Source organism: Kitasatospora sp. NPDC101235 (assembly GCF_044767505.1).
GTDB lineage: Bacteria > Actinomycetota > Actinomycetes > Streptomycetales > Streptomycetaceae > Kitasatospora.
In genome coordinates, this window is sequence record NZ_JBIWNZ010000007.1 from 96,752 (window position 1) to 148,372 (window position 51,621).

46 protein-coding genes, 4 tRNA genes and 1 pseudogene (1 of these 51 running past the window's edge) are annotated in these 51,621 nt (G+C 73.5%); 37 read left to right on the top strand and 14 right to left on the bottom strand.

Annotation, left to right across the window (positions count from 1 at the left end; all coding sequences use genetic code 11):
• The 3 genes from ACIRRH_RS14190 to ACIRRH_RS14200 form a co-directional block, all read left to right on the top strand.
• On the top strand, positions 1-323 hold the end of the coding sequence (locus tag ACIRRH_RS14190; protein ID WP_403066429.1) for an aldehyde dehydrogenase family protein. It extends 1,069 nt beyond the left edge of the window; only the last 323 of its 1,392 coding nucleotides appear in the window; its start codon lies beyond the left edge, outside the window; its stop codon occupies positions 321-323.
• 7 nt (positions 324-330) lie between these two features.
• Positions 331-1,131, top strand: coding sequence for a 3-oxoacyl-ACP reductase (locus ACIRRH_RS14195; RefSeq protein WP_403066431.1), 801 nt, complete (start codon positions 331-333; stop codon positions 1,129-1,131).
• A 110-nt stretch (positions 1,132-1,241) separates the two neighbouring features.
• Positions 1,242-2,390 (top strand): DUF2510 domain-containing protein, encoded by a 1,149-nt coding sequence (locus tag ACIRRH_RS14200; protein WP_403066433.1) that lies wholly within the window; start codon positions 1,242-1,244, stop codon positions 2,388-2,390.
• Positions 2,391-2,528: 138 nt separating this feature from the next.
• Here ACIRRH_RS14200 and ACIRRH_RS14205 read toward each other — a convergent pair whose 3' ends face one another.
• The 3 genes from ACIRRH_RS14205 to ACIRRH_RS14215 form a co-directional block, all read right to left on the bottom strand.
• A complete protein-coding gene (locus tag ACIRRH_RS14205) occupies positions 2,529-3,443 on the bottom strand; it encodes a lytic polysaccharide monooxygenase (RefSeq protein WP_403066435.1) in 915 nt (304 codons plus the stop codon).
• Positions 3,444-3,684: 241 nt separating this feature from the next.
• Positions 3,685-4,101: a hypothetical protein gene (locus ACIRRH_RS14210; RefSeq protein WP_403066437.1), complete on the bottom strand. Its 417-nt coding sequence runs from the start codon at positions 4,099-4,101 to the stop codon at positions 3,685-3,687.
• A 59-nt stretch (positions 4,102-4,160) separates the two neighbouring features.
• Positions 4,161-5,384 (bottom strand): amino acid deaminase/aldolase, encoded by a 1,224-nt coding sequence (locus ACIRRH_RS14215; RefSeq protein ID WP_403066439.1) that lies wholly within the window; start codon positions 5,382-5,384, stop codon positions 4,161-4,163.
• A 91-nt stretch (positions 5,385-5,475) separates the two neighbouring features.
• On the opposite strand from ACIRRH_RS14215, the gene ACIRRH_RS14220 reads away from it, so the two are divergent.
• Positions 5,476-6,249 (top strand): SseB family protein, encoded by a 774-nt coding sequence (locus ACIRRH_RS14220; protein ID WP_403066441.1) that lies wholly within the window; start codon positions 5,476-5,478, stop codon positions 6,247-6,249.
• Positions 6,250-6,304: 55 nt separating this feature from the next.
• Here the strand turns inward: ACIRRH_RS14220 and ACIRRH_RS14225 are convergent, their stop codons facing one another.
• Positions 6,305-6,682: a DUF1844 domain-containing protein gene (locus tag ACIRRH_RS14225; protein WP_224281591.1), complete on the bottom strand. Its 378-nt coding sequence runs from the start codon at positions 6,680-6,682 to the stop codon at positions 6,305-6,307.
• Positions 6,683-7,171: 489 nt separating this feature from the next.
• Between ACIRRH_RS14225 and infC the strand changes: the two genes are divergently transcribed.
• The 11 genes from infC to ACIRRH_RS14280 all read left to right on the top strand — a co-directional run bounded on the left by infC (position 7,172) and on the right by ACIRRH_RS14280 (position 18,240).
• Positions 7,172-7,882, top strand: a complete 711-nt coding sequence (infC, locus tag ACIRRH_RS14230; RefSeq protein WP_403066831.1) for a translation initiation factor IF-3 — start codon at positions 7,172-7,174, stop codon at positions 7,880-7,882.
• Positions 7,883-8,024: 142 nt separating this feature from the next.
• Entirely contained in the window at positions 8,025-8,219 is a 195-nt protein-coding gene (gene rpmI, locus ACIRRH_RS14235) for a 50S ribosomal protein L35 (RefSeq protein WP_045701618.1), read from the top strand.
• 109 nt (positions 8,220-8,328) lie between these two features.
• Positions 8,329-8,724 (top strand): 50S ribosomal protein L20, encoded by a 396-nt coding sequence (rplT, locus tag ACIRRH_RS14240; protein WP_030055649.1) that lies wholly within the window; start codon positions 8,329-8,331, stop codon positions 8,722-8,724.
• A gap of 98 nt (positions 8,725-8,822) precedes the next feature.
• On the top strand, positions 8,823-9,689 hold the full coding sequence (locus ACIRRH_RS14245; RefSeq protein ID WP_403066443.1) for a TrmH family RNA methyltransferase: 867 nt from the start codon (positions 8,823-8,825) through the stop codon (positions 9,687-9,689).
• A gap of 117 nt (positions 9,690-9,806) precedes the next feature.
• A complete protein-coding gene (locus tag ACIRRH_RS14250) occupies positions 9,807-10,910 on the top strand; it encodes an ATP-binding protein (protein WP_224281593.1) in 1,104 nt (367 codons plus the stop codon).
• A gap of 307 nt (positions 10,911-11,217) precedes the next feature.
• Positions 11,218-12,339 (top strand): phenylalanine--tRNA ligase subunit alpha, encoded by a 1,122-nt coding sequence (gene pheS / locus ACIRRH_RS14255; RefSeq protein ID WP_224281594.1) that lies wholly within the window; start codon positions 11,218-11,220, stop codon positions 12,337-12,339.
• Entirely contained in the window at positions 12,339-14,840 is a 2,502-nt protein-coding gene (gene pheT, locus ACIRRH_RS14260; RefSeq protein WP_403066446.1) for a phenylalanine--tRNA ligase subunit beta, read from the top strand. The genes pheS and pheT overlap by 1 nt, the downstream gene beginning before the upstream one ends.
• Positions 14,841-14,957: 117 nt before the next feature.
• Positions 14,958-15,395 (top strand): GntR family transcriptional regulator, encoded by a 438-nt coding sequence (locus ACIRRH_RS14265; protein WP_363385241.1) that lies wholly within the window; start codon positions 14,958-14,960, stop codon positions 15,393-15,395.
• Complete coding sequence (locus ACIRRH_RS14270) at positions 15,395-16,318, top strand: ATP-binding cassette domain-containing protein (RefSeq protein ID WP_403066448.1); 924 nt, start codon at positions 15,395-15,397, stop codon at positions 16,316-16,318. The genes ACIRRH_RS14265 and ACIRRH_RS14270 overlap by 1 nt, the downstream gene beginning before the upstream one ends.
• Positions 16,315-17,277 carry a hypothetical protein gene (locus ACIRRH_RS14275; protein ID WP_403066450.1) on the top strand — a complete coding sequence of 321 codons (963 nt, stop codon included), beginning with the start codon at positions 16,315-16,317 and terminating at the stop codon, positions 17,275-17,277. The genes ACIRRH_RS14270 and ACIRRH_RS14275 overlap by 4 nt, the downstream gene beginning before the upstream one ends.
• Before the next feature lie 120 nt (positions 17,278-17,397).
• Positions 17,398-18,240, top strand: a complete 843-nt coding sequence (locus ACIRRH_RS14280; RefSeq protein WP_403066452.1) for a chitosanase — start codon at positions 17,398-17,400, stop codon at positions 18,238-18,240.
• A 74-nt stretch (positions 18,241-18,314) separates the two neighbouring features.
• Here the strand turns inward: ACIRRH_RS14280 and ACIRRH_RS14285 are convergent, their stop codons facing one another.
• Complete coding sequence (locus ACIRRH_RS14285) at positions 18,315-19,184, bottom strand: 3-hydroxybutyryl-CoA dehydrogenase (RefSeq protein WP_380768536.1); 870 nt, start codon at positions 19,182-19,184, stop codon at positions 18,315-18,317.
• A 303-nt stretch (positions 19,185-19,487) separates the two neighbouring features.
• Between ACIRRH_RS14285 and ACIRRH_RS14290 the strand changes: the two genes are divergently transcribed.
• Positions 19,488-20,306, top strand: coding sequence for an SDR family oxidoreductase (locus ACIRRH_RS14290; RefSeq protein ID WP_363385227.1), 819 nt, complete (start codon positions 19,488-19,490; stop codon positions 20,304-20,306).
• Positions 20,307-20,314: 8 nt separating this feature from the next.
• Here the strand turns inward: ACIRRH_RS14290 and ACIRRH_RS14295 are convergent, their stop codons facing one another.
• Positions 20,315-21,223, bottom strand: coding sequence for a polysaccharide deacetylase family protein (locus tag ACIRRH_RS14295; RefSeq protein WP_403066455.1), 909 nt, complete (start codon positions 21,221-21,223; stop codon positions 20,315-20,317).
• Between the two features lie 210 nt (positions 21,224-21,433).
• Between ACIRRH_RS14295 and ACIRRH_RS14300 the strand changes: the two genes are divergently transcribed.
• The 3 genes from ACIRRH_RS14300 to ACIRRH_RS14310 all read left to right on the top strand — a co-directional run bounded on the left by ACIRRH_RS14300 (position 21,434) and on the right by ACIRRH_RS14310 (position 23,530).
• Positions 21,434-22,318 carry an SAM-dependent methyltransferase gene (locus ACIRRH_RS14300; protein ID WP_403066457.1) on the top strand — a complete coding sequence of 295 codons (885 nt, stop codon included), beginning with the start codon at positions 21,434-21,436 and terminating at the stop codon, positions 22,316-22,318.
• A gap of 106 nt (positions 22,319-22,424) precedes the next feature.
• Complete coding sequence (locus tag ACIRRH_RS14305) at positions 22,425-22,979, top strand: HD domain-containing protein (RefSeq protein WP_403066459.1); 555 nt, start codon at positions 22,425-22,427, stop codon at positions 22,977-22,979.
• A gap of 44 nt (positions 22,980-23,023) precedes the next feature.
• The gene (locus ACIRRH_RS14310) at positions 23,024-23,530 is read left to right on the top strand and encodes an FBP domain-containing protein (RefSeq protein WP_403066461.1); all 507 of its coding nucleotides are present in this window, start codon (positions 23,024-23,026) and stop codon (positions 23,528-23,530) included.
• A gap of 14 nt (positions 23,531-23,544) precedes the next feature.
• Here the strand turns inward: ACIRRH_RS14310 and ACIRRH_RS14315 are convergent, their stop codons facing one another.
• Together ACIRRH_RS14315 and ACIRRH_RS14320 are read right to left on the bottom strand one after the other, a co-directional pair.
• Positions 23,545-23,919 (bottom strand): RNA-binding S4 domain-containing protein, encoded by a 375-nt coding sequence (locus ACIRRH_RS14315; RefSeq protein ID WP_403066463.1) that lies wholly within the window; start codon positions 23,917-23,919, stop codon positions 23,545-23,547.
• A 9-nt stretch (positions 23,920-23,928) separates the two neighbouring features.
• Entirely contained in the window at positions 23,929-24,333 is a 405-nt protein-coding gene (locus ACIRRH_RS14320) for a VOC family protein (protein ID WP_403066465.1), read from the bottom strand.
• A gap of 126 nt (positions 24,334-24,459) precedes the next feature.
• On the opposite strand from ACIRRH_RS14320, the gene ACIRRH_RS14325 reads away from it, so the two are divergent.
• From ACIRRH_RS14325 to cobA, 16 genes are all read left to right on the top strand, one after another.
• Complete coding sequence (locus ACIRRH_RS14325) at positions 24,460-25,626, top strand: methyltransferase (protein WP_403066833.1); 1,167 nt, start codon at positions 24,460-24,462, stop codon at positions 25,624-25,626.
• Between the two features lie 94 nt (positions 25,627-25,720).
• Positions 25,721-26,749, top strand: coding sequence for an N-acetyl-gamma-glutamyl-phosphate reductase (gene argC, locus ACIRRH_RS14330; RefSeq protein WP_403066467.1), 1,029 nt, complete (start codon positions 25,721-25,723; stop codon positions 26,747-26,749).
• Positions 26,746-27,918, top strand: a complete 1,173-nt coding sequence (gene argJ / locus ACIRRH_RS14335) for a bifunctional glutamate N-acetyltransferase/amino-acid acetyltransferase ArgJ (RefSeq protein WP_403066469.1) — start codon at positions 26,746-26,748, stop codon at positions 27,916-27,918. Before argC ends, argJ begins: the two co-directional genes overlap by 4 nt.
• Before the next feature lie 177 nt (positions 27,919-28,095).
• Positions 28,096-28,971, top strand: coding sequence for an acetylglutamate kinase (gene argB, locus ACIRRH_RS14340; RefSeq protein WP_403066835.1), 876 nt, complete (start codon positions 28,096-28,098; stop codon positions 28,969-28,971).
• Positions 28,968-30,182, top strand: a complete 1,215-nt coding sequence (locus ACIRRH_RS14345; protein WP_403066471.1) for an acetylornithine transaminase — start codon at positions 28,968-28,970, stop codon at positions 30,180-30,182. The genes argB and ACIRRH_RS14345 overlap by 4 nt, the downstream gene beginning before the upstream one ends.
• Before the next feature lie 23 nt (positions 30,183-30,205).
• Positions 30,206-30,754, top strand: coding sequence for an arginine repressor (locus ACIRRH_RS14350; RefSeq protein WP_049652068.1), 549 nt, complete (start codon positions 30,206-30,208; stop codon positions 30,752-30,754).
• A gap of 140 nt (positions 30,755-30,894) precedes the next feature.
• Positions 30,895-32,319 (top strand): argininosuccinate lyase, encoded by a 1,425-nt coding sequence (gene argH, locus ACIRRH_RS14355; protein ID WP_380768525.1) that lies wholly within the window; start codon positions 30,895-30,897, stop codon positions 32,317-32,319.
• A 131-nt stretch (positions 32,320-32,450) separates the two neighbouring features.
• The gene (locus ACIRRH_RS14360) at positions 32,451-32,708 is read left to right on the top strand and encodes a hypothetical protein (protein ID WP_380700513.1); all 258 of its coding nucleotides are present in this window, start codon (positions 32,451-32,453) and stop codon (positions 32,706-32,708) included.
• Between the two features lie 223 nt (positions 32,709-32,931).
• Entirely contained in the window at positions 32,932-33,432 is a 501-nt protein-coding gene (locus ACIRRH_RS14365) for a GNAT family N-acetyltransferase (RefSeq protein ID WP_403066474.1), read from the top strand.
• Positions 33,433-33,978: 546 nt separating this feature from the next.
• Complete coding sequence (locus tag ACIRRH_RS14370; RefSeq protein ID WP_403066476.1) at positions 33,979-35,004, top strand: methionine ABC transporter ATP-binding protein; 1,026 nt, start codon at positions 33,979-33,981, stop codon at positions 35,002-35,004.
• The gene (locus ACIRRH_RS14375; RefSeq protein ID WP_403066478.1) at positions 35,001-35,732 is read left to right on the top strand and encodes a methionine ABC transporter permease; all 732 of its coding nucleotides are present in this window, start codon (positions 35,001-35,003) and stop codon (positions 35,730-35,732) included. Before ACIRRH_RS14370 ends, ACIRRH_RS14375 begins: the two co-directional genes overlap by 4 nt.
• Before the next feature lie 57 nt (positions 35,733-35,789).
• On the top strand, positions 35,790-36,614 hold the full coding sequence (locus ACIRRH_RS14380; protein WP_403066480.1) for a MetQ/NlpA family ABC transporter substrate-binding protein: 825 nt from the start codon (positions 35,790-35,792) through the stop codon (positions 36,612-36,614).
• A 198-nt stretch (positions 36,615-36,812) separates the two neighbouring features.
• Positions 36,813-37,478, top strand: coding sequence for a GNAT family N-acetyltransferase (locus tag ACIRRH_RS14385; protein ID WP_403066482.1), 666 nt, complete (start codon positions 36,813-36,815; stop codon positions 37,476-37,478).
• Positions 37,479-37,628: 150 nt separating this feature from the next.
• Entirely contained in the window at positions 37,629-38,885 is a 1,257-nt protein-coding gene (gene cbiE, locus ACIRRH_RS14390; protein WP_403066484.1) for a precorrin-6y C5,15-methyltransferase (decarboxylating) subunit CbiE, read from the top strand.
• 483 nt (positions 38,886-39,368) lie between these two features.
• Positions 39,369-43,190: a nicotinate-nucleotide--dimethylbenzimidazole phosphoribosyltransferase gene (gene cobT / locus ACIRRH_RS14395; RefSeq protein ID WP_403066486.1), complete on the top strand. Its 3,822-nt coding sequence runs from the start codon at positions 39,369-39,371 to the stop codon at positions 43,188-43,190.
• A 103-nt stretch (positions 43,191-43,293) separates the two neighbouring features.
• The gene (gene cobA, locus ACIRRH_RS14400) at positions 43,294-44,541 is read left to right on the top strand and encodes a uroporphyrinogen-III C-methyltransferase (RefSeq protein ID WP_403066488.1); all 1,248 of its coding nucleotides are present in this window, start codon (positions 43,294-43,296) and stop codon (positions 44,539-44,541) included.
• Between the two features lie 47 nt (positions 44,542-44,588).
• Here the strand turns inward: cobA and ACIRRH_RS14405 are convergent, their stop codons facing one another.
• Positions 44,589-47,330 carry a SpoIIE family protein phosphatase gene (locus ACIRRH_RS14405; protein WP_403066490.1) on the bottom strand — a complete coding sequence of 914 codons (2,742 nt, stop codon included), beginning with the start codon at positions 47,328-47,330 and terminating at the stop codon, positions 44,589-44,591.
• A gap of 89 nt (positions 47,331-47,419) precedes the next feature.
• Here ACIRRH_RS14405 and ACIRRH_RS14410 point away from each other — a divergent pair, with 89 nt between their 5' ends.
• Entirely contained in the window at positions 47,420-48,232 is an 813-nt protein-coding gene (locus tag ACIRRH_RS14410) for a TrmH family RNA methyltransferase (RefSeq protein ID WP_403066492.1), read from the top strand.
• 839 nt (positions 48,233-49,071) lie between these two features.
• On the opposite strand, the pseudogene ACIRRH_RS14415 reads toward ACIRRH_RS14410, so the two are convergent.
• A pseudogene (locus ACIRRH_RS14415) lies at positions 49,072-50,316 on the bottom strand (serine/threonine-protein kinase); the annotation flags it as partial.
• A gap of 405 nt (positions 50,317-50,721) precedes the next feature.
• On the opposite strand from ACIRRH_RS14415, the gene ACIRRH_RS14420 reads away from it, so the two are divergent.
• Positions 50,722-50,922 carry a hypothetical protein gene (locus ACIRRH_RS14420; protein ID WP_224283890.1) on the top strand — a complete coding sequence of 67 codons (201 nt, stop codon included), beginning with the start codon at positions 50,722-50,724 and terminating at the stop codon, positions 50,920-50,922.
• 296 nt (positions 50,923-51,218) lie between these two features.
• Here the strand turns inward: ACIRRH_RS14420 and ACIRRH_RS14425 are convergent.
• The 4 genes from ACIRRH_RS14425 to ACIRRH_RS14440 form a co-directional block, all read right to left on the bottom strand.
• Positions 51,219-51,290 (bottom strand) — tRNA-Val (locus tag ACIRRH_RS14425).
• Between the two features lie 41 nt (positions 51,291-51,331).
• Positions 51,332-51,403, bottom strand: a tRNA-Val gene (locus tag ACIRRH_RS14430).
• A gap of 44 nt (positions 51,404-51,447) precedes the next feature.
• Positions 51,448-51,519, bottom strand: a tRNA-Val gene (locus tag ACIRRH_RS14435).
• A gap of 44 nt (positions 51,520-51,563) precedes the next feature.
• A tRNA-Val gene (locus ACIRRH_RS14440) sits at positions 51,564-51,621 on the bottom strand.

Consider the following 51,621-nt stretch of genomic DNA (forward strand, 5'->3'; position numbering starts at 1 on the left):
CGGAGGCCCCGGCCGTCACCGAGGAGATCTTCGGCCCGGTCGCCGCCGTCCTGCCGTTCACCGACGAGGCCGACGCGCTGCGGCTGGCCAACGCCACCCGCTACGGCCTGTCCGGTTCGATCTGGACCCGGGACGTCGGCCGGGCGCTGCGCCTGGCCCGGGGCGTGCGGGCGGGCAACCTGTCGGTCAACTCGCACTCCTCGGTGCGCTACTGGACGCCCTTCGGCGGCTTCGGCGAGTCCGGGGTGGGCCGCGAGCTGGGGCCGGACGCGCTGCGCCACTTCACCGAGACCAAGAACGTCTTCATCCACAGCGAGGAGTGACAGCCCCATGAGCGAGAAGCACGCCGCGCCGGACGACGTCGTCTGCCGTCGGCTGGTCGGCCGCACCGCGGTGGTCACCGGCGCGGGCAGCGGGATCGGCCTGGCCGCCGCCCGACGGCTCGCCTCGGAGGGGGCGAAGGTCGTCTGCGCCGACCTCGACGAGGAGACCGGGCGGGCCGCCGCCAAGGAGGTCGGCGGGCTGTTCGTGCACACCGACGTCACCGACCCGTACATGGTCGAGGCGCTGTTCGACGAGGCGTACGAGACCTGCGGCAGCGTGGACGTCGCGTTCAACAACGCGGGCATCTCGCCGCCCGAGGACGACTCGATCCTCACCACCGGCCTGGACGCCTGGCGCAAGGTCCAGGAGGTCAACCTGACCTCGGTCTACCTGTGCTGCAAGGCCGCGCTGCCGTACATGCGCCGGCACGGGCGGGGCTCGATCATCAACACCGCCAGCTTCGTGGCCCGGATGGGCGCGGCCACCTCGCAGATCTCCTACACCGCCTCCAAGGGCGGGGTGCTGGCGATGTCCCGCGAGCTGGGCGTGCAGTTCGCCCGGGAGGGCATCCGGGTCAACGCGCTCTCGCCCGGGCCGGTGGACACCCCGCTGCTGCGCGAGCTGTTCGCCAAGGACCCGGAGCGGGCCGTCCGCCGGCTGGTGCACATCCCGCTCGGCCGGTTCGCCCGGGCCGAGGAGATCGCCGCCGCGGTGGCCTTCCTGGCCAGCGACGACTCCTCGTTCATCACGGCGAGCGAGTTCCTGGTGGACGGCGGCATCTCCGGGGCGTACGTGACCCCGCTCTAGGCCCGCCATCGCCGCCGCACCGGGGTTCTCACCGGAATCTCATCGAAAACAGCGGGAATTCCCGGCTGCGCTGATTTCGCGTTTATCCGGCTGCCTTTAGATTCTCTACCGTGAGTGAGCAGATCCCCGCCGGGTGGTACCCGGACCCCAAGGACACCACCAGCGACCCGAGGCCGCAGCGGTGGTGGGACGGCAAGGGCTGGACGGCCGACACCCGGCCCGCACCCTCGGACGCCCCGGCACCGGAGGCTCCGCAGACGGAGCCGACGGCCGCCGGGGCCCCGGGGCCGGGAACGGCCGGCCAGCCCAGGGTGCTGGAGGGTGAGGTGCTGGAGAGCGGCCCGACCGTCCGCTACCCGGAGCCGCCGCCCTTCGGCGCGGCCTACGGCTCGCCCGCCGGGCCGCCGCGCAAGGCCGGGCGCAAGCCCTCCAAGCTGGTGCTGGCGACCACCGCCGCCGCCCTCCTCGGCCTGGGCGCCGGCTCGGGCATCACCTACCTCGTGATGGACGGCCACGGGGACCGCGCCCCGCGCAGCGCCCGCTCGGCCCCGCAGGGCGGCAACGGCCCGTGGGGCGGCTTCCCGGGCTTCGGCGACCCCGGAAACGGCGGTGGCAACGGCGGTGGCGGCAACGGCGGTAACGGCGGGAGCGGCAACGGCGGCAGCGGGGACGGCAAGGGCGGCGGCAAGACCCGCCCGAGCGCCGACAAGGCGATCGACCTGGTCAACCGGCTCACCCTGCCGGCCCCGTCCGGCTGGGAGGCCGGCAACACCCGCGAGGGCTACGCCTCACTCACCGTCGGCTCGTACACCTGCGCCGACGGCACGAGCGAATGCTCCCTCGGCGGTGTGAACACCGGACGGATCGACGGCGGCGGCTCCGACGTCCAGACGGCGGCCAAGGCCGACATCGCGTCGGCCGCCAAGGCCGCGTACGGCGACATCACCGGGCACCAGGAGCTCAAGTCCGAGGCCGTGAAGGTCAACGGCCAGGACGGCTACCTGGTCCGCTGGAAGGTGGACGCGCCCAAGGGCAACAACGGTTACGTGCAGACCGTGGTCTTCCCGTCCGCCGACGGGAAGTCGCTGGTCTCGGTGCACTTCGGCTTCGACATCGCCGACAAGGCGCCGGACGTCGCGGTGATGGACACCATCGTCAAGGGCATCACCGACTACAAGGGCAAGCTGCCGAGCATCCCGGGGCTGCCCGGGACCGGCTCCGGCGGGTCCGGTGCGGGCTCCGGCGGCACCACCACCTGAGCCCTGCGCTCCTCACACGGCGGCGGCCCACCCGGAGGGAACCCTCCGGACGGGCCGCCGCCGTTCGCTGTCGCACGGGGTGGTGTCACGGGAGCCGGGCCGGACGGGGGTGTGGCCGGCCCGGTCCCGCGCCCGGCGTCAGGAGTCGCGTCGAACAGCCTCGACGCGACGGCGCCGGAGCACCATGCCGGCCCAGCCGACACCGATCGCGGCGGCACCCGCGAGCAGCAGCGGACCGGTGGCCGAGGTACCGCCCACGGCCGCGGAGGCGGTCGGGACCACCAGGCCGGCGGGGGAGTCCGGGTCCCCGCCGTGGCCATGGTGGGCGACCGTGGACTTGGACGCGTCGGCCGCGATCTGGGCGTCGCTGGGCGCGGCCGGGGCCTGGGCGGCGAGCGCCGACACAGCCGTGGTGGAGGCGCCGAAGTCGACGTCGGAGCAGGCGTAGAAGGCCTCCGGGCTGTCGCTGCGCTGCCACACCGTGTACAGGACCTGGCGGCCGGTGCGCTGCGGCAGGGTGCCGGAGTAGGTGTAGGAGCCGTTGACGGCGTTGCGGTCGACCTGCACCTGGGCCACCGGGGTCGGGTCGAGGTCCGACCACTTCAGCGGCTTGGTGGGGTCGTAGCCCGGCTTGGTGATGTAGACGGTCTGGGCGCCGACGTGCGGCGCGGTGGTGCGGAACTGGAAGGTGAAGGCGCCTGCCTTCACCGCGGTGGCCGGCCAGTCGGTGCGCGGCCAGTCCAGCGCCGCGTACTTGTCGCGGTTGGCCGAGCAGAGCTTGCCGTCCGGGATCAGTGCCTGGTGGTTGCCGTTGGCGTTGGCGATGTTGACCTCGTTCCAGTCGTACAGCGGCTGGGTGCCGCTCGCGGCGACGAGGTCCTTGCAGACCTGGGACACCGGGTGCTCGGGGCCCTCGGCGTAGCAGGCGGCGACCCGGCTCACGGGGTTGGTCATCGTGCCGTGGGCGCTGGCGGTGCCGGCGGTGGCACCGGCCACCGCGAGGACCGCGGCGCCGATCACGCCGACGGACAGGGCACTTCGCTTGATGGACATGGGGTGGGGACTCCTTGACCGTCGTTCCGGGCGCGTGTGGGGGAACGGGCACGCCTGCCCGTTCGGGAGCCGCCGGCCCGGCGTGCGGCCCCCGGCCAGAGCGTAGGATTGGTCTGGACCAGAAGGCAATAGCCGTGCGTGCTGTCCTCGTTGACGGACTGTAGGCCCCCGAGCAGCACAAAGGCCCGACGGACGGCTGTGGTTAGCCGTTCCATCGGGCCCACTTAAGGCTCCGGAAAGGTCAGTGCCGCATCTCGTGGATGATGCCGGCCTGGATCACGAGGTCGCTGTTGACGGTCGAGTTTCCGTCGATGGTGTTGATGATGTACGTTCCGCCCACCTTGTTGAACCGCCCGGGAGCGAACTCCGCGAGGATCTCGAAGAGTTCCTCGGCCGCCTGCGGCTCCGTCCGGAACAACGCGCGCAGCCGGTTGCGAAGGGCCGCGGCCTGGTCGGCCAGGACCTCCTGGTCGCCGTCGGCCTCCAGCACCTCGGCGCGGATCACCTCCAGCTCGGCGCTCGCCTCCTCGTCCCGCTCGCCGCGCCCGAACAGCCGGGCGATCCGTGAACTGGCCTGGTTCCAGGCAGCCGTGGCCATCAGGCCGGCCACGGAAGTCGCCCCGGACCTCACCATCTCCTGCACGAGCTCGGCATCCATGCCGCCCCCTTGGTGTTCGTCGTGTCGCCACCACGGTAGGGCAAAGGGCGGACGAAGCGTCAGAGGAACGTCTTCCCCTCGCCCCGGTACGTCGGCACGGTCCGCACGATCCGGTCGCCCTCGATCAGGTGCAGCTCGGCGAAGCGTTCGCACAGCTCGCCCGCCTTGGCGTGCCGGAACCAGACCCGGTCGCCGATCAGCAGGTCATCCGCGGCCGAGCCGAGCAGCGGGGTCTGCACCTCCCCGGCGCCCTCCATCGGGTCGTAGCGCAGTCCGGCCGGCAGGTAGGGCACCGGCGAGCGGTCCGGGCCGGCCGCCCCCGAGGCCGGGTAGCCGCCGCCGAGCACGGTCACCACGCCGAGGCCGGGGCGGCGCACCACCGGCTGGCCGAACAGCGCGGCCGGACGGCCCCGGAAGGAGCGGTAGTTGTCGAACAGCTGCGGCAGGTACAGCCCGGAGCCGGCGGCGACCTCGGTGACGGCGCGCTCGGCCACGGTGGACTCCACGCTGCCGGTGCCGCCCCCGTTGACGAACTCCAGGTCGGCCACCTGCCGCAGCCGCCGGACCGCCGCCGCACGCCGCTCGGCCAGCTCGGTCCGGGCCTTGGCCTGCATCAGCCGGATCAGCTGCGAGCGCACCGGCCGTCCGGGCACCCGGTCGCCCACCCCGGCGACGTGCCCCTCGTACGCCATCAGGCCGACCACCCGGAAGCCCCGGCGGCGCTGGACGAGTTCGGCGAAGGCGCCGAGGTCCTCGGGGGTGCGCAGCGGCGAGCGCCGGGCACCCACCCGGACCCGGCCGCCGAGCAGGTGCAGTGACGTGTCCAGCTCCAGGCAGACCCGCACCTCGGCGTCGCCTCCGCGGGCCGCGTCGATCAGGTCCAGCTGGGCCGGGTCGTCCAGGACGACGGTGATCTCGCGGGCGGCCTCCGGGTCGGCGGTCAGCTCGGCGAAGCCGGCCCGGTCGGCGGAGGGGTAGGCGAGCAGGACGTCGCGGATGCCGGTGCGGGCCAGCCAGAGCGACTCGTCCAGGGTGAAGCTCATCACCCCGAGGAAGCCGTCCACGGCCAGTGCCCGCTCCAGCAGCGCCCGGCAGCGGAGCGACTTGCTGGCCAGCCGGATCGGCTTGCCGCCCGCCCGGCGGACCAGGTCGGCGGCGTTCGCGTCGAACGCGGCGAGGTCCACGACGGCCACCGGCCCGTCCAGGTGGGCGGTGGCGCGGTCGTACCGGAGGCGGTCGGAGACCGGGGCGGGTGCGGTCGCGGGCGCGTCGAGGATCACCATGGGCGCAGGGTGCCACACCGCGCTACCGGTGGGTAGGCCCCGCGTGCAGGGAAATGGGGCGGCTCACGCGCGGTGGCATAGGGTCGGGCGGGTGGACCGCAAAGACTTCTCCAACCCGGCGTTCGTCGGCAAGAGCATCCCGAACCCCGGCTTCTCCGACGACGACGGCACCGCCGACCCGGCGCTCACCGATGCCCTCGCCCGCTGGTCGCAGGACCGCGCGGCCGAGCCGGAGGTGCTGGCGGCGCTGACCCCGACCCGTCTGATGGTTCCGATCGTCTCGATCCTCGGCGAGGTCGAGGTGAGCCCGGACGGGCACCGGCACGAGAAGACCAGCGACATGGCCGTCCCGGTGCTGGAGGCCCCGGACGGGCGCCGCGCGCTGCCGGCCTTCACGTCGCTGGAGTCGCTCGCCCGCTGGCGCGCCGACGCCCGCCCGGCGCCGACGGCGGCCCCGCAGGCCGCGATGGTGGCCTTCTCGGAGCGTGCCGACATCCTGCTGATCGACCCGGCCGGGCCGGTGCCGTTCCCGCTGGGCGGCGCCCGGCTGCGGGCGCTCGCGGAGAACCGTCCGTTCCTGCCGCCGGTCCGGGACCCGGAGGTGCGCGAGGCGGTCCGCGGGCTGCTGGCGGCCGAGCCGCAGGTGGTCACCGGGCTGCTGGTGGCTTCGGAGGGCTCGGACGGGGTGCTCGCGGTGGTGTTCGACCCGGCGCTGGACCAGGCGGGGCTGCAGGCGGCCGCGCAGCGGGTCGGGCAGGCGATGGCCGCCGATCCGGTGCTGCGGGTTCGGCTGGACCGGGGGCTGGACCTCGCGGTGCTGCCGGCGAGCACGGAGCTGCCGGAAGAGCCGCTCTACAAGCGGTAGAAAGCGGTCAGGGGCAGTGAACCATTTGGTTCACTGCCCCTGAGGCGCGTCCGGATCAGGAGTAGACCGGCCCGGTGAACTTCTCGCCCGGCCCCGCACCCGGGGCGTCCGGGACGATCGAGGCCTCGCGGAACGCGAGCTGGAGCGAGCGCAGCCCGTCCCGCAGCGGCGCGGCGTGGAAGTTGCTGATCTCCGGGGCGCCGGCGGTGACCAGCCCGGCCAGCGCGGTGATCAGCTTGCGGGCCTCGTCCAGGTCCTTGTCCTTCTCGCCGCCCTCGGCGAGACCGCACTTGACGGCCGCGGCGCTCATCAGGTGCACCGCGACGGTGGTGATCACCTCGACGGCCGGGACCTCGGCGATGTCGCGGGTGAGGTCGTCGAAGCCGATCGCGTCGTCGTCCGCGCCGGGGGTTTGGGTGGGCTCGCTGCTCAAGGGGGGCTCGTTCCATCGGGTCGGGTGTCCGTACCCATGGAGCGTACAAGGGCCCCATCCGCACCAGGACACGGCCGTAGTCGCACCGGACGCGGCCGCGCGGAGAGGCGGAATGGCGTTCGACGGCGCGACGCTGTAGGCTTCGAGACTGACCGGCCGGGATCCCGTATGGGCACCTGGCCAGCAAGTGGAGGCTCCACCGAGGAGGCCCGAGAGGGCAACCGCGAAAGTCTCCCACCTGATCGGCCTCACGGCCGACGGGTCCCGGTCCGCGACGGGCGCCCCTGGCGCCGAGTCGCCGCAGCGCCCCTCACCGGGCGCAGCCCCCGGTTGTGTGGAGCCCCGCTTGTACCGAGCGGGGCTTTTTTCGTGTGGCGGTGTACGTACCGGACAGCGCAGCACGAATGAAGCCCCGCCCAGTGGTCGAGTCCACTACGTGCGACCGCCGTCCGACGGCCGCATCGCAGAAGGTGCAACCGAGGAGGCCCCATCAGCACCGAGCCCCGCATCAACGACCGGATTCGCGTCCCCGAGGTGCGACTCGTCGGTCCCAGCGGCGAGCAGGTCGGCATCGTGCCGCTTGCCAAGGCGCTGGAGCTCGCGCAGGAGTACGACCTCGACCTGGTCGAGGTCGCGGCGACCGCCCGGCCGCCGGTGTGCAAGCTCATGGACTACGGCAAGTTCAAGTACGAGTCGGCCATGAAGGCCCGTGAGGCGCGCAAGAACCAGGCGCACACGGTCATCAAGGAGATGAAGCTCCGGCCGAAGATCGACCCGCACGACTATGACACCAAGAAGGGTCACGTCGTCCGGTTCCTCAAGCAGGGCGACAAGGTCAAGATCACGATCATGTTCCGCGGTCGTGAGCAGTCCCGCCCCGAGCTGGGCTTCCGTCTGCTTCAGCGGCTCGCCGACGACGTCCAGGATCTGGGCTTCGTCGAGTCCTCGCCCAAGCAGGACGGCCGTAACATGATCATGGTTCTTGGCCCGCACAAGAAGAAGACCGAGGCGATGGCCGAGGCCCGCGCCCTCGCGGACGCCCGCAAGGCCGAGCGTCAGGGCCGCACCGTCGGCTCCGACGCCCCTGCGGAGACCGAGGAGCAGGACGCCGTGACCGAGGCGCAGGACGCCCCGGCCGAGGCGCCGGCCGTCGAGGCCGACGCTCCGGTCGAGCAGCCGGCCGCCTCCCAGGGCGCCTGAGCCCTCACCGGCCAGGAGGCCCGGGAGACCGGCCCACAGGGTGACGGGGCACCCCGCCCGGTCACCGCAGATCCATCCAGTTCACGCCCGCGTGGCAACCGCCGCGCGGGCGTGGACGGGACCGACGAGGAGATACGGCGAAATGCCGAAGCAGAAGACGCACAGTGGCGCCAGCAAGCGCTTCAAGATCAGTGGCTCTGGCAAGGTGCTGCGCGAGCGCGCCGGCCGCCGCCACCTCCTGGAGCACAAGCCCTCGACGCTGACCCGCAAGCTGGCCGGGACGATCGAGCTGGCCCCCGCTGACGCCAAGAAGATCAAGAAGCTTCTCGGCAAGTGATCGCCCTCCCGCCCGGCGCGAGCCGCGAGCGGGGCAGCTGATCCTTCCCGACCCATTCGAATGACGGACCACGTGAAGTAGTCCGTGGTCCAACCCAAGGAGTAATCAAGTGGCACGCGTCAAGCGGGCAGTCAACGCCCACAAGAAGCGCCGGGTCATCCTGGAGCGCGCCAGCGGCTACCGTGGCCAGCGTTCGCGCCTGTACCGCAAGGCCAAGGAGCAGGTCACCCACTCGCTGGTCTACAACTTCAACGACCGCAAGAAGCGCAAGGGCGACTTCCGTCAGCTGTGGATCCAGCGCATCAACGCTGCGGCCCGTGCCAACGGCATCACCTACAACCGCTTCGTGCAGGGCCTGAAGGCCGCCAGCGTCGAGATCGACCGCAAGATGCTGGCCGACCTGGCCGTCAACGACCCGGGTGCGTTCGCCTCCCTGGTCGAGGTCGCCCAGAAGGCGCTGCCGGCCGACGTGAACGCCCCGAAGGCCGCCGCCGACGCCGCCTGATCTTCCGAGATCGGTTGAGCTCTGACCGGACCCGCAGGTTCGCCTGCGGGTCCGGTCCTGCTTTGCCCCCTCCTTCAGCGCCTCCGGAGAACGAGACCATGCCGAGCACCGACACCCCCCTGCTGACCTCCCTGCGCTCGCCGCGCGTCGTCGCCGCCCGCCGGCTGGCCAAGCGCAACCAGCGCACCAAGGAGCGCCGCTTCCTGGCCGAAGGCCCGCAGGCCGTCCGGGAGGCCGTCGCCTTCGGCAGGCTGCCGGGCACCGGCGAGCACGCCGTGGTCGAGGTCTACGTGGGCCTGGAGGCCGCCGAGCGGCACGCGGACATCGTCGAGGACGCCCTGGCCGCGGGGCTGCCGGTGCTGACCGCCACCGACGAGGTGATCGCCGGGATCTGCGACACGGTGACCCCGCAGGGCATCGTGGCGCTCTGCCGCTTCATCGACACCCCGTTCGCCGAGGTGCTCAAGGCCCGGCCGAAGCTGGTGGCGGTCCTCGCCCACGTGCGCGACCCCGGGAACGCCGGGACGGTGCTGCGCACCGCCGACGCGGCCGGCGCGGACGCCGTGGTGCTCACCGACGCCTCGGTGGACCTCTACAACCCGAAGGCCGTCCGGGCCTCCGTGGGCAGCCTGTTCCACCTGCCGGTGGCGGTCGGCGTCCCGGTCGAGGAGGCCGTCGGGAAGCTGCGCGAGGCCGGCGTCCGGGTGCTCGCCGCGGACGGTGCGGGGGAGCGCGACCTGGACCAGGAGCTGGACGAGGGCACCCTGGGCGCGCCCGGCGCATGGGTGTTCGGCAACGAGGCGTGGGGGCTTCCGGAGGAGACCCGCGCGCTCACCGACGAGGTCGTGCGCGTCCCGATCCACGGCCACGCCGAGAGCCTCAACCTGGCCACCGCGGCCGCCGTCTGCCTGTACGCCTCGGCCCGCGCCCAGCGTTCGCCCGGCGGCTGCCGCTCGAACGCCTGACGCACCAGGGGGCGCACCGGGATCACCCCGTTACAAGCCCTACTGCGGGCGCGTGCGAGGCGCTAGGGTCTGCGTCGGTGGGGGGAACGGCACGGTGGGTAATCGGGGAGGCAACCCATGGTCGGCAGCGGGCCCGAGCTCGACCCGGACGACCTGCCGGACGGCCTGGTGGTCGCCGACGCGCTGGGCCGGGTGGTCTGCTTCAACCGGGCCGCGGCCCGGCTCACCGGCGTGCTTCCGCAGGCCGCGCTCGGCAGCGGGCTGGAGGACGTCCTCCCGCTGGAGGACCTGGACGGCCGCCGCTGGTGGCAGCTGACCGACCCGTACGGCGGCCTGGCCATCCGCACCCGCCAGCCGGAGCGCAACCTGCTGCTGCCCGGCGGGCGCGAGGTGCTGGTCTCCGCCCGTTACGTGCGCAGCGTGCCGGGCGGCCCGCTGGAGCGCCTGGTGATCGCCCTGCGCGGCACCGAGGCCCGGCGCCGCACCGAGCGCAGCCACGCCGAGCTGATCGCGACCGTGGCGCACGAGCTGCGTTCCCCGCTGACCAGCGTCAAGGGCTTCACGGCGACCCTGCTGGCCAAGTGGGAGCGGTTCACCGACGGGCAGAAGCGGCTGATGCTGGAGACCGTGGACGCCGACGCCGACCGGGTCACCCGGCTGATCGCCGAACTGCTGGACATCTCCCGGATCGACTCCGGCCGGCTGGAACTGCGCAAGCAGGTGGTCGACCTGGCCGCGGCGGTGCGTCGGCACGTCGAGCGCAAGGTCGCCACCGGCATCCCCGAGGAGCGCTTCGACATCCGGATCGGCGGGCCGCTGACCGTGCTGTGGGCCGACCCGGACAAGGTCGACCAGGTGCTCGCCAACCTGCTGGAAAATGCGGTGCGGCACGGCGAGGGAACTGTCACGATCGAGGTGGCACCGGCCAAGGAGGTCGTCGAGGCGCCCGTCTGGGAGCGCAACGGCACCCCGCCCCGCATCGTGGAAGGCACAGCGGTCACCGTGAGCGACGAAGGAAGCGGCATCCCCGAGGAGTCGATGCCGCGCGTCTTCACCCGCTTCTGGCGCGGCTCCAAGCGTGGCGGCACGGGCCTGGGCCTCTACATCGTCAAGGGCATCGTGGAGGCCCACGGCGGCTCGATCCGCGTCGACCGCGCGCCCGGCGGCGGCGCCCGGTTCCGATTTATCCTGCCCGCCGGGGTGCCCGACTTCATGCTCTGAAGGAGCATGCACGACCAGCAGAGCATGCTGTGGTCGGGGCCCGGGCGGGCTTGACGGCAGCGGCGCTACGCGCTGCGACTACACTCGACCTTTGGCGTTGCGCAACGCCCTGTGCGGCTGTGCCGCGGACACTACTCCCCGTTAGCCCTTCGGTCTCCCCGCGAGCCGTCCGGTGAACGGAGATCGACTGCCCGCGCCCCGGCCCCGCCGGGCGTGACGCGTTGGGCCCCTCCTGCCCGATGGCGGGCAAGGAGGGAGAGCCCCACACACCTGAGCACGGACGAGCAGGAGCACGGGAAAGATAGAGATGTCGGCACCCAACAAGTCGTACGACCCGGTCGAGGTCGAGGCCCTCAAGCCCGAGGTGGTGGAGCAGGCGCGGGACGAGGCGGTCGCCGCCTTCGCCGCCGCCGGCTCCCTGGATGAGCTGAAGCAGGCCAAGGTCGCCCACACCGGCGACCGCTCCGCGCTCTCGCTCGCCAACCGCGAGATCGGCGCCCTGCCCCCGCACGCCAAGGCGGCCGCCGGAAAGCTGATCGGCCAGGCCCGCGGGGCTGTCAACCAGGCCCTCGCCAAGCGGCAGGCCGAGCTGGAGGCGGAGCGCGATGCCCGCGTGCTGGTCGAGGAGGCGGTGGACGTCACGCTGCCGTACGACCGCGCCCCGCGCGGCGCCCGGCACCCGCTGACCACCATGGCCGAGCGCATCGAGGACACCTTCGTCGCGATGGGCTACCAGGTCGCCGAGGGCCCCGAGGTCGAGGCCGAGTGGCTCAACTTCGACGCCCTCAACCTGGGCCCGGACCACCCGGCCCGCTCGATGCAGGACACCTTCTTCGTCCAGGCCCCGGACGGCTCGGCCGACTCCGGCGTGGTGCTGCGCACCCAGACCTCCCCGGTCCAGGCCCGCACGATGCTCGACCGCGAGCCCCCCATCTACGTGGTCTGCCCGGGCCGGGTCTACCGGACCGACGAGCTGGACGCCACCCACACCCCGGTCTTCCGCCAGGTCGAGGGCCTCGCGGTGGACGAGGGCATCACCTTCGCCGACCTCAAGGGCACCATCGAGGTGCTGGTCGAGAAGCTGATCGGCGGCGGCCTGGAGCTGCGCTGGCGCCCGTCGTACTTCCCGTTCACCGAGCCGAGCGCGGAGATCGACCTCCAGTGCTTCGTGTGCCGCGGTGCGAGCGTCGGCAATCCGGACCGGCCGTGCCGGACCTGCTCCTCCGAGGGCTGGATCGAGCTCGGCGGCTGCGGCGTGGTCAACCCGCGGGTGCTGGTCGCCTGCGGCGTCGACCCCAACCGCTACAGCGGCTTCGCCTTCGGCCTGGGCCTGGAGCGGATCCTGATGAATCGTCACAACGTCGCCGACATGCGCGACATGGTCGAGGGTGACGTCCGCTTCACCCTCCCGTTCGGGATGGAGATCTGATGCGCGTCCCGCTTTCCTGGCTGCGCGAGTACGTCGACCTGCCGGCCGGCGAGACCGGCCGTGATGTCGCGGAGCGCTTGGTCCGGGCCGGCCTGGAGGTCGAGACCGTCGAGCAGCTCGGCGCGGACCTCAAGGGCCCGCTGGTGGTCGGCGAGGTGCTCTCCATCGAGGAGCTGTCCGGCTTCAAGAAGCCGATCCGGCACTGCTTCGTGAACGTCGGCGACGCCAACGGCACCGGCGAGCCGCAGGAGATCGTCTGCGGTGCGACCAACTTCGCCGTCGGCGACAAGGTCGTGGTCGTGCTCCCGGGCGCGGTGCTGCCCGGCCCGTTCCCGATCTCGGCCCGCAAGACCTACGGCCAGACCTCGGCCGGCATGATCTGCTCCGCCCGCGAGCTGGGCATGGGCGACGACCACAACGGCATCATCGTGCTCCCGCCGGAGTTCGAGCCCGGCACCGACGCCATCGAGCTGCTCCAGCTCGTCGACGAGGTGCTCGACATCGCCGTCACCCCGGACCGCGGCTACTGCCTGTCCATGCGCGGCGTGGCCCGCGAGGCCGCCGCCGCCTACGGGCTGCCGCTGGCCGACCCGGCGCTGCTCGACGTGCCCCCGGCGAACTCCTTCGGCTACCTGGTGAAGGTCGGCGACCAGGCCGGCTGCGACCGCTTCGTGGCCCGTACGGTCATCGGCGTCGACCCGAACGCCAAGTCCCCGATCTGGCTGCAGCGCAGGCTCCAGAAGTCGGGCATCCGCCCGATCTCGCTGACCGTCGACATCACCAACTACGTGATGCTGGAGGTCGGCCAGCCGCTGCACGCCTACGACAAGCAGCGTGTGGACGGTCCGATCACGGTCCGCCGGGCGGAGCAGGGCGAGGCCCTCACCACCCTCGACGGTGTCGAGCGCAAGCTCTCCGCCGAGGACCTGCTGATCTGCGACAACAGCGGCCCGATCGGCCTGGCCGGCGTGATGGGCGGCGCCTCCACCGAGATCCTCGACCCGGCCGCCGGCCCGGGCACCACCGAGGTGATCATCGAGGCGGCGCACTTCGACCCGGTCGCCATCGCCCGCAGCGCCAAGCGGCACAAGCTGCCCTCCGAGGCGTCCAAGCGCTTCGAGCGCGGCGTCGACCCGGAGGCCGCCCGCGCCGCCGCGCAGCGCGCCGTCGACCTGCTGGTCCTGATCGCCGGCGGCACCGCCGAGGCCGGGGTCACCGACATCGCCGCCCCGCACCCGGTGCGCACCATCACCATCGCCGCCGACCTGCCCGACCGGGTGGCCGGCACCGCGTACGGCCGCGAGACCGTCACCCGGCGCCTCCAGGAGATCGGCTGCTCGGTCGCCGGCGCCGACGTCCTGGAGGTCACCCCGCCGACCTGGCGCCCCGACCTCACCGACCCGTACGACCTCGCCGAGGAGGTCATCCGGCTGGAGGGCTACGACAACGTCCCCGCCCGGATGCCCGACGTGCCCCCGGGCAAGGGCCTGACCGAGGCCCAGCGGGTGAACCGCCGGATCGGCGTTGCGCTGGCCGGCGCCGGCTACGTCGAGGTCAACAACTACCCGTTCCTCGGCGAGGCCGCCTTCGAGGCGCTCGGCCTGGAGACGGACGACCGGCGCCGCCGCACGGTGAAGCTGGTCAACCCGCTGAACGACGAGGAGCCGGCGCTGCGCACCACGCTGCTGCCGGGTCTGCTCGGCGCGCTGCGCCGCAACGTCGGCCGGGGCAACACCGACCTGGCGATCTTCGAGACCGGCACCGTCTTCCTGCCCAAGGACGAGCTGAGCGTGGCCCCGCGTCCGGCGGTCGACCACCGGCCCAGCGACGAGGAGCTGGCCGCGCTGGACGCCGCGCTGCCGGACCAGCCGCGCCGGATCGCCGTCGCCCTCGCGGGCGAGCGGCTGCCGTCGGGCTGGTGGGGCAAGGGCGCACAGGCCTCCTGGGCGGACGCCGTCGAGGCGGCTCGCACGGTGGCCCGCGCGGCCGGCGTCGAGCTGACCGTCCGCCAGGGCCGGCTGGCGCCGTGGCACCCGGGCCGCTGCGCCGAGCTGCTGGTGGCCGGCACCGACCGGGTGGTCGGCCACGCCGGTGAGCTGCACCCGCGGGTGGTCAAGGCGCTCGGGTTGCCGGCCCGTACCGCCGCGATGGAGATCGACGTCGACCTGCTCACCGCCGACGGCGCCGAGCGGGTCAGCGGCCCGGCCGTCTCCGGCTTCCCGGTGGCGACCCAGGACGTCGCGCTGATCGTCGACACCGCCGTCCCGGCCGCCGACGTCGAGGCCGCGCTGCGGGCCGGCGCGGGCGAGCTGCTGGAGGCCATCCGGCTGTTCGACGTGTTCACCGGCGAGCAGGTCGGCGAGGGCAAGAAGTCGCTGGCGTACGCGCTGCGCTTCCGCGCGGTCGACCGCACCCTGACCGCCGACGAGGCGACCGCCGCCCGTGAGGCGGCCGTCGCCGAGGCCGTCGCCCGCACCGGCGCGGTGCTGCGCGGCGCCTGAGCCGCCGGCACGTCGCAGGGCCTGAAGGGCCCCGCCCGGACCATCCCGGTCCGGGCGGGGCCCTTTGCCTTTCCTTGGGTTGACGACCCGTCACCAGGCCCACTTAACTCATTAACTATGGAACTAGATAAAGGTGCGGACCAGCCCTCCCCGATCGAGTTCCGCCTGGACCCGGCCTCCGGTGTCCCGACCTACCTGCAACTCGTGCAGCAGGTCGAACAGGCGTTGCGGATGGGCTGGTTGGCCGAGGGGGACCGGTTGCCCCGGGTGCGCGAGGTGGTCGCCGGGCTGGCGATCAACCCCAACACCGTGCTCAAGGCCTACCGGGAGCTGGAGCACCGTGGCCTGGCGGTCGGCCGACGCGGACAGGGCACCTTCGTGCGCGGGCTGCCCGCCGGAGTGGTGCCGCTGCGCGAACGGGCCGCGCTGCGGCGGGGGTTGTTGGACTGGATGCGCTCGGCGCGGACCGCCGGGCTGGACGAGGGGGGGATGGTCGCGGTGTTCGAGGACGCGCTGCGCGACCTGCGCGAGGGCCGCGACGGGGTGGTGGCGTGATGGCCGCGGACACGGTGATCGACTGCGGTGGGATCGGCAAGCGCTACCGTCGCTCCTGGGCGCTGCGGGACTGTCACCTCGCCATCCCGGCCGGGCACGTGGTGGCCCTGGTCGGCCCGAACGGAGCCGGCAAGACCACGCTGCTCAGCCTGGCCGCCGGTCTGACCCTGCCCAGCGAGGGCGCGATGACCGTCCTCGGTGGCCAACTCCCCGGCTCGCCGCGGGCCCTGGACCGGATCGGCTTCGTCGCCCAGAACGCCGCGCTCTACCCCGGCCTGCCCGTGCGCGACCTGCTCGCGATGGGCCGCCACCTCAACCGGCGCTGGGACGACGTCCGGGCGCGCGACCACCTGGACGGCCTCGGCATCCCGCTGGAGCGCAAGTACGGCCGGCTCTCCGGCGGCCAGCAGGCCCAGGTCTCGCTCGCCCTGGCCCTCGCCAAGCGGCCCGAACTCCTGCTCCTGGACGAGCCGTTGGCCGCGCTCGACCCGCTCGCCCGGCATGACTTCATGGCCGTGCTGCTCACCGCGGTGGCCGAGGACGGCCTCTCGGTGGTGTTCTCCTCGCACGCCGTCAACGAGCTGGAGCAGAGCTGCGACTACCTGGTGGTGCTGGCCGGCGGCCGGGTCCAGGTGACCGGGGAGGTGGACGACCTGCTGGGCGGCCACCGGATGCTCACCGGCCCGACCGCCGAGGCGGACGCGGTCGCCGAGCGCCTGGCGGTGGTCCGCGACCGCCGGGCCGGCGCCCAGTCCCACCTGCTGGTGCGCACCGGCGGCGTGGACGCGCCGGTCTCCGACGGCTGGCGCCAACAGCGCGTCGGCCTGGAGGAGTTGGTGCTCGCCTACCTCCGCGAGCCGACCGCCTCCGCCCTGCCCGGCCCGCGCGGCGCCGTCGTCAAGAACCAGAAGGTACTGTCGTGAGCTCGACCGCCCTCGCCCCGCCCCGCTCCGCCGTGCTGCGGGCCGCCGGGCTGCGCCACCGGCCCGCGCTGCTGACCCTGCTCGCCGTGATGGGCGCGATCTCCCTCGCCCTCCTGGTGCACGGCTGGTACCTGCACACCGGCCTGGACCGTACCGGAGCGGCCACCTGCGACCCGGCCGACGACGCCTGCATGGCCAAGTACAAGCAGTTCCTGCGGCAGTACGGCAACGGCATGCCGGAGCTCGACGCAGTGCTCTACGTTCTCGGCGGCGCCTTCGGTGCCTTCCTCGGCGGCCCGCTGCTGGCGCGGGAGTTCGAGCACGGCACGGTCCGCTTCGCCTGGACCCAGGGCGCCGGGCGAACCCGCTGGACGGCGGGCGGTCTGGTCATGGGCGGCGCGGTGCTGGTCGTCGTGGCGGCGTTGTTCGGGCTGCTGCTGCGCTGGTGGAGTGAGCCGCTGACGCTCGGGGAAGGGGGGTTCAGCCCGGAGATCTTCGTGCAGGCGCCGCCGGTGCTGGTCGGTCGGGTGCTGGTGGCGTTCGGGGTCGCGGCGCTGGCCGGCGCGGTGTTGCGCCGCACCGTGATCGCGGTGGGCGTCGGCCTGGCGGCCTCGGTCGCGCTGCCCTTCCTCGCCCACGCGGTGCGCTCGCACTACATGACCCCGCTGGAGGAGCCGATGCACTCCATGGTGCGCATGGCGCTGGACGACCGCTGGGTGCTGAGCGTCTGGTTCTCCGACCCGGCCGGGAACCGGATCCCCGACGACCAGTTCTACAACCTCGGTGACTACGCGCACCTCCAGTCCCTGGTGCGCGACGGCGGCTACACCGCCCACGAGGTGTACCAGCCGGCGGACCGGTTCTGGCCGTTCCAGCTCATCGAGTTCGGCTGGACGACCCTGCTCGCCGTGGCGCTGTGCGCGGCGGCGGTCTGGTGGGTGCGGCGCCGGGCGGCCTGACCCGGGCCGTTTGCAGTTTTTTGAAGTGCTTTTGTCAAAACCCTTGCAGGGGCCGGGTTCCGGGGCGTTTCCTTCTTGTTAGGAAGGTTTCCTAACCCACCGAGGAACCGGAGCGTCCCCATGCGCCCTCAGCCCCGTCGTGCCCTCCGCACAGCCCTCGCCGCCGCCCTGGTGGCCGCGCCCCTCACCGTCGCGGCCACCTCGGCCGCCCAGGCCGCACCCGCGTCCGCAACCTCCGTCCAGCTCACGGGCGTCGGCCTCGACGACCCGCACAAGAAGGACATCGCGATGCAGCTGGTGTCCAGCGCGGAGAACTCGTCGCTGGACTGGAAGGCCCAGTACAAGTACATCGAGGACATCAAGGACGGCCGCGGCTACACCGCCGGCATCATCGGCTTCTGTTCCGGCACCGGCGACATGCTGGAGCTGGTCCAGCACTACACCGACCTCAAGCCCGGCAACGTCCTGGCCAAGTACCTGCCGGCCCTGAAGAAGGTCAACGGCACCGACTCGCACGCCGGCCTCGGCTCCGCGTTCGAGAAGGACTGGGCCACCGCCGCCAAGGACACCGTCTTCCAGCAGGCCCAGAACGACGAGCGCGACCGGGTGTACTTCAACCCCGCCGTCAAGCAGGCCAAGAGCGACGGCCTGCGCGCGCTCGGCCAGTTCGCCTACTACGACGCCATCGTCATGCACGGCCCGGGCAACAGCTCGGACAGCTTCGGCGGCATCCGCGCCGCCGCCATGAAGAAGGCCAAGACCCCCGCCCAGGGCGGCGACGAGGCCACCTACCTCAAGGCCTTCCTGGACGCCCGCAAGGTGGTCATGAAGAAGGAGGAGGCGCACTCCGACACCAGCCGGGTCGACACCGAGCAGCTGGTCTTCCTCAACGCCAGGAACTTCGACCTCAACCCGCCGCTGAAGTGGAAGGTCTACGGCGACAGCTACACCATCAACAGCTGACACCGGGACGGGCGAAAGGGCCCGGTGGCCGGTTCACGGCCGCCGGGCCCCGCCGTTCGGGTGCGCCGCCGGTGTCAGGCGCTCGCGGTGTAGTCGTAGAAGCCCCGGCCGGACTTGCGCCCCAGCAGGCCCGCGTCGACCATCCGGGAGAGCAGCGGGGGAGCGGCGTACAGCGGCTCCTTGTACTCGTCGTACATCGACTCGGCGATCGAGACGATGGTGTCCAGGCCGATCAGGTCGCACAGCCGCAGCGGGCCCATCGGGTGGGCGCAGCCGGCCTCCATGCCCTTGTCGATGTCGGAGGCGGTGGCCACGCCCGACTCGAACATCCGCACCGCGGACAGCAGGTACGGCACCAGCAGCGCGTTGACCACGAAGCCGGCCCGGTCGCGGGCGCGGATCGGCTCCTTGCCGAGCACCTGGGATGCGAAGGCCTCGACCCGCTCGGTGGTGGTCGCCGAGGTGGTCAGGGTCGGGATGACCTCGACCAGCTTCTGCACCGGCGCCGGGTTGAAGAAGTGCAGGCCGATGACCTGCTCCGGGCGGGTGGTGGCGGCGGCCAGCTTCACGATCGGGATCGAGGAGGTGTTGGAGGCGAGGATCGCGTCGCGGCGCTCGACCACCCGGTCCAGGGTCTCGAAGATCCTGACCTTGATGTCCTCGCGCTCGGCGACGGCCTCGACCACCAGGTCGCGGTCGGCGAAGTCGGACAGCTCGACGGTGAAGGACAGCCGGGCCAGCGCCTCGTCCCGCTGCTCGGGGGACAGCTTGCCCCGCTTGACCGCCGTCTCCAGGGAGTTGGTCAGCCGGGTGCGGCCGAACTCCAGCGCCTCACCGCTGGCCTCCGACACCAGGACGTCCAGCCCGGCCCGGGCGAAGACCTCGGCGATGCCCGACCCCATCAGGCCGCAGCCGATCACTCCGACGCGCGCGATGTCAGTCACTCAGTTGCCCTTCGGTGGTGCTGGGGGTCGCCCAGCTACGGGTGGCCCAGCGAGCTGCTGGACAACGGGCCGGTGGACCGGAATGGGTGCACCGGTCACCGCCCCGACGACGTTACTACTCCGTACCGGCCAGTAGGTCACCCCCTCCCCGGCGGGGTGCCACGGTCGGTGATCCCCCGAACGAGTGAGGCGACGCCCCGGACCCGTGTGCCCGGGGCCGACTCCGCCCGGCGGCCGACAGAATGCCGCAGACGGGGGCCGGGGCGGAATCGGACAGGGCCGGGGACGCGAAGGGAGCACGGGGTGTCGACGGGATCGCTCGCAGGGCAGGTCGCCCTGATCACCGGCGCCGGCCGGGGCATCGGCCGGGAGGTCGCCATCGGTCTGGCCGCCGAGGGGATGCTCGTCGGCCTGGTCGGCCGCACCCACGAGACGCTCAGCGGCACCCTCAAGGACTGCGCCAAGCGTGGCTCCCGGGGCGTCGCCGTGACCGCCGACGTCACCCGCCCCGGCTCGGTGCGCGAGGCGGTCCGGGTGGTCGAGCGCGACCTCGGGCCGATCGACCTCCTGATCAACAACGCCGGCCTGGTCGACCGCGCCGAGGTGCCGCTCTGGGAGACCGACGTCAACCAGTGGTGGCAGGTGATCGAGACCAACCTGCGTGGTCCCTACAACCTGCTGCACGGCGTGCTGCCGGGCATGGTCGCCCGCCGGCGCGGCCGGGTGGTCAACCTCAACTCCGGCTTCGCGCTGCGCCCGGACGGCAACTACACGGCGTACGCCACCTCCAAGGGCGCGCTGCTCCAGCTCTCCGACAACATCGCGGACTCGCTCGCCCGCAACGGCGTCGTCATCCTCGACATCAGCCCGGGCGCGGTGGCCACCGACATGACCGCCGGGATGCCGATGTTCGAGGGCACCAAGACCTGGGGTTCCATCCCGTACATGGTCGCGGTCACCGTGGACGCCGCCCGCGGCCGCTTCGACGGGCTGCACGGGCGGTTCATCCACGCCGGCCGGGACGACCTGGAGGAGCTGGTCAACCAGGCCGACGCGATCCGTGCCGCGGACGCCCGCACGCTGCGGCTGCGCCCGTACAAGGACGACGATCCGATGGTCTGATCATGCACTCAGGCGCAGAGCTGGCTGGCGGTCACCGGCTTGAGCCCCGCCTTCGCCAGGCCGTCCAGGACGGCGGGCAGCGCGTCCACCGTGCACTGGTGCCCCATGTGCAGGGCCACCACCGAGCCGCCGCGCACCGAGTTCAGCACCCGGCGCTGCAACTCGGCGGCCGGAGGGTCGTTGTAGTCGCGCGGGTCGACGTCGAAGGACAGCACGTGCTCGTACCCGACCGCCCTGGCCTGCTCGCGCACCATCGGGGTGGCGTACTGCGTGGCGGACGGGCGGAACCAGCGGCCGATCGATCCGGTGAGCCGCTGCAGGCGCTCCGCGCACTGGGCGATCTCGGCGCGCGCCTGGTCCGGCGGCATGGCCGAGATGTCGAGGTGGTTCTGGGTGTGGTTGCCCAGCTCGTGGCCGCCGTCCAGGATCCGCCGGGCCATCTGCGGCTGCTGGTCGAGCCAGCTGCCGACGACCATCACGGTCAGCTTGGCACCGCGCTGCTCGGCGATCTCCAGCAGGGCGGTGGCCAGCTTCGGGTCGCCACTGCCGTGGAAGGTGAGCGCCACGTTCCGGCCGGTGCGCGGCCCGTACGCGACCTCCGCGGGGGTGCCGGGCGCGAGCGGCGGCAGCACGGGCGGGGCCGGCGGGACGGAGGGCTGGGCGGCGGCCGGGGTCGGCTCGGCGTCGGGCTGGGGCTCGGCCGGGCCGGTGGGCGCGGGGGAGGCCGGGTCCTCGGCGCCGTTCCAGGCGGGGTCGGTGGTGTGCTGCGGGTCCACGGTGCCGGGGTGCGCGGCGAGCGCCCCCGGGTCGGCCCGGCGGCGCGCTTCGGGGCCGCAGGCGGCGAGCAGGCCGCCGGTGGCGGCGACGGCGGCGAGCCTGGCGGTGGTCCGCAGTACGGTGCGGCGGTCGGCAGTCATCGGCAGCCAGCATAGAGAGGACGGTCCCGGCGGGCGATCCGGTACGACCGGCCGCACCAGCCTTGACGTGCACACAATCCGTCGCCGGGTGTTGCGTAAACCTGAACTCCCGCTGTTTCCGCGGTGTGTCCTTGGATACGATCACCGCGCACCAGGGGTCGACGGGCGATAGCCGGACTCTTCCGGCACGGCGCATTGGGGGCGGACAGGATGTACGAGGACAGCGCGACGGGCGACCGGACCACGGACGCCGTGTGGGACTGGGCCAGAGCCGACGACTGGCAGCCGCCGAGCGAGCTGGACACCGGCGTCCCGCACACCGCCCGCATGTACGACTACTACCTCGGCGGCAAGGACAACTTCGAGGCCGACCGCACGGCCGCCCGGGCCGCGATATCCGCCTACCCCGCGCTGCCGTTGCTGGCCCGCACCAACCGGCAGTTCCTCGGCCGCGCCGTCGAGTTCGTGGCGAGCCGGGGCGTGCGCCAGTTCGTCGACATCGGCACCGGCATCCCGACGGTCGGCTCCACCAGCGAGGTCGCCCAGCGGGTCGCCCCGGACGCCCGGGTGGTGTACGTGGACAACGACCCGATCGTCGCCACCCACGCCCGCGCCCTGCTGGCGAGCCACCCCGCCGGGCACACCTCGGTGATCGAGGCCGACCTGCGCGACCCGGCCGCGATCCTCGGCCACCCCGCGCTGGCCGGCGCCGTCGACCTCTCCCAGCCGGTCGCGCTGATGCTGGTCGCCGTCCTGCACTTCATCCGCGACGAGGAGGGCGCGCAGCAGGTCGTCCGCACCCTGCGCGACGCGCTCGCCCCCGGCAGCGCGCTGATCCTCTCCCACGGCAGCCCGGACTTCGCCTCCCGCGAGAGCGCCGCCGAGGGCACCCGCATCTACCGCAGCGCCAGCGCCCCGCTCGTGCTGCGCCCGCGGTCCGGCGTCGAACCGTTCTTCGGCGACTTCGAGTTCGCCGGCCCCGGGCTCGTCCAGCTCCCGCTCTGGCGCCCCACCGCAGGCCACGTCCCCACCGCCGAACTCCCCGAGGGCTGGCAGGACGTCTCGGCGTACGCCGGCGTCGCCTTCAAGAAGTAGCCACCCGCGCGTCCGGCCCCGGCGCCTCCCTCCTACGCCGGGGCCGGACCGTCGAAGCCTACGGATACCCACTGACAACCCCTCACCGCCGTGGCTACCCTGCGGTGTGACCACCGCCGCCCTGCCGCCGCTGCCCCCCGACGTCGCCGAACTGCTGCGGGCCGTCGACGCCCCGCCCCGCCTGGTCGCCCACCTCGCCCTGGTGCACGAGGTGGCCGAGGAGATCGCCGGGTTCTGCACCCGTGAGGGCCTGGTCTTCGACCGCGAGGCCGTCCGCTACGGTGCCGCCACCCACGACATCGGCAAGACCGTCCACCCCGAAGAGCTCTCCGCGCCCGGCTCCCTGCACGAGGCCGCCGGACACGCCCTGCTGCTCGCCCGCGGCGTCCCCGAACACCTCGCCCACTTCGCCCGCAGCCACGCGAGCTGGGACGGACCCGGCGTCACCGTCGAGTCACTGCTGGTCAGCCTGGCCGACAAGGCCTGGAAGAACAAGCGGGTCCAGGACCTGGAGGACCGGGTGGTCGACCGCCTCGCCGCCGCCACCGGACGGGAGCGCTGGGAGGCCTTCCTCGCCCTGGACGACCTGCTCACCCGGATCGGCGAGGACGCCCCGAGGCGGCTCGCCGTCCAGGCCGCCCACCCGGTGCGCACCGGCTGAAATTGCCACGACACGGCGGCCCGGCCGGTGTTAGCTTCCGCGGCATGGAACCCCTGAGTGAGAACGAGATCCGCGCGTCCTTCGTCAACTGCTCCAAGGGCGAGGCCCGCCGGCTCAACCTGCCCCGGGGGCTGGCCGACCTGCCCTGGGAGCACCTGGACTTCCTCGGCTGGCGGGACCAGGGCGCGCCCGACCGGGCGTACCTGGTGGCGCCGTACGGGGGCGAGCCGGTCGGCGTGACGCTGCGCTCGCCGGTGATCCGGCGCAGCCTGACCAAGACCAACGTGTGCTCGCTGTGCATCACCGCGCACGCCGGGTCGGGGGTCGCGCTGCTCGCCGCCCGCCGGGCCGGGGCGGCCGGGCGCGAGGGCAACACGGTCGGCACCTACATCTGCGCCGACCTCGCCTGCTCGCTCTACGTGCGCGGGCTGAAGAAGTCCACGCTGGTGACCCGGCCCGACGAGTCGCTGCCGCTGGAGCTGCAGATCGACCGCACGGTGGGCAACCTCGGCGGCTTCCTCGACAAGGTGCTCGCCACCGCGGCCGCGTAACGGCCCCGCTCCGCTCAGTGCCCGCGCAGCTGGTCCAGCTCGCGGCGCTCCCGCTTGGTCGGCCGCCCGGCCCCGCGGTCCCGCGTCCCGGCCGCCGCGACGAACTCGCGCGGCGGCCGCGGCGGACTGGTGTCGACCAGGCACTCCGCCGCGACCGCGGCGCCGACCCGCTTGCGGATCAGCTTCTGCACCACCACGACCCGCTCGTAGCCCTCCTCGCGGACCCGGACCTCGTCCCCGGGCTTCAGCGCCTGGGCGGGCTTGGCCCGCTCGCCGTTCACCCGGACGTGTCCGGCCCGGCAGGCGGCCGCCGCCAGCGCACGTGTCCTGACCAACCGGACCGACCAGATCCAGCTGTCCACCCGCACGCTTCCCTCGTGTTCAGCCATCCTCGGAGCCTACGCCGCGCGCGGCGTCTCCTGGACCGCCCAGCCGTTGCCGTCCGGGTCGTTGAAGAACACGAAGTTGTTCCACGCCTCGCCGTGCCCGTCCACCCGGCCTCCTGCCACGAAGTGCTGGACCGGGCTGACCTGCACGCCCCGCGCCACCAGCTCGGCGTGCGCCTTCTCGATGTCAGGCACCGCCAACTGGAGGCCCTTCACCGATCCGGGCGGCGAGTCGATCACCCCCTTGCCCACCACGATCGAGCAGGGCGAGCCGGGGGGAGTCAGCTGAACCACCCGGGTCCCGTCCCGCAGCAGGGTGTCGTGGTCGACGGTGAACCCGGCCTGTTCCTCGTAGAAGAGCTTCGAGCGGTTCACGTCCGACACCGGGATCACCACGACTTCGAGTTTCCAGTCCATCGCCCTCACCTCACTCGGTCGGACTCTTCCAGTATCCGGCCGCAACGGCTCCCGGAGGCCGTCGGATAGCCTGAGAACACGATGAATCCGCAGACCACGCCCGCCGCGTCCCCGCCGGACACCTCCATGGCCACCCCGTGGGGCACCTTCGACCTCACCCGCTTTCCGGTGGACCCGCGCGAGCGGCTGCGGGCCTGGGACGCCGCCGACGAGTACCTGCTGCGCCACCTCGCGGGCGAGGCCGACAGCGCGGCCGGCGCGGCGACGGAGCTGGCCGGTCGCACGGTCGCCGTCCTCGGTGACCGCTGGGGCGCGCTGACCACCGCGCTCGCCGAGTACCGGCCGGTCCAGATCACCGACTCCCACCTCGGCCGGCAGGCCACCCTGGCCAACCTGGCCCGAGCCGGCGCCGCCGTCGACGAGGCCCGACTGCTCTCCACGCAGGACGCCCCGCCGGAGCGGATCGACGTGCTGCTGGTGCGCGTCCCCAAGAGCCTGGCCCTGCTGGAGGACCAGCTGCACCGGCTCGCCCCCGCCGTCCACGACGGCACCGTGGTGATCGGCACCGGCATGGTCACCGAGATCCACACCTCCACCCTCCAGCTCTTCGAGCGGATCCTCGGCCCGACCCGCACCTCGCTGGCCGTCCGCAAGGCCCGGCTGATCTTCTGCACCCCCGACCCGGGGCTCGACCCCGGCCCCAATCCGTGGCCGCACCGCTACGCGCTGCCGTCGGACATCGGCCCCGCCTCCGGCCGGACCGTCGTCAACCACGCGGGCACCTTCTGCGCCGAGCGGCTCGACATCGGCACCCGCTTCTTCCTCGCCCACCTGCCCGTCCCGGCCCCGGGTGCCCGGGTGGTGGACCTCGGCTGCGGCAACGGCGTGGTCGGTACGGCCGCCGCACTGGCCGGGCCCGGCGCGGAGCTGGTGTTCGTGGACGAGTCGCACCAGGCGGTGGCCTCCGCCGAGGAGACCTTCCGCACCAACCTGGGCCCGCAGTCCCCGGCCGAGTTCCTGACCGCCGACGCCCTGGCCCCGGACGCGATCGCCACCGGCTCGGTGGACCTGGTGCTCAACAACCCGCCGTTCCACTCCCACCAGGCCACCACCGACGCCACCGCCTGGCGGATGTTCACCGGCGCCAAGCGGGCGCTGCGGCCGGGCGGGGAGCTCTGGGTGGTCGGCAACCGACACCTCGGGTACCACGTCAAGCTGCGCCGCCTCTTCGGCAACTGCCAACTCGTCGCCGGGAACCCCAAGTTCGTGGTGCTGCGGGCCGTCAAGCGCTGACCTGGGCGCCCTCGCCCCAGCGGGATCCGGCACGGACTCCTTGCATGAATTTTCCGTCACGCGTATATTCATGCCAAGACAAAGGAGGAACGCCATGGCATTGCGAGTCGCCGTCGCCGGCGCGAGCGGTTACGCGGGCGGCGAGGTGCTGCGCCTGCTGCTCGGCCACCCGGAGGTGGAGATCGGGGCGCTGACCGGAGGCTCGAACGCGGGCACCAGGCTGGGCGCGCTCCAGCCGCACCTCCTCCCGCTCGCCGACCGCGTCCTCGAAGCCACCACCCCCGAGGTGCTGGCCGACCACGACGTGGTGTTCCTGGCGCTGCCGCACGGCCAGTCCGCCGCCGTCGCCGAGGAGCTCGGCCCGAACGTCCTGGTGATCGACTGCGGCGCCGACTTCCGGCTCAAGGCCGCGGCCGACTGGGAGCAGTTCTACGGCTCCGCCCACGCCGGCACCTGGCCCTACGGCCTGCCCGAACTCCCCGGCCACCGCGCCGCGTTGAAGGGCAGCAACCGGATCGCCGTGCCCGGCTGCTACCCGACGGCCGTCTCCCTGGCGCTGTTCCCCGCGTACGCCGCGCAGCTCGCCGAGCCGGAGGCCGTGGTGGTCGCCGCCTCGGGCACCTCCGGCGCCGGCAAGGCCGCCAAGCCGCACCTGCTGGGCAGCGAGGTGATGGGCAGCGTCAGCCCGTACGGCGTCGGCGGCGTCCACCGGCACACCCCGGAGATGGCGCAGAACCTCACCCCGCTCGCGGGCGAGCCGGTCATCGTCTCCTTCACCCCCACCCTCGTCCCGATGCCGCGCGGCATCCTCGCCACCTGCTCGGCCAAGGCCAGGCCCGGGGTGACCGCGCAGAGCCTGCGCGCCGCCTACACCGAGGCGTTCGCGGACGAGCCCTTCGTCCACCTGCTGCCCGAGGGGCAGTGGCCGCAGACCAGCAGCGTCTACGGTGCCAACACCGCCCTGGTCCAGGTCGCCCTGGACGCCGCCGCCGGGCGGATCATCGCGATCAGCGCGATCGACAACCTCGTCAAGGGCACCGCCGGCGGCGCGGTGCAGAGCATGAACATCGCCCTGGGGCTGCCCGAGGAGCTCGGCCTCCCCGTGAACGGAGTCGCACCGTGAGCAAGAGCACGAACGTCGGCGTGACCGCCGCCAAGGGCTTCCGGGCCGCCGGAGTGACCGCCGGCATCAAGGCCTCCGGCACCCCCGACCTCGCCCTGGTGGTCAACGACGGCCCCTCGCTCGCCGCGGCCGGTGTCTTCACCGCCAACCGGGTCAAGGCCGCACCGGTGCTCTGGTCCGAGCAGGTGCTCAAGGGCGGCCAGGTCTCCGCCGTCGTCCTCAACTCCGGTGGCGCCAACGCCTGCACCGGCCCGCTCGGCTTCCAGGACACCCACGCCACCGCGGAGAAGGTGGCCGCGGAGCTGGGGCTCAACGCGGGCGAGGTCGCCGTCGCCTCCACCGGCCTGATCGGCGTGCGGCTGCCGATGGACCTCCTGCTGCCCGGGGTCGCGCTGGCCGCGGGCGAGCTCGCCGAGGCCGGCGGCGAGGCCGCCGCGATCGCCATCAAGACCACCGACACCGTGCACAAGACCGCCCAGTACACCAGTCCGGCCGGCTGGACGGTCGGCGGCATGGCCAAGGGCGCGGGGATGCTCGCCCCGAGCCTCGCCACCATGCTGGTCGTCCTCACCACCGACGCCGACCTGGACAGTGCCGCCCTGGACGCCGCGCTGCGCGGCGCCACCCGCACCACCTTCGACCGGATCGACTCCGACGGCTGCATGTCGACCAACGACACCGTGCTGCTGCTCGCCTCCGCCGCCTCCGGCATCGCCCCGGAGCAGGCCGAGTTCGCCGAGGCCGTCCGTACGGTCAGCGCCGACCTGGCCCGCCAGCTGATCGGCGACGCGGAGGGCGCGAGCAAGGAGATCCGGATCGATGTCACCGGTGCCGCCACCGAGGACGAGGCGGTCGAGGTCGCCCGGACGATCAGCCGCAACAACCTGCTCAAGTGCGCCATCCACGGCGAGGACCCCAACTGGGGCCGGGTGCTGGCCGCGATCGGCACCACCTCCGCGGCCTTCGACCCGAACGAGCTGGACGTCGCCATCAACGGCGTCTGGGTCTGCAGGGCCGGCGGCGTGGGCGAGGACCGCGACCTGGTGGACATGAAGGGCCGCGAGGTCGTCATCACCGCGAACCTCAACGCCGGTACGGCGAGCGCCTCGCTGTGGACCAACGACCTGACGGCCGACTACGTGCACGAGAACAGCGCCTACTCGACCTGATCCGCGCCACTTCGTCCACGCCCACCCGAGCCGCGACACCCTGATCAGCGACACCCCGAGCCGCCAGACCCCGAGCCGCGACACCCTGACCCGCGACATCCGTTCCGACGAGGGAATCCCGTGCAGATCGCACCCAAGGGCGAACAGGCCCGCAACAACACCGCGTTGCCCAAGGCCATGACGCTGATCGAGGCGCTGCCGTGGCTGGAGCGCTTCCACGGCAAGACCATCGTGATCAAGTTCGGCGGCAACGCGATGGTGGACGAAAGCCTCAAGGCGGCCTTCGCCCAGGACGTGGTCTTCCTCCGCTACGCCGGTCTGCACCCCGTCGTGGTGCACGGCGGCGGCCCCCAGATCAGTGCCCAACTCGACCGGCTGGGCCTGGAGTCGAACTTCACCAACGGCCTGCGGGTCACCACCCCGGAAACCATGGACGTGGTCCGGATGGTGCTGGCCGGCCAGGTGCAGCGCGAGCTGGTCGGCCTGCTCAACGAGCACGGCCCGTTCGCGGTCGGCATGACCGGCGAGGACGCCCACACCATGACGGCGGTCAAGCGCTACGCGGTGGTGGACGGCGAGCAGGTCGACATCGGCCTGGTCGGCGACATCGTCAACATCGAGGCCGGCGCGGTGAAGGCGCTGATCGCCGACGGCCGCATCCCGGTCATCTCCTCGATCGCCCGCGGCGCCGACGGCCACGTCTACAACATCAACGCCGACACGGCCGCCTCCGCCCTCGCGGTCGCGCTGGGCGCCGAGATGCTCGTCGTCCTCACCGACGTCGAGGGCCTCTACAAGGACTGGCCGAACTCCGACGACGTGATCAGCCAGCTCACCGCGAGCGAGCTGGACCTGCTGCTGCCCGGCCTGGCCAGCGGCATGCTCCCCAAGATGGAGGGCTGCCTGCGCGCCGTCCGTTCCGGCGTGGGTACCGCCCGCGTGCTGGACGGCCGGGTCCAGCACAGCCTGCTGCTGGAGATCTTCACCGACGAGGGCATCGGCACGATGGTCGTGCCGGACGACGAACCGACCGTGACCGGGGGACTGGCATGACTGGCGCGACGCACAACGAGCAGCTCACCGAGCGGTGGCAGCACTCCTTCACCGACAACTACGGCACCCCCCGCATCCCGCTGGTGCGCGGCGAGGGCAGCAAGCTCTGGGACGCCGACGGCAAGGAGTACACCGACCTGCTCGGCGGCATCGCCGTCAACGCCCTGGGCACCGCCCACCCGGCCGTCGTCGAGGCCGTGAGCAGGCAGATCGCCACCCTCGGCCACGTCTCCAACCTCTTCATGGCCGAGCCCACCATCGCCCTCGCCGAGCGGCTGCTGGAGCTGGACGGGCGGCCGGGCGGCCGGGTGTTCTTCTGCAACTCCGGCGCCGAGGCCAACGAGGCCGCCTTCAAGATCAGCCGGCGGACCGGCCGTACCCACCTGGTCGCCCTCCAGGGCGCGTTCCACGGCCGCACCATGGGAGCCCTCGCGCTCACTGGCCAGCCCGCCAAGCAGGACCCGTTCCGCCCGCTGCCCGGCGACGTCACCCACGTCCCGTTCGGCGACGTCGAGGCGCTGCGCGCGGCCGTCACCACCGAGACCGCCGCGGTGTTCCTGGAGCCCGTCCAGGGCGAGAACGGCGCCGTCCCGCTGCCCGAGGGCTACCTGACGGCGGCCCGCGAGATCAGCCGGGCCACCGGCACCCTGCTGGTCCTGGACGAGATCCAGACCGGCGTCGGCCGCACCGGCCACTGGTACGCCCACCAGGCGTACGAGGGTGTGGAGCCGGACGTGGTCACCCTGGCCAAGGCGCTCGGCGGCGGCCTGCCGATGGGCGCGGTGCTCGCCTTCGGGCCGGCCGCGGAGCTGCTCACCCCCGGCCAGCACGGCACCACCTTCGGCGGCAACCCGGTGGCCGCCGCGGCCGGGCTCGCGGTGCTGGACACCATCGCGTCCGAGGGCCTGCTGGAGCACGTCCGCAAGCTCGGCGAGCGGCTGCGGCACGGCGTCGAGGCCCTCGGCGACCCGCTGGTCTCGCACGTGCGCGGGGCGGGCCTGCTGCTCGGCATCGTGCTCACCGAGCCGGTCTCGGCCAAGGTCCAGGCCGCCGCGCAGGAGGCGGGCTACCTGGTCAACGCGGCCGTCCCGGACGCCGTCCGGCTGGCCCCGCCGCTGGTGCTGACCGAGCAGGAGGCGGACGCGTTCCTGGCCGCGTTGCCGGGCATCCTCCGGACGGTGCGCGAGAGCGCCCCGGCCGATGCGAGTTGACCGTCGTCCGGGAGAATAAACACATGACCGCTTCCCACTCCGGCCCGTCCGCCGCCGGCCCGACGCCGCAGGTCCCGCAGACCCGCACCGCGCGCCACCGGCGGATCGTGGACCTGCTCACCCGCCAGCCCGTGCGTTCGCAGAGCCAGCTCGCCAAGCTGCTCGCCGACGACGGACTCGTGGTCACCCAGGCCACCCTCTCCCGGGACCTGGACGAGCTGGGCGCGGTCAAGATCCGCAACCGGGACGGCGCGCTGATCTACGCCGTCCCGGCCGAGGGTGGCGACCGGACGCCGCGCGCGCCGATGGGGGAGTCGGCCAGCGAGGGCAGGATGGCCCGGCTGGCCGGCGAGCTCATGGTCTCCGCGACGGCCTCCGGCAACCTGGTGGTGCTGCGGACCCCGCCGGGCGCCGCCCAGTTCCTGGCCTCGGCGATCGACCAGGCCGAGGTGTTCGAGATCATCGGCACCATCGCCGGCGACGACACCGTCCTGCTGATCAGCCGGGACCCGGCCGGCGGCCAGGCGCTCGCCGACCACCTCATGCAGCTGGCCCAGGCCAAGGCGCAGTAGCGCCTCGACCCGGGGAGCGCAGTACCGCCCCGCCCCGAGGAACCCCGGCCGACGGAGACCGTCCGGCCGGGGTTGTGTGTTTCATACACTGTCGTGCATACTTATGCCATCCGCTGCACATGCATGAAGGAGCCACCGCGATGACCGCCGAGCAGTCCTCCGACGTCCGCCTCTGGGGCGCGCGCTTCGCCGACGGCCCGTCCGAGGCGCTGGCCAGGCTCTCGGCCTCGGTCCACTTCGACTGGCGACTCGCGCCGTACGACATCGCCGGCTCCAAGGCCCACGCCCGGGTCCTGCACAAGGCCGGCCTGCTCTCCGACGAGGAGCTGGCGGGCATGCTGGCCGGCCTGGACCGGCTGCTGGCCGACGTCGAGGCGGGCACCTTCACCGGCACCGTCGCCGACGAGGACGTGCACACCGCCCTGGAGCGCGGCCTGCTCGAGCGCCTCGGCCCCGACCTCGGCGGCAAGCTGCGGGCCGGGCGCTCGCGCAACGACCAGATCGCCACCCTGTTCCGGATGTACCTGCGGGACCACGCGAAGACCATCGGCGGCCTGCTGCTCGACCTCCAGCAGGCCCTGGTCGGGCTCGCCGAGGCGCACCCGGACACCGCGATGCCGGGCCGCACCCACCTCCAGCACGCCCAGCCGGTGCTCTTCGCCCATCACGTCCTCGCGCACGTGCAGGCGCTCGGCCGGGACGCCGAGCGGCTGCGCCAGTGGGACGCGCGCACCGCCGTGTCGCCGTACGGCTCCGGAGCGCTGGCCGGCTCCTCGCTCGGCCTCGACCCGCAGGCCGTCGCCGCCGACCTCGGCTTCGAGGGCGGCTCGGTCGGCAACTCCATCGACGGCACCGCCTCGCGCGACTTCGTCGCCGAGTTCGCCTTCGTGACCGCGATGATCGGCATCAACCTCTCCCGGATCGCGGAGGAGGTGATCATCTGGAACACCAAGGAGTTCGGCTTCATCACGCTGCACGACGCCTTCTCCACCGGTTCCTCGATCATGCCGCAGAAGAAGAACCCGGACATCGCCGAGCTCGCCCGCGGCAAGTCCGGCCGGCTGATCGGCAACCTGACCGGCCTGCTGGCCACCCTCAAGGCGCTGCCGCTCGCCTACAACCGGGACCTCCAGGAGGACAAGGAGCCGGTCTTCGACTCCTGCGACACGCTGGAGGTGCTGCTGCCGGCGTTCACCGGGATGATGGCCACCCTCACCGTGCACCGGGAGCGGCTGGAGGAACTGGCCCCGGCCGGCTTCTCGCTCGCCACCGACATCGCCGAGTGGCTGGTCAAGCAGGGCGTGCCGTTCCGGGTCGCCCACGAGGTGGCCGGCGCCTGCGTCAAGGTCTGCGAGGCCGAGGGCATCGAGCTGTCCGACCTGACGGACGAGCAGTTCGCCGCGATCTCCGGGCACCTGACGCCCGAGGTGCGCTCGGTGCTCAGCGTCCACGGAGCCATCGCCGCCCGCAACGGGCGCGGCGGAACCGCCCCCTCGGCGGTCGCGGTCCAGCTCGCCGAGGTGAAGGCGGACCTGGCGCGGCAGCGGGAGTGGACCCGGATCTGATCCCTGACGGCATGGGGGGCTGATCTCTCGCAGGGCGCGGGAGGGGCGCGGCGGTCCGACCGGCGCGCCCCTCCGGCGTCCGCGCCCCGGCCCGGGCGTAACCGGCCCCGCCCCGGGCCGTCATGCACGGTGTGTGCACCGCCCTCCCGCCCGTTCCCTCCGCCGAGGACGTCTACCTCGCCGACCGTCGCCGCCGCGTGGTCCGCGAGACCGTCGCCGCCCTGCCCGGCCGCTGCCCGCAGCTGGTCGCCGCGCTGGCCGAGGACCCGCCGCCCACCTACCGCGAGCTCTCCGAGCGGCTCGGCATGCCCCGCGGCTCGATCGGCCCCACCCGTTCCCGCTGCCTGGCCTGCCTGCGGATGCTGCTCCACTCGGAGCGGTACCCCTGAGCGGAGCCCGTACGACCGGACGGAGCCCGTACGACCGGACGGAGCCCGTGCGGCTCAGGAGGTGACCCTCCTCACGTCCGCCCCCGCGAAGGTTGAGGGAACCTGACACCCGGGTAGAGCGCTGGCGAACGCAGCTCTTGACGGTGGCGCGATCACTCGGATACTGAGCGTGAGCGCGCCACCCTCTGCGCGCCGGGCACGACGACTGGGGAGGCCCCTCCACATGGGCATGAGCGTGATCATCTCGGCTGCGGAGGCCGAGGACGCGGAGCAGATCCTCAAGCTCCAGTACCTCGGCTACCAGCCCGAGGCCGAGCTGTACGGCGACTGGGCGATCGAGCCCCTGACGCAGAGCCTGGAGAGCCTGCGCGCCGAACTGTCCGAGCAGCACGTCCTGGTCGCCCGGCTGGGCGACGAGGTGGTCGGCGCCGTCCGCGGTCACGTCGGCGTCGACGGCGTCGGCCGGATAGGGCGTCTGGTCGTCCATCCGCGGATGCAGCGCCACGGCCTCGGTGGCCGGCTGCTGGACGCACTGGAGCGCCGCATGGCCCAGGACGGCCCGGTGAGCGCGTACCGGCTGTTCACCGGCCACCGCAGCCTCGGCAACCTGCGGCTGTACGCCCGCCAGGGGTACCGTCAGACCCGGGTCGAGCAGGTCAACAGCCGGCTGAGCTTCGTCCACCTGGAGAAGCCCGCCGCGTCGCCGCTCGCCGCGACGGCCTGAGTCCGCCCCCCGCACGGTTCCCGGCGCCGTCACCATCCGGACCACCGGTGGCGGCGCCGAGCCGTATCCGCGCTGGTAGCAGCGCCGCATGTCCGTATTGCGGACAGCTCCGAGAAATAATTGGGCGGAAAACGCCCCATCTGTTTTACTGGCTCACATGACTGCGACGACGAACTGGACCCCCACCGGCACCCTGCCGGCAGGTGAGCGTGCCATGTGTCGTCGAATGTGTCACTGCTGAGGGCCACCGCCCCCGGCACCCCGCTGAGGTGCCTTCCCCTCGCGCCCCGAAGCGAGACTCCGGCGCCGCTCCCGCCCGTGTGAGCGCGCCTCTCTTACCGGACCCCTCCCTCCGCCGTGCCCGCCCACCTGCGGGCCCGGGTGACTCGTCAGGGCCACGCCGTCGTGCGCCCGGCCGTCCACGGCCACGAGCAGGGGATGGCACGTCCGGACCCTCCCGGCGCAGCGCCGTGACGACGCCGCCGACCGCAGAACCGGTCGGATGGTCGCCCCACGCCGCCCGCCCCCGACCCACGGAAAGCCGCTGTGATCACCACCACGGACCTGACCAAGGTCTACCGTTCCCGAGGCCGCGAGGTGACCGCCCTCGCCGGCGTCGACCTGCACGTCCGCCCGGGCGAGGTCTACGGAGTCGTCGGCACCAGCGGTGCCGGCAAGTCCACCCTCATCCGCTGCGTGAACATGCTGGAGCGCCCGACCTCCGGCACGATCACCGTGGACGGGGTCGAGCTCACCGCGCTGTCCGGCGGAGAGAACCGGGCCGGCCGCGAGCTGCGCGAGGCCCGCCGCCGGATCGGCATGGTCTTCCAGCACTTCAACCTGCTCTCCTCGCGGACGGTGCAGCAGAACGTCGAGCTCCCGCTGGAGATCATCGGGCTGGACCGCACCGAGCGCCGCCGCAAGGCCGCCGAGCTGCTCGACCTGGTCGGCCTCGGCGACAAGGCCCGCAGCTACCCCAACCAGCTCTCCGGCGGGCAGAAGCAGCGCGTCGGCATCGCCCGGGCGCTGGCCGGCGACCCCAAGGTGCTGCTCTCCGACGAGGCCACCTCGGCGCTCGACCCGGAGACCACCCGCTCGATCCTCAAGCTGCTGCGCGACCTCAACCAGCAGCTGGGCCTCACCGTCCTGCTGATCACCCACGAGATGGACGTCATCAAGTCCGTCTGCGACTCCGCCGCCCTGATGCGCGGCGGCCGGGTGGTCGAGTCCGGCGAACTCACCGACCTGCTGGCCAAGCCCGGCTCGGAGCTGGCCCGCGAGCTGTTCCCGCTCAGCGAGTTCGGCACCGGCCACCCCGGCTCCACGGTGCTGGAGATCACCTTCCAGGGCGACAGCTCGGCCCAGCCGTTCGTCTCCCAGCTCGCCCGCACCTACCAGATCGACATCAACATCCTCGGTGCCGCGGTGGAGACCATCGCCGGCCGGATGGTCGGCCGGATGCGGGTCGAGCTGTCCGGCAACCACCAGGACAACGTGGTGCCGATCGGCTACCTGCGCGAGCAGGGCCTGCAGGTGGACGTGATAGGTACGGCGAACGGAGCGGTGGCATGACCTGGGACCAGATGCAGGAGCTGATGGGGCCCGCCACCCAGGAGACCTTCCAGATGGTCGGGGTGTCGACCCTGTGCACCGTCCTCCTCGGGCTGCCCCTCGGCGTGCTGCTGGTGCTCACATCCAAGGGCGGGGTGCTCCAGAACCAGCCGGTGAACAAGGTGCTCGGCGCGATCGTGAACCTCACGCGCTCGATGCCGTTCATCATCCTGATGATCGCGCTGATCTCCTTCACCCGGTGGCTGACCGGCAACTCCCTCGGCTGGCAGGCGGCCACCGTGCCGCTGACCGTCGGCGCGATCCCGTTCTTCGCACGGCTGGTCGAGACCTCCATCCGTGAGGTCGACCGCGGCCTGGTCGAGGCCGTCCACGCGATGGGCGGCGGCACCTGGACGCTGGTCCGCAAGGTGCTCGTCCCCGAGGCCCTCCCCGGCATCGTGGCCTCCGTCACCACCACGGTCATCGCACTGATCGGCTACTCCGCGATGGCCGGCACCGTCGGCGGCGGCGGCCTCGGCGACCTCGCCTACCGGTACGGCTACCTGCGGTTCGAGACCTCCTTCATGTGGATCATCGTGGCGGAGATCGCGGTCATCGTCACCGTGATCCAGCTGGCCGGCGACTACGCCGTGCGCCGGCTGGCCAACCGCGGCCACGCCGGCGGACGCACCCGACTGCTGCGCGACCGCCCGGCCACCTCGGCCGACGAGGACCTCGTCGCCCCCTAGACCTCCCTCGTCCGACCCCGGACGCGGCTCCCCGTTCCAGGCAGAAAGGCACTTTTCGTGCGCAACGCTCTGAAGTTCACCAGCATCCTCGCCACCGCCGGCGTCGCCCTCTCGCTCGCCGCCTGCGGTAGCTCCGGGTCCTCCTCCTCGGACCCGAACGCGCCGCTCAAGGTCGCGGCGACCCCCACCCCGCACGGGCAGATCCTGAAGTTCGTCAAGGACAACCTCGCGGAGAAGGCGGGCCTCAAGCTCGACATCAAGGAGGTCACCGACTACGTGACCCCCAACACGGCGGTGCAGGACGGTTCGGCCGACGCCAACTACTTCCAGCACCTGCCGTACCTGGAGGACTTCAACAAGAAGAACGGCACCGACCTCGTCTCGGTCGAGAACGTCCACCTGGAGCCGCTGGGCGCCTACTCCAAGAAGGTCAAGTCGCTCGCCGACCTGCCGGACGGCGCCACCGTCGGCCTGCCCAACGACGCCACCAACGAGGGCCGCGCGCTCAAGCTGCTCGCCGACAACAAGCTCATCACTCTCAAGGACGGCGCCGGCACCGCCGCCACCCCGGCCGACGTCACGGGCAACCCGAAGAACCTCAAGTGGAAGGAGCTGGAGGCGGCCCAGCTGCCCCGCTCCTACTCCGACCTGGACGCCGCCGTCATCAACAGCAACTTCGCGATCCAGGCCGGCCTGAAGCCGACCACCGACGCCCTGGTGCTGGAGAAGGCCGAGGGCAACCCGTACGCCAACATCCTGGTCGTCAAGAAGGGCAAGGAGAACGACCCGCGGGTGAAGAAGCTGGAAGAGCTGCTGCACTCCGACGAGGTCAAGAAGTACATCGAGGACACCTTCCAGGGCTCGGTCATCCCGGCCTCCTGAGCCGTTCCCCGCACCGCGTCCCGACCCTGACCGGGCCCCCGCCGCACCTCGGCGGGGGCCCGGTCGGGCAGTATGCAGCAGGGACGCTCCGGCCGACCGCGTTCTGACGTACCGTCGTGCGGGCGGCGCACCGCGTGACACCGGGGGCGCACCGGAGGCGTACGGTGTTGTGTTCACGACCCGGCGAGGAGAGACGGCATGGCAGCGAGCTTCCCCGAGACCGCCATCAGCACCGAACGGCTGCTGCTGCGGCCCCTGGCGGAGGACGACGCCCCCGGCCTGGCCACGATGATGGCCGACGACCTCGTGCTCGCCTGGACGGACCTGCCGCACCCCTTCACCGAGGAGTACGCGGCCGAGCTCGCCCGCACCCTCGCCCCCGCCCACCGGACCGCCGGCCGCGGCATCGTCTTCGCCGTCACCGAGCACCTGACCCAGCGCCTGGTCGGCCTGGTCGAACTGCGCAACACCGACTGGCGCCTGCGCAGCACCGAGATCTCCTACGTCACCGCCGCCTGGGCGCGCGGCGAGGGCTACGCCCCGGAGGCCGTCCTCGGCGTCGCCCAGTGGCTGTTCGAGGACCGCGGCTTCCTGCGCCTGGAACTGCGTACCGCCGCCGGGAACACCGCCGCCCAGCAGGTCGCCCAGAAGATCGGCGGCATCAGCGAGGGCGTGCTGCGCAGCGCCTGGATAGTCCGCGGGGAGTCCGGCGAGGTGGTCGTGGGGGCACCTCCCAGCCACCAGGCCGGGGGAGAGAGCCGCAGCGACCTCATCCTGTGGAGCCTGCTCCCGGAGGACCTGGAGTCGCCCGAGGTGCACCGCGACGGCTGGCACGGCGACCACCGGTACGTGCTGCGCGACTGAGCGCCGCCGGCCCCACCCGTCCGCTGTTCACCCGGCGCGGACATGTGTGCGAGATGTCGGCTTCCGGGGGATCACACCCGGTAGCCTCTGCACCGGCGCCGCACGACGGCGGATCGAGTGGTGCACCGAGTCGAGGGAGAACGGCCGCAGATGGCTGACCGGATCACGGTCATCGGGTGGGACGGCACCCCGCTGACCGAGGCCGCCGGCGCGGCCCTGGCCGCGGCGACCCTGGTGGCCGGCGCCCCCTACCAACTGACCGCCCTCCCGGTGCCGGAGTCCGCCGAGCGGATCACCCTCGGCAACATCCAGCAGGCAGCCCGCAGGATCGCCGAGCACCGCGGCGCCGCCGTCGTGGTCGCCGAGGGCGACCCGGGCTTCTTCGGGGTGGTGCGCACCCTGCGCCGCCCCGAGTACGGCCTCGAACTGGAGGTGCTGCCCGCCGTTTCCTCGGTGGCCGCCGCCTTCGCCCGGGCCGGCATGCCCTGGGAGGACGCCCAGGTGGTCAGCGCACACGGCGGACGGCTGCGCCGCGCGGCCAACATCTGCCGGGCCCACCCCAAGGTCGCGGTGCTCACCGCGCCGGGCGCCGGGCCCGCCGAACTCGCCCTGATGCTGCGCGGGGTGCACCGGACCTTCGTGGTCTGCGAGGCCCTCGGCACCCCCGACGAGGACGTCACCGTCCTCACCTCCGACCGGATCGCCGACCACGTGTGGCGCGACCCCAACGTGGTGCTGGTGATCGGCGGCGGCGCCCAGGCCGGGGCGGTGGACGAGGCGGCCGGCTGGCTCGCCGGGCGCCCGGTCGGCTACCCCGGCGCGGAACGCGGCTGGGCGCTCCCGGGCGACGCCTACGCGGGCGCCGGGCGCACGGAGGGCGAATCGGGCGCGCCGGAAGCACTGCCCGCCCATGTGCGCGCCCTGGTACTGGCCCGTCTGGGTGCACGCCCCGGGGACCTGGTCTGGTCGGTCGGCGCCGGCAGCGGAGCCCTCGCGGTGGAGGCGGCCCGGTTCGGTGCCGCCGTGGTCGCGGTCGAGGGCTCCCGTTCGGCCTGCGCCCGGCTGACCGTCAACGCCCGCCGCTACGGCGTCGAGGTGGAGGCGGTGTACGGGAGCGGCCCCGAGGTGCTGGGCGGCCTGCCGGAGCCGGACGCGGCGGTGGTGGAGTCCGGCGGCCTCGACGTGGTGCGCGCGGTGCTGGCCCGCCGGCCGGAGCGCTTCGTCGCGCTGCCCCGGACCCTCGCCGAGGCGCAGGAGGTCCGCCGGGCGATCGCCGGGGCCGGCTACCGGGCGGACGGCGCGCTGCTCCAGGCGACCCCGTTGCGGCCGGTGGGGGAGGGTGACGGGCTGACGCTGGGGGCGGGCGGAACCGGCGCGCTGGTGCTCTGGGGTGAGCAGATCGTGTGAAGGCCGTGGGCGTGCACCGGGGCCGTCCGGTGGCGTCGACGGTGATCCAGGTCGCATCCGGACACCGATTCGAGAGGTGACCGCGCCGGGCCGGTAGTGTGACGTCCTGGTCGGCTGCATCGGTCGGCGACCCACCCGATTCGGTCGGTTTGTCACCTTTTTGACGTGGTGCAATCCGATTCCGCTCGGAGTGTGGGCAATTCGACGGGCCGTGTGTCGGACCTGGAGAATGCCGTAGGGTCCGGTGCGGTCGTGCCGGTTGCTCCGGCCTGTCGTTGTTTCAGACGATGTGCCGCCCGGTACGGGCGGTGCGCCGGGCCGGGGTGCCGCAGTGCGCCGGATGGACTTGGGCCGCAGCGCCACGGCGCGGCGGCCGCGTGTGGTTAGGGGCGGGCCGGTGCTGGTTCGGCCCGTGCGGATGGGCGCTGCGATCGCTGATCGTGTCGCCGAGGGCGCGGCAGCGGCCTGGAAGGAGCTTTGACAATGACCGATGGCGGCCACGTCCCGGGCGAGGGACTGCCCGAGCACCTGCACGCCGGGCCGGACCCGCTCGGCGGACCGGAGGGCGTCGCGGGCGTTGCACCCCTCCAGGGCGTCGCGACGGACGGCGGTGTGATCCCCAACCCGGCGGCCCCGATCAGCGGGGTCCCCGGTGCGATGCCCCCGGGTGCGGGCGTCGTCCCGCCGCAGGGCCAGCACGGCTACGGCGTTCCCGGTGTGCCCCAGCCCGGCCACCCCGGCGAGGGCTGGGCCGTCGACCAGGGCGCCCCGCGTCCGGCCTTCCACTTCCTCGACCAGCCCGACTCGCCGGACGGCCTGGACGACGATGACGACGTGCTGCTGATGCCCGGCCCGCAGGGCTCCTGGGGCGAGCCGGCGGCGGCCGTCCCGGCCGAGCAGGTGCCGCTCGCGCCGCAGCAGGACGGCACGCCGGTCGAACCCTCCTGGCCGCCGGTGGACCCGCCGATGCTCGGTGCCGAGCACGCCGTCCAGCAGCAGCCCGTCCAGATGCAGCCGCAGCAGCCGATGACGCAGGCTCAGCAGCCGCGCCGGCCGCTGCACGCCGGTCCGCCGATCCCGGACCCCTCCCTGATGACCGGCCAGGTGCCGGTCCGCTCGCTGGCCGACCGCGGCCCCTCGCAGGGCGGCACGCCCGCGCACGGCATCCCGGTGGTCGGCCGCCCGCCGATGGCCGAGGCCGCCGCCCCGGCTCCGGCCGCCGCGCCGCAGGCCGTCCCCGTGGCGCCGGGCGCTCCGGCAGCCCCGGAGGTGCCGGTCGTGGACGGGCAGCAGCTGCCGCAGGCGCAGGACTTCCACCAGGCTCAGCAGGTGCCGCTCGTCGCGCAGCCGGTCGAGGCCGTGCTGTCCGTCGAGACGGTCGGGGCGATCGAGGTGATCGAGGTCGTCGAGATTCCGGAGGCCGTCCAGGCCGCCGCGGTCCAGCCCGCTCAGGACGTGACGGCCCCCCAGGCCGCCGCAGAGGCCGTCGCGGTCGCGCCGCAGGCCGTCGTGGCCGAGCCGGTCCCGGCCGGGACCGCCCAGCCGGTGGCCGAGCCCGCCGTCGCCGGGACGGTCGTTGCCGAGGCCGCTGGTGTCGCGCCCGCCGACGCCGCGACCGTCGCTGCCGAGGGTGCTGCCGCCGGCGGCACCGCCGTGCCCGTCGAGCAGCCCGAGGCAGCGGCCCCGGCCGGTCCGCCGCGCCGGATCTCCGCCTTCCTCGCCGCGCCCACCCCGCACGGCCTGCCCAAGGTCGGGGCCCCCGAGCAGGCTCCGGTCGCCGAGGAGGCGGCCCCGCAGCAGCCCGCGCCCATAGCGGCCGCCGACGCGCCGCAGGCCGTCGAGGCCGCCCCGGTTGCCGAGGTCGTCGAGGTCGCCGAGCAGGCCCACCCGGCCGAGGCCGCGCCGGAGGCCGTTGCCGAGTCGGTTGCCGAGCCGGTCGCCGAGACCGCCGCGGGCACCGGCGAGATGCCCTCTGGCCAGGCCGTCACCGAGCCCGCCGCCGAGGCCGAGCAGCCGCAGCAGCAGGCCGAGGTCCCGGCCGAGGCGCCTGCCGAGCCGGCTGCGGAACCGACGGCCGAGGCCGCCACCGCCGCTGCCGAGCCGGTCGCCGAGGCCCCGGCCGAGGCCGATCCCGAGCAGCAGGCCGCTCCCGAGGCGGAGGCGGCGCAGCCCGCCGGAACCGTCGAGGAGCCCGCCGCCGCGGCAGCCGAGCCGGTCGCGGAGGAGGGCGCACCCGCCGAGGGCGTCGCCGGGCAACCCGCCGCCGCGCCGGAGGCCGAGGCCCCCGTGGAGCCGGCCGCCGAGCAGGCGCAGGCCGAGCCCGCGGCCGTCGTCGCGGAGCCCGCTGCCGAGGCCGAGCCCGTCCAGGAGCCCGCCGCCGAGGCTCCGGCCGCCGAGGCCGTCGCCGAGCAGCCGCAGGCGGAGCAGCCCGCCGCCGGGAACCCGGAGGCCACCGAGGCCCCCGAGGAGCAGCCCGCCGACATGCAGCCCGTCGCCGAGGAGGCGCAGGAGCAGCCGGAGCAGCAGCCCGAGGAGCCTGCCGAGCCGCGCGGCCCGGCCGCTCCCGGCTACGACGAGGCCGGCCGCGAGGCCGTCCACCAGGTGATCCGCGAGCGCCGCGACGTGCGCAACGGCTTCCGTCCGGACCCGATCCCGCACGAGGTGCTGATCCGCGTCCTGGAGGCCGCCCACACCGCGCCCAGCGTCGGCTACTCGCAGCCCTGGGACTTCGTGGTGATCCGCTCGGCCAAGACCCGCAGGCGGATGCACGCCCTGGCCGAGCGCCAGCGCGAGGCGTACGCGGACTCGCTGCCCAAGGGCCGGGCCAAGCAGTTCAAGGAAATCAAGATCGAGGCCATCCTCGACACCCCGGTCAACATCGTGGTGACCGCCGACCGCACCCGCGGCGGCCGGCACACCCTGGGCCGGCACACCCAGCCGCAGATGGCCCCGTACTCGGCCGCCCTGGCCGTCGAGAACCTCTGGCTGGCCGCCCGCGCCGAGGGCCTGGGCGTCGGCTGGGTGAGCTTCTTCGACGACGAGGAGCTGGTCCGCGAGCTCGGCCTGCCCGAGCACCTGGAGGTCGTCGCCTACCTGTGCGTCGGCTTCGTCGACGAGTTCCCGGACGAGCCGGAGCTGGAGCAGCAGGGCTGGGCCAAGAAGCGCCCGCTGTCCTGGGTCGTCCACGAGGAGCAGTACGGCAACCGCGCGCTGCCCGGCGAGGAGCCGCAGAGCCTGCTCGCCGAGACCCTGCGCGGCATCCGCCCGCTGGACGCCAAGGCGCTCGGCGAGGCCTGGGACCGGCAGAAGCGGATGACCAAGCCGGCCGGCTCGCTCGGCATGCTGGAGATCATCTCCGCCCAGCTGTGCGGCCTGTCCCGCAAGTGCCCGCCGCCGATCCCGGAACCCGCCTGCGTGGCGATCTTCGCCGGGGACCACGGCGTGCACGCCCAGGGCGTCAGCCCCTGGCCGCAGGAGGTGACCGCCCAGATGGTCGGCAACTTCCTGGCCGGGGGAGCGGTGATCAACTCCTTCGCCAAGCAGATCGGCACCGAGGTCTGCGTGGTCGACGTCGGCGTCGCCGCCGAACTGCCGGACGCCGTCCAGCAGGGCCGCGCCACCGGCCTGCTGCCGCGCAAGGTCTGCCCCGGCACCGCCGACATGACCCAGGGCCCGGCGATGACCCGGGAGGAGGCCCTCAAGGCCATCGAGGTCGGCATCGAGACCGCCCGCGACCTGGTCGCGGCGGGCAACAAGGCGCTGGTCACCGGCGACATGGGGATCGCCAACACCACCGCCTCGGCCGCCCTGATCTCGGTGTTCACCGGCCTCGACCCGGCCGAGGTCACCGGCCGCGGCACCGGCATCGACGACGAGACCCACGCCCGCAAGATCGAGGTCATCCGCGCCGCGCTGGCCCTGCACCAGCCCGACCCGAGCGACCCGGTCGGCGTCCTCGCCGCCGTCGGCGGCCTGGAGCACGCCGCCCTGGCCGGTTTCCTGCTGGGCGCCGCCTCGCTGCGCACCCCGGTGGTCCTGGACGGCGTCATCGCCGGTTCGGCCGCGCTGGCCGCCAAGGCCATCGCCCCCGAGGTGCTGGCCGCCTGCATCGCCGGCCACCGCTCCGCCGAGCCCGGCCACCAGGCCGCACTGGCGAAGCTCGGTCTGCGCCCGCTGATCGACCTGGACCTGCGGCTCGGCGAGGGCACCGGTGCCCTGCTGGCCCTGCCGCTGGTGCAGAGCGCGGCCCGGGCGATGCACGATGTGGCAACCTTCGACTCCGCCGGGGTCACCGAGAAGGCCTGACGCACCCCGTCACCGCTCCGCGGACCGGCCCGAGGGCGCGCCGGACCGCGGAGCGGTGTCGTACCGTCCCCACACCCTCACCCCCCGATCAGGAGCACCGCCGATGACCGCGCCCACCCCGCACCCGAGCACCGAGGGCCGCACCCCCTACCCGGTCGGCCTGCTGCTGGCCGGCCGCCGCGTCGTCGTGGTCGGCGGCGGCCAGGTCGCCCAGCGGCGGCTGCCCGCCCTGATCGCGTCCGGTGCCGACCTGCACCTGATATCGCCGACCACCACCCCGGCCGTCCAGGCCATGGCCGACGCCGGCGAGCTCACCTGGCACGCCCGCCCGTACCGGGACGGCGACCTGGCCGGCACCTGGTACGCCCTGGTCGCCACCGACGACCCGGCCGTCAACGAGGCGGTCAGCGCCGAGGCCGAGCGCGAGCGGGTGTTCTGCTCCCGCAGCGACGACGCCGCGGCGGCCACCGCCTGGACCCCGGCCAGCGGGCGCGACGCGGGCGCCACCGTCGCCGTCCTCACCGGCGACCCGCGCCACTCCGCCGCCCTGCGCGACGCCATCGTGGACGGCCTGCGGGACGGCTCGCTGGCCGCCCGCCAGTACCGTTCGCACGGGGCCGGCGTGGCCCTGGTCGGCGGCGGCCCCGGCGACCCGGACCTGATCACCGTGCGCGGCCGGCGGCTGCTCGCCGACGCCGACGTGGTCGTCACCGACCGCCTCGCCCCGCGCGAACTGCTCGCCGAACTGCCCGAGCACGTGGAGGTGATCGACGCCTCCAAGATCCCGTACGGCCGGTTCATGGCCCAGGAGGCGATCAACCGCACCCTGGTCGAGCACGCCAAGGCCGGCAAGTTCGTGGTCCGGCTCAAGGGCGGCGACCCGTACGTCTTCGGCCGCGGCGGCGAGGAACTGCTGGCCTGCGCGGAGGCCGGGCTGCCGGTCACCGTGGTGCCCGGGATCTCCAGCTCGATCAGCGTCCCCGCCGCGGCTGGCGTCCCGGTGACCCATCGCGGCATGACCCACGAGTTCACCGTGATCTCCGGCCACGTCGGCCCGGACGACGAGCGCTCCCTCACCAACTGGGAGGCCGCCGCGAAGATGAGCGGCACCCTGGTGCTGCTGATGGCCGTGGACAAGATCGGCGCGATCGCCGCCCGGCTGGTCGAGTACGGCCGGTCGGCGGACACCCCGGTCGCGATCGTCCAGGAGGGCACCACCGCCGCCCAGCGCCGGGTGGACGCCACCCTCGGCACCGTCGCCGCGGTGGTCGAGGCCGAGGGCGTCAAGCCCCCGGCGGTCATCGTCGTCGGCGACGTCGTCAACGTGCTGGCCGCGGCCTTCCGGAAGTAGGCACACGTGGAGCGGGAAGTCGGCTGGTCCGACTTCCCGCTCCACGGCTACTCCAGCGGCTGCTCCGTCCAGATGACCTTCCCGGTCGCGGTGTAGCGCGTCCCCCAGCGGTCCGCGAACTGCGCGACCAGGAACAGCCCGCGCCCGCCCTCGTCCTCGGTCGCCGCGTACCGCAGGTGCGGCGAGGTGCTGCTGCCGTCCGACACCTCGCAGATCAGCGAACGGTCCCGCAACAGCCGCACCCGGATCGGCCCGGAACCGTACCGGATCGCGTTGGTCACCAGCTCGCTCAGGATCAGCTCGGTCACGAACGCGGCCTCCGCCAGCCCCCAGGCCGTCAGACGCTCCGCCACCGCCGCCCGGACCCCGCCCACCGCGGCCGGGTCGGAGGGCACCTCCCACTGCGCCACCCGGTCCGGCGCCAGCACCCTGGTCTGCGCCACCAGCAGCGCGATGTCGTCCTGCGGGTGCTCCGGCAGCATCGCCCCGAGCACGTCCACACAGGTCTGCTCGGGCGTCCGCGGCGGCCCGGACAGCGCCGCCCGCAGCAGTTCCAGCCCCTCGTCGATGTCCCGCTCACGGCCCTCCACCAGCCCGTCCGTGTACAGCACCAGCCGGCTGCCCTCGGCCAGCTCCAGCTCGGCGGTCTCGAACGGCAGCACCGCCAGCCCCAGCGGCGGCCCGGTCGGCAGCTCCGGGAACACCACCCGGCCCTGCGGGTCCACCACGGCCGGCGGCGGGTGCCCGGCGGTGGCCAGCGCGCAGCGCCGCGACACCGGGTCGTAGATCGCGTACAGGCAGGTCGCCCCGGCCAGCTCCGCGTGCTCACCGCCCGCCGCCTCGTCCTGGTCGATCCGGTTCACCAGCTCGTCCAGGTGCCCCAGCAGTTCGTCCGGCGGCAGGTCCAGGGTCGAGAAGTTGTGGATCGCCGTGCGCAGCCGGCCCATCGTCGCCGCCGCGTGCAGCCCGTGCCCCACCACGTCCCCGACCACCAGCGCCACCCGCGCGCCCGGCAGCGGGATCACGTCGAACCAGTCCCCGCCCACCCCGGCCTGGGCCGGCAGGTAGCGGTGCGCCACGTCCAGCGCGGTCTGCTCGGGCAGCCTGCGCGGCAGCAGGCTGTGCTGGAGCGTCACCGCCATGGTGTGCTCCCGGGTGTAGCGGCGGGCGTTGTCGATGCACACCGCCGCGTGCGCCACCAGCTCCTCGGCCAGCGCCAGGTCCTCCGCCTCGAACGGCTCCGCCCGCTGCGCCCGCCAGAACCGGGCCACCCCCAGCAGCGCCCCGCGGGCCCGCAGCGGCACCCGCACCAGTGAGTGCACCCCGTACGCCAGCACCTGAGCCGACTGCTCCGGGTCCTGCTCCCGCCACCGGGTGGCCTGCGGCAGGTGCGGCTCGATGGCCGGCTCCCCGCTGTGCAGCACCCCGGCCAGCGGCGTCGCGGGCACCACGTCCAGCACCGTGCCGACCGGGTAGAACGGCGCGTCGTCCCGTACGCCGGCCACCGCGGCACGGCGCATCCGCGCCAGCGAGGAGCCCGGCGGCGGTTCCTCGCCGGTCAGCACCTGGTCCGCCAGGTCCACCGTGACGAAGTCCGCGAACCGCGGCACCGCGACCTGCGCCAGCTCCTCCGCCGTCCGCGTCACGTCCAGCGTGCTGCCCACCGTCACCCCGGCGTCGTACAGCAGCCGCAGCCGCCGCTGCGCGCGCTCGGCCCGGCCGGACAGCGCCGCCAGCTCGGTCGAGTCGCGCAGCGTGGCGACGCAGCCGGGCGGGCCGCCCGCCTGGCCGATCAGCCGCATGTTCACCGCCAGCAGCCGCTCCCCGGACAGCACCACCTCGTCGGTCACCGGGCGGTCGGCGGTCAGCAGCTCCAGCGGTGCCTGCTCCAGGCCCAGTTCGGCCACCGGGCGGCCCTCGGCGTCCGGCGGCAGGTCCAGCAGCCGACGCGCCTCGTCGTTGCAGAGCAGCAGCCGCCCGTCCCCGCCGACGATCATCACGCCCTCGCGCACCGCGTGCAGCACCGCCGCGTGGTGCTCGTACATCCTGGTCATCTCGACCGGGCCCAGCCCGTGCGTCTGGCGCCGCAGCCGCCGGCTGATCAGCGCCGTCCCGAGCGTGGCCAGCCCCACCGCGGTCGCCGCCGCACCCAGCACCACCGGCAGCTGGCGCTCGCTCGTGCTGCTGACGTTCCTCAGGGTGATCCCCGCCGAGACCGCCCCGACCACCGAGCCGTCCGGTGCGTGCACCGGGACCACCGCCCGCACCTGCGAGCCGAGCGTGCTCGTGAGCTGCTCCGTCACCACGTGGCCGTGCAGCGCGGGCTCGTAGGTGCCGACGAACTTCTGGCCGATCCGCGCAGGGTTCGGGTGGGTGTAGCGGATGCCCTGGTCGTTCAGCACGACGATGAAGTCCACACCCGAGCTGACCCGTGCGGCCTCCGCGCTGGGCTGCAGGACGGCCGTCGGGGCGGGGGAACGCAGCGCGGCGACGATGCCCGGAGAGTTGGCGAAGGCCTGCGCCACCGCCACCGAACGGTTGCGCGCCTCGTGCTCGGCGTCGCTGTGGGACTGCACCACCAGTGTCACCGCTGCCGCCACCACCACCAGCAGCACGACGAGGATCTGGAGCGCGAACACCTGCCCCGCCACCGACCGGTGCCACACCGGCCACCGCCGCTTCGCGCGCGGCAGATGCGGCCGACCGTGTGGGCGCCCACCGGAGGAGCCGGCGGAGCCAGTGGCGCCAGAGGCCGACGCAGCCCAGGATCGGCCCGGATTTCGGGCCATATGGCCATGCTTGCACTACGGCCAGCCGAGGACCACCTCGCTCTCTCGGCCGTTTGGCCTTCCCCGCCCGGGCTTGGCAAGATCGCAGGGTGTCCGAACCCCGCACCATCACCGACCCGGCCGACCCCCGACTCGCCGACTACACCGGCCTCACCGACGTCGAGCTGCGCCGCCGCCGCGAACCCGCCGAGGGCCTCTTCATCGCCGAGGGGGAGAAGGTCATCCGCCGCGCCCTCGCCGCCGGCTACCGGATGCGGTCGATGCTGCTCACCCCCAAGTGGCTGGAGGTCATGGGCGACGTCATCGCCGAGGCCGATGCCCCCGTCCACGTGGTCGAGCCCGCGCTCGCCGAAGCCGTCACCGGCTACCACGTACACCGCGGAGCCCTCGCCTCGATGGAACGCAAGCCCCTTCCGGACGCCGCGCACGTGCTCGCCGGGGCCCGGCGGGTCGCGGTGCTGGAGGGCCTGGTCGACCACACCAACCTCGGCGCCATCTTCCGCAGCGCCGCCGCCCTCGGCATGGACGCCGTCCTGCTGTCGCCCGACTGCGCCGACCCGCTCTACCGCCGCGCCGTCAAGGTCTCCATGGGTGCCGTCTTCGCGGTCCCGTACGCCCGTCTGGACCCCTGGCCCGCCGCGCTCGACACCGTCCGCGAGGCCGGCTTCACCCTGCTCGCCCTCACCCCCGCCGACGACGCCGTCGACCTCCACAGCCTCGCCCCGCACGGCCTCCCCAAGGCCGCCCTCATGCTCGGCGCCGAGGGCGACGGCCTCACTCCCCGCGCCATCGCCGCCGCCCACCACCCCGTCCGCATCCCCATGGCCCACGGCATCGACTCCCTCAACGTCGGCGCCGCCGCAGCCGTGGCCTTCTACGCCGTCACCACCCCCACCCCATAACCTCTCCCGCGGTCCTCGTGCCGGGAGTCGGCCCGCCCGACCTCTCGCGCCGCTTCGGTGTCGACGAGGTGTTGCCGCAGCGACCGCGCTGCCGTCTGGCCGCTGCCGACAGCGCTACGACGCAGGTCGGCCCGTCCGGCTTCCCGCGGTCAGCCTGCGGGGGCGGTGGGTGGGGCCGGGGCGGCGGCGGGGGGCGGGGTGGTGGCCCCGGGCCAGGATTCGTCGAGGGTGCCGTCGGGACGGACGGCGTAGCGGGTGGAGGTGACGGCGCCGGTGGCGGCCGCGCGTTCCTCGCGGACGACCGTGCTGCCGTCCAGTCGCCAGGTGGCCGTCGCCTGCGGGTCCGCCACCGAGGTGCGGGAGGCGGTGGCGACCGGGGCGTCCCCGGTGAAGGTGTAGAGCTGGACGAGGTCGACCGGCGCCGAGCCCTCCGCCCGCCGCAGGACGACCACCGAGGCCGGCTGGCCGTTGTACCGCGCCGGCAGCACCGCGCTCAGCGCGACCTGCGGCCCGGCCCCGACCGAGTGCCCGTTCTGCAGTGCGATGGCAGGCCCGCCGGCCCCGTCGGAGTAGCTGCGGTTGGGCCAGTCCACGGCCGGTACCGGCGCCTGCGGCGGAGTCAGCCCGCCGTCCGCGGCCCCGCGCGCCGCTGCCGGGAGCGGTGCGGTCGAGGCCTGCCGTGCGACGTCCGATGACGACCCCGGCACCGCCTGCTCGCCGCCGCTCGTACCGCTGTTGGCGCCGGAGCCCGCGTTCGTCACCACTCCGGTCGGGGGCCGCACGCTCTGGTTGCCCCGGTTCTCGCACCCCTGCGCCGCCGCGATGGCCAGGGCCACGCCGATGGTCACCGTGACGAAGACCACCAGCCGCTGCCGGAGCAGCCGCTGTCGGGAGGTGCCGGGCCGCCCACCGGGGGAGGGGGCGTGCTGACGGTCCCTGGGCCGTGCCCGGTCGCGGGGGCCGGGGCGGGCGGGGGGCGGGGTCTGCGGACGGTCCGGACGCGCCCGCAGCGGGCGGGTCACCGGCGTCGCCTCGGGCCGGGGGACGGGAGCGGCGGGCCCCGGCGGGCGCCGTCCGGCGGCCCCCGCCGCCTGCGCGCCGGGGCGGACCGCCGCCGCCCGGGCCCGCGCCGCGGCGGGCGGCTCGGGCGCGCCCCCGGGGGCCGACACGCCCGGACGGCCGCTCTCCTGCCGGGCCGGAGCCGGTGCCGGGGCGCCCCGTCCGGGCCGTGCGCCACGGGTACCGCCGCCGGAGCCCGCTGCCGCACCGCGCGCCGCCAGCTCGCTGAGCCGCTCGTGCAGCGCGGCGGCCCCGGGCCGTTCGGCGGGCTCCTTGGCCAGGCAGGCCCGGATCAGCGGTGCCAGTTGCGGCGGCACCGCCGAGAGGTCGGGCTCCTCGTGGACGACCCGGTACAACATCACCTCGGAGGACGCCCCGGACCCGAACGGGGTGTCCCCGGTGAGCGCGTACGCGAGTGTGGCGCCGAAGGCGAAGACGTCGGTGGCGGGCGTGACGGCGGCTCCGCGCACCTGTTCGGGCGCGAGGAAGCCGGGGGAGCCGACCGCGGTGCCGACGTGGGTGAGCGTGCTGGCGCCGCGTGACCACGCGATGCCGAAGTCGATGATCCGCGGGCCCCGGGGCGAGAGCAGGATGTTGGACGGCTTGAGGTCCCGGTGGACCACCCCCGCCTCGTGCACCTTGACCAGTCCGTCGGCCAGTGCGGCCCCGATCCGGGCCGCCTCGGGCCAGTTCAGCGGTCCCTCGTCGCCGACCCGCTTGTAGAGCGAGGGCCCCGGCACGTACGCGGTGGCCAGCCAGGGCCGCTCGGTCTCGATGTCCGAGCCGACGACGCGCGCGGTGCAGCCGCCCCGGATCCGGGAGGCGGCGGCGATCTCGCGGGCGAAGCGGGTGCGGAACTCCTGGTCCTCGGCGAGCTCGGCGCGGATCAGCTTGAGGGCCACACGCTGCCCGCGGCGGTCGGATCCGAGGTACACCACGCCCATGCCGCCGGCGCCCAGTCGCCGGTGCAGGCGGTACGGCCCGACGATGCGGGGGTCCTCACGCCTCAGCCGCATCATCGCCATGTCTCGTTCCCCGTCAGCCGGTGGGTGAGGCCCCGTCGGTTGGGCCGTCGTCAGTTCCTGTCTGGCACAGCTTACGGACTGCCCGCTGCGGTGTGCTGATACGCAACACCTGAAGCCACCGTGCGATTGTCCGATCTTGCGCTGACCTGCAGGTCACAGGGTCGCCGAAGGGCTTCTCGGGGTTCTCCCTCAGGGTTCCCTCGGGGGTCGGATGAGACTTCCGTCCCCCTGCGGTAGTAGTCGCGGAGTCCGATCGTCATCCTCCGGGACGTCCGAGGAACAGTACGACGGCATGACGCCCGGAGAACCCCTGACCAATAGCGTTGTGTTCAGCGGTGGACGGGGAGCTCGTCCCCCGAGGTAAGCCGTCCACCGCGCCAACTCGACCGGATCAGGAGCAAGGAAATGCCACCGCAGCTCACGGGAACCCCCCGCCGCCGTCGGCCGGCCTCCGTCCAGCCCCGGTCCGCCGAACAGCCCACGCGGCACCCCGCCGTGGCGCTGGCCATGGCCCTGCCGTGCGCCGTGCTCCTGGTGCTGCTCTTCGGCGGGTGGGAGCAGATGGCGAACCAGGCCCAGGCCGTCGCCGATCTGATCACCCGCTGAGCAGGAGGAAGAAGGAGACGCCGGCCCCGACGGGCCGGCCGAAGACTGGCACCGATCCCCTGGGGACGGGGAACGGTGCCGCCGGGGAGGCCGCGGCCGCGATGACACGCGGACGGGCGAGAGCGGTGCGCAGAGCGCCCCGGCAGGCGGAGATGCCGCGTACGGACGTCGGTGAGGGCGTCCGTACGCGGCTCTTCTCTTTCCCCGGCATCTTTCCCCGGGGCCCGAAGCCACCCAGCGGGACGACAAACGGCCGGGGCCGCGACCCTCACGGATCGCGGCCCCGGCCGTTACTGTGCGCGATACTGGGATTGAACCAGTGACCCCTACCGTGTCAAGGTAGTGCTCTCCCGCTGAGCTAATCGCGCCTGGTGTGGCGGTCCTGCAGCGGATCCCGGAGGATCCGACGTGCGCGATACTGGGATTGAACCAGTGACCCCTACCGTGTCAAGGTAGTGCTCTCCCGCTGAGCTAATCGCGCCTGGTGCGGTGGTGTTGCAGCAGGCCCCGGAGGGCCCGTTACTGTGCGCGATACTGGGATTGAACCAGTGACCCCTACCGTGTCAAGGTAGTGCTCTCCCGCTGAGCTAATCGCGCCTGGTGCGGCGGTCCTGCAGCGGATCCCGGAGGATCCGACGTGCGCGATACTGGGATTGAACCAGTGACCCCTACCGTGTCAAGGTAGTGCTCTCCCGCTGA

What these genes read in the sequence shown, in the direction of transcription:
- ACIRRH_RS14195 (WP_403066431.1), top strand. Translation starts at nt 331, where the DNA reads ATGAGCGAGAAGCACGCCGCGCCGGACGACGTCGTCTGCCGTCGGCTG.
- ACIRRH_RS14205 (WP_403066435.1), bottom strand. Translation starts at nt 3,443, where the DNA reads ATGTCCATCAAGCGAAGTGCCCTGTCCGTCGGCGTGATCGGCGCCGCG.
- ACIRRH_RS14210 (WP_403066437.1), bottom strand. Translation starts at nt 4,101, where the DNA reads ATGGATGCCGAGCTCGTGCAGGAGATGGTGAGGTCCGGGGCGACTTCC.
- ACIRRH_RS14215 (WP_403066439.1), bottom strand. Translation starts at nt 5,384, where the DNA reads ATGGTGATCCTCGACGCGCCCGCGACCGCACCCGCCCCGGTCTCCGAC.
- rpmI (WP_045701618.1), top strand. Translation starts at nt 8,025, where the DNA reads ATGCCGAAGCAGAAGACGCACAGTGGCGCCAGCAAGCGCTTCAAGATC.
- ACIRRH_RS14245 (WP_403066443.1), top strand. Translation starts at nt 8,823, where the DNA reads ATGCCGAGCACCGACACCCCCCTGCTGACCTCCCTGCGCTCGCCGCGC.
- ACIRRH_RS14250 (WP_224281593.1), top strand. Translation starts at nt 9,807, where the DNA reads ATGGTCGGCAGCGGGCCCGAGCTCGACCCGGACGACCTGCCGGACGGC.
- pheS (WP_224281594.1), top strand. Translation starts at nt 11,218, where the DNA reads ATGTCGGCACCCAACAAGTCGTACGACCCGGTCGAGGTCGAGGCCCTC.
- pheT (WP_403066446.1), top strand. Translation starts at nt 12,339, where the DNA reads ATGCGCGTCCCGCTTTCCTGGCTGCGCGAGTACGTCGACCTGCCGGCC.
- ACIRRH_RS14265 (WP_363385241.1), top strand. Translation starts at nt 14,958, where the DNA reads ATGGAACTAGATAAAGGTGCGGACCAGCCCTCCCCGATCGAGTTCCGC.
- ACIRRH_RS14270 (WP_403066448.1), top strand. Translation starts at nt 15,395, where the DNA reads ATGGCCGCGGACACGGTGATCGACTGCGGTGGGATCGGCAAGCGCTAC.
- ACIRRH_RS14280 (WP_403066452.1), top strand. Translation starts at nt 17,398, where the DNA reads ATGCGCCCTCAGCCCCGTCGTGCCCTCCGCACAGCCCTCGCCGCCGCC.
- ACIRRH_RS14295 (WP_403066455.1), bottom strand. Translation starts at nt 21,223, where the DNA reads ATGACTGCCGACCGCCGCACCGTACTGCGGACCACCGCCAGGCTCGCC.
- ACIRRH_RS14300 (WP_403066457.1), top strand. Translation starts at nt 21,434, where the DNA reads ATGTACGAGGACAGCGCGACGGGCGACCGGACCACGGACGCCGTGTGG.
- ACIRRH_RS14310 (WP_403066461.1), top strand. Translation starts at nt 23,024, where the DNA reads ATGGAACCCCTGAGTGAGAACGAGATCCGCGCGTCCTTCGTCAACTGC.
- ACIRRH_RS14315 (WP_403066463.1), bottom strand. Translation starts at nt 23,919, where the DNA reads ATGGCTGAACACGAGGGAAGCGTGCGGGTGGACAGCTGGATCTGGTCG.
- ACIRRH_RS14320 (WP_403066465.1), bottom strand. Translation starts at nt 24,333, where the DNA reads ATGGACTGGAAACTCGAAGTCGTGGTGATCCCGGTGTCGGACGTGAAC.
- ACIRRH_RS14325 (WP_403066833.1), top strand. Translation starts at nt 24,460, where the DNA reads ATGGCCACCCCGTGGGGCACCTTCGACCTCACCCGCTTTCCGGTGGAC.
- argC (WP_403066467.1), top strand. Translation starts at nt 25,721, where the DNA reads ATGGCATTGCGAGTCGCCGTCGCCGGCGCGAGCGGTTACGCGGGCGGC.
- argB (WP_403066835.1), top strand. Translation starts at nt 28,096, where the DNA reads ATGACGCTGATCGAGGCGCTGCCGTGGCTGGAGCGCTTCCACGGCAAG.
- ACIRRH_RS14345 (WP_403066471.1), top strand. Translation starts at nt 28,968, where the DNA reads ATGACTGGCGCGACGCACAACGAGCAGCTCACCGAGCGGTGGCAGCAC.
- ACIRRH_RS14350 (WP_049652068.1), top strand. Translation starts at nt 30,206, where the DNA reads ATGACCGCTTCCCACTCCGGCCCGTCCGCCGCCGGCCCGACGCCGCAG.
- argH (WP_380768525.1), top strand. Translation starts at nt 30,895, where the DNA reads ATGACCGCCGAGCAGTCCTCCGACGTCCGCCTCTGGGGCGCGCGCTTC.
- ACIRRH_RS14365 (WP_403066474.1), top strand. Translation starts at nt 32,932, where the DNA reads ATGGGCATGAGCGTGATCATCTCGGCTGCGGAGGCCGAGGACGCGGAG.
- ACIRRH_RS14375 (WP_403066478.1), top strand. Translation starts at nt 35,001, where the DNA reads ATGACCTGGGACCAGATGCAGGAGCTGATGGGGCCCGCCACCCAGGAG.
- ACIRRH_RS14385 (WP_403066482.1), top strand. Translation starts at nt 36,813, where the DNA reads ATGGCAGCGAGCTTCCCCGAGACCGCCATCAGCACCGAACGGCTGCTG.
- cbiE (WP_403066484.1), top strand. Translation starts at nt 37,629, where the DNA reads ATGGCTGACCGGATCACGGTCATCGGGTGGGACGGCACCCCGCTGACC.
- cobT (WP_403066486.1), top strand. Translation starts at nt 39,369, where the DNA reads ATGACCGATGGCGGCCACGTCCCGGGCGAGGGACTGCCCGAGCACCTG.
- cobA (WP_403066488.1), top strand. Translation starts at nt 43,294, where the DNA reads ATGACCGCGCCCACCCCGCACCCGAGCACCGAGGGCCGCACCCCCTAC.
- ACIRRH_RS14405 (WP_403066490.1), bottom strand. Translation starts at nt 47,330, where the DNA reads ATGGCCCGAAATCCGGGCCGATCCTGGGCTGCGTCGGCCTCTGGCGCC.
- ACIRRH_RS14420 (WP_224283890.1), top strand. Translation starts at nt 50,722, where the DNA reads ATGCCACCGCAGCTCACGGGAACCCCCCGCCGCCGTCGGCCGGCCTCC.